This is a genomic window from Microbispora sp. NPDC004025 (genome assembly GCF_053604425.1).
Map to the genome: position 1 here is coordinate 230016 of NZ_JBSGHN010000009.1, position 54546 is coordinate 284561.

The 54546-nt window shown below is 73.2% G+C and carries 55 protein-coding genes and 2 pseudogenes (2 of these 57 running past the window's edge); 37 read left to right on the top strand and 20 right to left on the bottom strand.

Going from position 1 to position 54546, the window contains the following annotated elements:
• Together secD and ACWEQG_RS23185 are read right to left on the bottom strand one after the other, a co-directional pair.
• Nucleotides 1-1497, bottom strand: the 5' portion of a protein-coding gene (secD, locus tag ACWEQG_RS23180) for a protein translocase subunit SecD (protein ID WP_452287618.1). Its footprint begins 750 nt before the window's first position; 1497 of the gene's 2247 nt are visible here — the first part of the coding sequence; the start codon lies at nt 1495-1497; the stop codon falls past the left edge of the window.
• Between the two features lie 33 nt (nt 1498-1530).
• Nucleotides 1531-1989: a hypothetical protein gene (locus ACWEQG_RS23185; protein WP_452287620.1), complete on the bottom strand. Its 459-nt coding sequence runs from the start codon at nt 1987-1989 to the stop codon at nt 1531-1533.
• A gap of 235 nt (nt 1990-2224) precedes the next feature.
• On the opposite strand from ACWEQG_RS23185, the gene ACWEQG_RS23190 reads away from it, so the two are divergent.
• The 8 genes from ACWEQG_RS23190 to ACWEQG_RS23225 all read left to right on the top strand — a co-directional run bounded on the left by ACWEQG_RS23190 (nt 2225) and on the right by ACWEQG_RS23225 (nt 8855).
• Nucleotides 2225-2590, top strand: coding sequence for a hypothetical protein (locus ACWEQG_RS23190; RefSeq protein WP_363474098.1), 366 nt, complete (start codon nt 2225-2227; stop codon nt 2588-2590).
• Between the two features lie 305 nt (nt 2591-2895).
• A complete protein-coding gene (locus ACWEQG_RS23195) occupies nt 2896-3219 on the top strand; it encodes a TraR/DksA family transcriptional regulator (RefSeq protein WP_346227979.1) in 324 nt (107 codons plus the stop codon).
• Nucleotides 3216-4046, top strand: coding sequence for a rod shape-determining protein (locus ACWEQG_RS23200; RefSeq protein WP_452287621.1), 831 nt, complete (start codon nt 3216-3218; stop codon nt 4044-4046). The genes ACWEQG_RS23195 and ACWEQG_RS23200 overlap by 4 nt, the downstream gene beginning before the upstream one ends.
• Nucleotides 4033-4371, top strand: a complete 339-nt coding sequence (locus ACWEQG_RS23205; RefSeq protein WP_363474030.1) for a TraR/DksA family transcriptional regulator — start codon at nt 4033-4035, stop codon at nt 4369-4371. Before ACWEQG_RS23200 ends, ACWEQG_RS23205 begins: the two co-directional genes overlap by 14 nt.
• A gap of 156 nt (nt 4372-4527) precedes the next feature.
• Complete coding sequence (locus tag ACWEQG_RS23210) at nt 4528-5442, top strand: VOC family protein (protein WP_452287623.1); 915 nt, start codon at nt 4528-4530, stop codon at nt 5440-5442.
• 8 nt (nt 5443-5450) lie between these two features.
• Entirely contained in the window at nt 5451-6923 is a 1473-nt protein-coding gene (locus ACWEQG_RS23215) for an FAD-dependent oxidoreductase (protein WP_452287625.1), read from the top strand.
• Nucleotides 6923-7672, top strand: a complete 750-nt coding sequence (locus ACWEQG_RS23220) for an SDR family NAD(P)-dependent oxidoreductase (protein ID WP_452287627.1) — start codon at nt 6923-6925, stop codon at nt 7670-7672. Before ACWEQG_RS23215 ends, ACWEQG_RS23220 begins: the two co-directional genes overlap by 1 nt.
• Before the next feature lie 67 nt (nt 7673-7739).
• Complete coding sequence (locus tag ACWEQG_RS23225; protein ID WP_452287629.1) at nt 7740-8855, top strand: SUKH-4 family immunity protein; 1116 nt, start codon at nt 7740-7742, stop codon at nt 8853-8855.
• A gap of 13 nt (nt 8856-8868) precedes the next feature.
• On the opposite strand, the gene ACWEQG_RS23230 is transcribed toward ACWEQG_RS23225, so the two are convergent.
• Nucleotides 8869-9438 (bottom strand): dihydrofolate reductase family protein, encoded by a 570-nt coding sequence (locus tag ACWEQG_RS23230; protein ID WP_452287631.1) that lies wholly within the window; start codon nt 9436-9438, stop codon nt 8869-8871.
• Between the two features lie 74 nt (nt 9439-9512).
• Between ACWEQG_RS23230 and ACWEQG_RS23235 the strand changes: the two genes are divergently transcribed.
• A complete protein-coding gene (locus tag ACWEQG_RS23235; RefSeq protein WP_452287633.1) occupies nt 9513-10124 on the top strand; it encodes a TetR/AcrR family transcriptional regulator in 612 nt (203 codons plus the stop codon).
• On the opposite strand, the gene ACWEQG_RS23240 is transcribed toward ACWEQG_RS23235, so the two are convergent.
• The 3 genes from ACWEQG_RS23240 to ACWEQG_RS23250 are packed head-to-tail and all read right to left on the bottom strand — an operon-like array spanning nt 10097 to nt 14242.
• Nucleotides 10097-11923 (bottom strand): ABC transporter transmembrane domain-containing protein, encoded by a 1827-nt coding sequence (locus tag ACWEQG_RS23240; RefSeq protein WP_452287635.1) that lies wholly within the window; start codon nt 11921-11923, stop codon nt 10097-10099. The two genes, ACWEQG_RS23235 and ACWEQG_RS23240, sit on opposite strands and share 28 nt — an antisense overlap.
• On the bottom strand, nt 11920-13650 hold the full coding sequence (locus tag ACWEQG_RS23245; protein WP_452287637.1) for an ABC transporter ATP-binding protein: 1731 nt from the start codon (nt 13648-13650) through the stop codon (nt 11920-11922). The genes ACWEQG_RS23240 and ACWEQG_RS23245 overlap by 4 nt, the downstream gene beginning before the upstream one ends.
• Before the next feature lies 1 nt (nt 13651).
• The gene (locus ACWEQG_RS23250) at nt 13652-14242 is read right to left on the bottom strand and encodes an NADPH-dependent FMN reductase (protein ID WP_452287639.1); all 591 of its coding nucleotides are present in this window, start codon (nt 14240-14242) and stop codon (nt 13652-13654) included.
• A 114-nt stretch (nt 14243-14356) separates the two neighbouring features.
• Here ACWEQG_RS23250 and ACWEQG_RS23255 point away from each other — a divergent pair, with 114 nt between their 5' ends.
• Both ACWEQG_RS23255 and ACWEQG_RS23260 read left to right on the top strand, forming a co-directional pair.
• Nucleotides 14357-15112, top strand: coding sequence for a TetR/AcrR family transcriptional regulator (locus ACWEQG_RS23255; protein ID WP_452287641.1), 756 nt, complete (start codon nt 14357-14359; stop codon nt 15110-15112).
• Nucleotides 15113-15196: 84 nt separating this feature from the next.
• Nucleotides 15197-16144 (top strand): aldo/keto reductase, encoded by a 948-nt coding sequence (locus ACWEQG_RS23260; RefSeq protein ID WP_452287643.1) that lies wholly within the window; start codon nt 15197-15199, stop codon nt 16142-16144.
• Between the two features lie 84 nt (nt 16145-16228).
• On the opposite strand, the gene ACWEQG_RS23265 is transcribed toward ACWEQG_RS23260, so the two are convergent.
• Together ACWEQG_RS23265 and ACWEQG_RS23270 are read right to left on the bottom strand one after the other, a co-directional pair.
• Nucleotides 16229-16483: a ferredoxin gene (locus tag ACWEQG_RS23265; protein ID WP_452287645.1), complete on the bottom strand. Its 255-nt coding sequence runs from the start codon at nt 16481-16483 to the stop codon at nt 16229-16231.
• Nucleotides 16480-17649: a Rieske 2Fe-2S domain-containing protein gene (locus tag ACWEQG_RS23270; protein WP_452287647.1), complete on the bottom strand. Its 1170-nt coding sequence runs from the start codon at nt 17647-17649 to the stop codon at nt 16480-16482. Before ACWEQG_RS23270 ends, ACWEQG_RS23265 begins: the two co-directional genes overlap by 4 nt.
• A 174-nt stretch (nt 17650-17823) precedes the next feature.
• Between ACWEQG_RS23270 and hsaA the strand changes: the two genes are divergently transcribed.
• Entirely contained in the window at nt 17824-18990 is a 1167-nt protein-coding gene (hsaA, locus tag ACWEQG_RS23275; protein ID WP_452287649.1) for a 3-hydroxy-9,10-secoandrosta-1,3,5(10)-triene-9,17-dione monooxygenase oxygenase subunit, read from the top strand.
• Nucleotides 18991-19154: 164 nt separating this feature from the next.
• On the opposite strand, the pseudogene ACWEQG_RS23280 reads toward hsaA, so the two are convergent.
• Nucleotides 19155-19319 (bottom strand): annotated as a pseudogene (locus ACWEQG_RS23280) (hypothetical protein); the annotation flags it as partial.
• Between the two features lie 156 nt (nt 19320-19475).
• Between ACWEQG_RS23280 and ACWEQG_RS23285 the strand changes: the two are divergent.
• Together ACWEQG_RS23285 and ACWEQG_RS23290 are read left to right on the top strand one after the other, a co-directional pair.
• Nucleotides 19476-20105, top strand: coding sequence for a TetR family transcriptional regulator (locus ACWEQG_RS23285; RefSeq protein WP_452287651.1), 630 nt, complete (start codon nt 19476-19478; stop codon nt 20103-20105).
• 97 nt (nt 20106-20202) lie between these two features.
• The gene (locus ACWEQG_RS23290; RefSeq protein ID WP_452287653.1) at nt 20203-21726 is read left to right on the top strand and encodes a hypothetical protein; all 1524 of its coding nucleotides are present in this window, start codon (nt 20203-20205) and stop codon (nt 21724-21726) included.
• Here ACWEQG_RS23290 and ACWEQG_RS23295 read toward each other — a convergent pair.
• Entirely contained in the window at nt 21635-22567 is a 933-nt protein-coding gene (locus tag ACWEQG_RS23295; protein WP_452287655.1) for a 3-oxoacyl-ACP reductase, read from the bottom strand. The genes ACWEQG_RS23290 and ACWEQG_RS23295 overlap by 92 nt on opposite strands.
• A 252-nt stretch (nt 22568-22819) precedes the next feature.
• Between ACWEQG_RS23295 and ACWEQG_RS23300 the strand changes: the two genes are divergently transcribed.
• From ACWEQG_RS23300 to ACWEQG_RS23315, 4 genes are all read left to right on the top strand, one after another.
• Nucleotides 22820-24004: a steroid 3-ketoacyl-CoA thiolase gene (locus ACWEQG_RS23300; RefSeq protein WP_452287657.1), complete on the top strand. Its 1185-nt coding sequence runs from the start codon at nt 22820-22822 to the stop codon at nt 24002-24004.
• Nucleotides 24005-24118: 114 nt separating this feature from the next.
• Entirely contained in the window at nt 24119-24286 is a 168-nt protein-coding gene (locus ACWEQG_RS23305; RefSeq protein WP_452287659.1) for a hypothetical protein, read from the top strand.
• Nucleotides 24283-24912 carry a PaaI family thioesterase gene (locus ACWEQG_RS23310; protein WP_452287661.1) on the top strand — a complete coding sequence of 210 codons (630 nt, stop codon included), beginning with the start codon at nt 24283-24285 and terminating at the stop codon, nt 24910-24912. The genes ACWEQG_RS23305 and ACWEQG_RS23310 overlap by 4 nt, the downstream gene beginning before the upstream one ends.
• Before the next feature lie 164 nt (nt 24913-25076).
• Nucleotides 25077-26699 (top strand): beta-1,3-glucanase family protein, encoded by a 1623-nt coding sequence (locus tag ACWEQG_RS23315; protein WP_452287662.1) that lies wholly within the window; start codon nt 25077-25079, stop codon nt 26697-26699.
• 70 nt (nt 26700-26769) lie between these two features.
• Here ACWEQG_RS23315 and ACWEQG_RS23320 read toward each other — a convergent pair whose 3' ends face one another.
• On the bottom strand, nt 26770-28425 hold the full coding sequence (locus ACWEQG_RS23320) for a class I adenylate-forming enzyme family protein (RefSeq protein WP_452287664.1): 1656 nt from the start codon (nt 28423-28425) through the stop codon (nt 26770-26772).
• A 174-nt stretch (nt 28426-28599) separates the two neighbouring features.
• A complete protein-coding gene (locus ACWEQG_RS23325; RefSeq protein WP_452287666.1) occupies nt 28600-30009 on the bottom strand; it encodes an aminotransferase-like domain-containing protein in 1410 nt (469 codons plus the stop codon).
• A 117-nt stretch (nt 30010-30126) separates the two neighbouring features.
• Here ACWEQG_RS23325 and ACWEQG_RS23330 point away from each other — a divergent pair, with 117 nt between their 5' ends.
• The 8 genes from ACWEQG_RS23330 (at nt 30127) to ACWEQG_RS23365 (ending at nt 38589) form a co-directional block, all read left to right on the top strand.
• Nucleotides 30127-31386 carry a Tm-1-like ATP-binding domain-containing protein gene (locus ACWEQG_RS23330; protein ID WP_452287668.1) on the top strand — a complete coding sequence of 420 codons (1260 nt, stop codon included), beginning with the start codon at nt 30127-30129 and terminating at the stop codon, nt 31384-31386.
• A 1-nt stretch (nt 31387) separates the two neighbouring features.
• The gene (locus ACWEQG_RS23335) at nt 31388-32215 is read left to right on the top strand and encodes a phosphoenolpyruvate hydrolase family protein (protein WP_452287670.1); all 828 of its coding nucleotides are present in this window, start codon (nt 31388-31390) and stop codon (nt 32213-32215) included.
• Between the two features lie 162 nt (nt 32216-32377).
• Nucleotides 32378-33139 carry an SDR family NAD(P)-dependent oxidoreductase gene (locus ACWEQG_RS23340; RefSeq protein WP_452287672.1) on the top strand — a complete coding sequence of 254 codons (762 nt, stop codon included), beginning with the start codon at nt 32378-32380 and terminating at the stop codon, nt 33137-33139.
• 634 nt (nt 33140-33773) lie between these two features.
• The gene (locus ACWEQG_RS23345; protein ID WP_452287675.1) at nt 33774-34934 is read left to right on the top strand and encodes an acyl-CoA dehydrogenase family protein; all 1161 of its coding nucleotides are present in this window, start codon (nt 33774-33776) and stop codon (nt 34932-34934) included.
• A gap of 13 nt (nt 34935-34947) precedes the next feature.
• The gene (locus ACWEQG_RS23350; RefSeq protein WP_452287677.1) at nt 34948-35862 is read left to right on the top strand and encodes an FAS1-like dehydratase domain-containing protein; all 915 of its coding nucleotides are present in this window, start codon (nt 34948-34950) and stop codon (nt 35860-35862) included.
• Nucleotides 35862-36971: an acyl-CoA dehydrogenase family protein gene (locus tag ACWEQG_RS23355; RefSeq protein WP_452287679.1), complete on the top strand. Its 1110-nt coding sequence runs from the start codon at nt 35862-35864 to the stop codon at nt 36969-36971. Before ACWEQG_RS23350 ends, ACWEQG_RS23355 begins: the two co-directional genes overlap by 1 nt.
• Nucleotides 36968-37393 carry a MaoC family dehydratase gene (locus tag ACWEQG_RS23360; RefSeq protein WP_452287681.1) on the top strand — a complete coding sequence of 142 codons (426 nt, stop codon included), beginning with the start codon at nt 36968-36970 and terminating at the stop codon, nt 37391-37393. Before ACWEQG_RS23355 ends, ACWEQG_RS23360 begins: the two co-directional genes overlap by 4 nt.
• On the top strand, nt 37390-38589 hold the full coding sequence (locus ACWEQG_RS23365; protein ID WP_452287683.1) for a lipid-transfer protein: 1200 nt from the start codon (nt 37390-37392) through the stop codon (nt 38587-38589). Before ACWEQG_RS23360 ends, ACWEQG_RS23365 begins: the two co-directional genes overlap by 4 nt.
• A 92-nt stretch (nt 38590-38681) precedes the next feature.
• Here the strand turns inward: ACWEQG_RS23365 and ACWEQG_RS23370 are convergent, their stop codons facing one another.
• Nucleotides 38682-39464 (bottom strand): SDR family oxidoreductase, encoded by a 783-nt coding sequence (locus ACWEQG_RS23370; RefSeq protein ID WP_452287685.1) that lies wholly within the window; start codon nt 39462-39464, stop codon nt 38682-38684.
• A 124-nt stretch (nt 39465-39588) separates the two neighbouring features.
• On the opposite strand from ACWEQG_RS23370, the gene ACWEQG_RS23375 reads away from it, so the two are divergent.
• Nucleotides 39589-41160, top strand: a complete 1572-nt coding sequence (locus ACWEQG_RS23375; protein WP_452287687.1) for a FadD3 family acyl-CoA ligase — start codon at nt 39589-39591, stop codon at nt 41158-41160.
• A gap of 75 nt (nt 41161-41235) precedes the next feature.
• Nucleotides 41236-42537 carry a condensation domain-containing protein gene (locus ACWEQG_RS23380; RefSeq protein WP_452287689.1) on the top strand — a complete coding sequence of 434 codons (1302 nt, stop codon included), beginning with the start codon at nt 41236-41238 and terminating at the stop codon, nt 42535-42537.
• Here ACWEQG_RS23380 and ACWEQG_RS23385 read toward each other — a convergent pair.
• Nucleotides 42534-43652 carry a sensor histidine kinase gene (locus ACWEQG_RS23385; protein WP_452287691.1) on the bottom strand — a complete coding sequence of 373 codons (1119 nt, stop codon included), beginning with the start codon at nt 43650-43652 and terminating at the stop codon, nt 42534-42536. The genes ACWEQG_RS23380 and ACWEQG_RS23385 overlap by 4 nt on opposite strands.
• A 92-nt stretch (nt 43653-43744) precedes the next feature.
• Between ACWEQG_RS23385 and ACWEQG_RS23390 the strand changes: the two genes are divergently transcribed.
• Both ACWEQG_RS23390 and ACWEQG_RS23395 read left to right on the top strand, forming a co-directional pair.
• On the top strand, nt 43745-44209 hold the full coding sequence (locus ACWEQG_RS23390) for a hypothetical protein (protein WP_452287693.1): 465 nt from the start codon (nt 43745-43747) through the stop codon (nt 44207-44209).
• A 119-nt stretch (nt 44210-44328) separates the two neighbouring features.
• Complete coding sequence (locus ACWEQG_RS23395) at nt 44329-44592, top strand: hypothetical protein (RefSeq protein WP_452287695.1); 264 nt, start codon at nt 44329-44331, stop codon at nt 44590-44592.
• 43 nt (nt 44593-44635) lie between these two features.
• On the opposite strand, the gene ACWEQG_RS23400 is transcribed toward ACWEQG_RS23395, so the two are convergent.
• From ACWEQG_RS23400 to ACWEQG_RS23410, 3 genes and pseudogenes are all read right to left on the bottom strand, one after another.
• A complete protein-coding gene (locus ACWEQG_RS23400; protein WP_452287698.1) occupies nt 44636-45094 on the bottom strand; it encodes a hypothetical protein in 459 nt (152 codons plus the stop codon).
• A gap of 263 nt (nt 45095-45357) precedes the next feature.
• On the bottom strand, nt 45358-45483 hold the full coding sequence (locus ACWEQG_RS23405) for a hypothetical protein (RefSeq protein WP_452287781.1): 126 nt from the start codon (nt 45481-45483) through the stop codon (nt 45358-45360).
• Between the two features lie 100 nt (nt 45484-45583).
• A pseudogene (locus ACWEQG_RS23410) lies at nt 45584-45712 on the bottom strand (SDR family NAD(P)-dependent oxidoreductase); the annotation flags it as partial.
• A 252-nt stretch (nt 45713-45964) separates the two neighbouring features.
• Here ACWEQG_RS23410 and ACWEQG_RS23415 point away from each other — a divergent pair.
• The 6 genes from ACWEQG_RS23415 to ACWEQG_RS23440 are packed head-to-tail and all read left to right on the top strand — an operon-like array spanning nt 45965 to nt 50800.
• A complete protein-coding gene (locus ACWEQG_RS23415; protein ID WP_452287700.1) occupies nt 45965-46711 on the top strand; it encodes an enoyl-CoA hydratase family protein in 747 nt (248 codons plus the stop codon).
• A complete protein-coding gene (locus tag ACWEQG_RS23420; protein WP_452287702.1) occupies nt 46711-47574 on the top strand; it encodes a CoA transferase subunit A in 864 nt (287 codons plus the stop codon). The genes ACWEQG_RS23415 and ACWEQG_RS23420 overlap by 1 nt, the downstream gene beginning before the upstream one ends.
• The gene (locus tag ACWEQG_RS23425; protein WP_452287704.1) at nt 47571-48323 is read left to right on the top strand and encodes a CoA-transferase subunit beta; all 753 of its coding nucleotides are present in this window, start codon (nt 47571-47573) and stop codon (nt 48321-48323) included. The genes ACWEQG_RS23420 and ACWEQG_RS23425 overlap by 4 nt, the downstream gene beginning before the upstream one ends.
• The gene (locus tag ACWEQG_RS23430) at nt 48323-49390 is read left to right on the top strand and encodes an NAD(P)H-dependent flavin oxidoreductase (protein ID WP_452287777.1); all 1068 of its coding nucleotides are present in this window, start codon (nt 48323-48325) and stop codon (nt 49388-49390) included. The genes ACWEQG_RS23425 and ACWEQG_RS23430 overlap by 1 nt, the downstream gene beginning before the upstream one ends.
• A gap of 19 nt (nt 49391-49409) precedes the next feature.
• The gene (locus tag ACWEQG_RS23435) at nt 49410-49994 is read left to right on the top strand and encodes a TetR/AcrR family transcriptional regulator (RefSeq protein ID WP_452287706.1); all 585 of its coding nucleotides are present in this window, start codon (nt 49410-49412) and stop codon (nt 49992-49994) included.
• Entirely contained in the window at nt 49991-50800 is an 810-nt protein-coding gene (locus tag ACWEQG_RS23440; RefSeq protein ID WP_452287708.1) for an MBL fold metallo-hydrolase, read from the top strand. The genes ACWEQG_RS23435 and ACWEQG_RS23440 overlap by 4 nt, the downstream gene beginning before the upstream one ends.
• Nucleotides 50801-50840: 40 nt before the next feature.
• On the opposite strand, the gene ACWEQG_RS23445 is transcribed toward ACWEQG_RS23440, so the two are convergent.
• From ACWEQG_RS23445 to ACWEQG_RS23455, 3 genes are read right to left on the bottom strand one after another with little or no spacing between them, the layout of a single operon-like run.
• Nucleotides 50841-51854: an acyl-CoA dehydrogenase family protein gene (locus ACWEQG_RS23445; protein ID WP_452287710.1), complete on the bottom strand. Its 1014-nt coding sequence runs from the start codon at nt 51852-51854 to the stop codon at nt 50841-50843.
• Entirely contained in the window at nt 51851-52981 is a 1131-nt protein-coding gene (locus ACWEQG_RS23450) for an acyl-CoA dehydrogenase family protein (RefSeq protein WP_452287712.1), read from the bottom strand. Before ACWEQG_RS23450 ends, ACWEQG_RS23445 begins: the two co-directional genes overlap by 4 nt.
• Nucleotides 52971-53861 (bottom strand): enoyl-CoA hydratase, encoded by an 891-nt coding sequence (locus tag ACWEQG_RS23455; protein WP_452287714.1) that lies wholly within the window; start codon nt 53859-53861, stop codon nt 52971-52973. The genes ACWEQG_RS23450 and ACWEQG_RS23455 overlap by 11 nt, the downstream gene beginning before the upstream one ends.
• Before the next feature lie 114 nt (nt 53862-53975).
• Here ACWEQG_RS23455 and ACWEQG_RS23460 point away from each other — a divergent pair, with 114 nt between their 5' ends.
• On the top strand, nt 53976-54546 hold the 5' portion of the coding sequence (locus ACWEQG_RS23460; RefSeq protein ID WP_452287716.1) for an SDR family oxidoreductase. The gene runs 203 nt beyond the window's last position; the window shows 571 of its 774 coding nt (coding positions 1-571); the start codon lies at nt 53976-53978; its stop codon lies off the right edge, out of view.

Consider the following 54546-nt stretch of genomic DNA (forward strand, 5'->3'; position numbering starts at 1 on the left):
CGCCGTGACGTCGACCGGCCTGCTCGTGCCGAACTCCACGATCCGGCCGCCGGTGAACTCGACGCCGTAGTTCAGGCCGCGGGTGACCAGCCCCGCCCCGGCGAGCACGAGCAGCCCGGCCGCGACGGCGAGCCACAGCCGCCTGCCCCGCATCAGATCCGGGTCGCGCCGGGTCAGCCAGGTCCTGACCCGGCCGATCGAGCCGATGCCGGACGCCCGGGGGCCGATCCTGCCGATCAGGGCGGTGGCGAGCACCCGGGTGATCAGCATGGCCGAGACCAGCGAGGCCAGCACGCCGATGGCCAGGGTCACGCCGAAGCCCTTCACCGGGCCCGAGGCCAGCCAGAACAGCAACCCGGCGGCGAGCAGGGTGGTGATGTTGGAGTCGGCGATCGCGCTCCAGGCGTTCTTGAAGCCGCGTTCGAGGGCCGCCTTGAGGCCTCGGCGGGGCGCCTCGCCGTACTCCTCCCTGGCCCGTTCGAAGACCAGCACGTTGGCGTCCACCGCCATGCCGATCGCCAGGACGAACCCGGCCAGGCCGGGCAGTGTGAGCGTGGCCCCCATGGCCACGAGCCCGGCGTACGAGATCAGGCCGTAGCAGGCGAGCGCGACCGCGGCCAGCACGCCCACCAGGCGGTAGACGACGCCGATGAACAGCGCGGTCAGGATCACCCCGACGATGCCGGCCTTGGCGCTCGCCGCGATGGCGTCGGCGCCGAGGGTCGGGCCGACCGTGCGCTGCTCGACCAGTTCCAGCGGCACCGGGAGCGAACCGCCCTTGACCAGCACCGCGAGGTTCTGCGCCTCCTGGGCGGTGAAGGACCCGGTGATCTGCGTGGTGCCGCCGGGGATCCCCGCCTCGCAGGCGATCGACTCGTCCACCTGCGGCGAGGAGATGATCTCGTTGTCGAGGACGATGGCGACGCGGCGCTTGTGGTCGCCGGGAGGCGCGCAGGCCGCCGTCCCGGTCAGCTCCCGCCAGGGTCCGGGCTCCTTGAAGTCGATCGTGACGAACCAGCCGGGCCCCATCTGGGGGTCGGTGCGGGCGGCGGCGTCGGTGACGCCGGCCCCGCTGAGCGCGACCGGCCCGAGCTTCAGCTTCTGGCCGCTCTCGTCGGCGATCGCGTCCTTGTCACCGGCCTCCGCGGGGCCGAGCACCGAATGGAAGTTGAGCTGGGCGGTCTTGCCGATGACCGCGGCGGCCTCGCGCGGGTCGAGCACGCCGGGCAGTTCGACGATGATCCGCTTCTCGCCGGAGCGGACCAGGGTGGGATCGACGACTCCGAGGGCGTCCGCCCGGCGCCGGAGCACGTCGAGGGCACGGTCGGTGGCGTCGGCGTCCGCCTTGACCGTGGGAGAGTCCTTCGTCTCGAAGACGAGCTGGGTACCGCCGCGCAGGTCGAGGCCGAGGCGCGGGGCCATGGTGAGAGCGAGCAGCAGTGAGGTCGCGATGACGGCGAGCGCCGCCACCGCGCGCCACATGGGCGCACGGGACATGAAGCCTCCACAGGCGTACGAGTGGGAAAGGTCTCAGTACGCGGTGGAGGGAGGAGCGCGGGCCGTGGCGGCCCGGCGCGGGCACTGGGCGGGCGGGCCGTCCTGATGCGGCCCGGCCCGGGTGACCCGGGTGCCGCCGCGCGGCGCCGCGGGGTTGGGCAGCACGACCGGCCCGCCGGACACGCCGGGGCCGCCCGCGCCCGACTGGACGCGGGGCGGATCGCCCTGGGCCGGCCGCGTGGCGTGGGCCGGGGCGCAGATCCGCGCGTCGGTGAGCCGCGCGCCGTCACGCGCCGGGGCCTGGCGGAGGGCCCCCTGGCGCACGCCGCTCGCGGTGGCCGCCACACGACTCGTGATGTGGGGGCCCGCGGCGTGGAGACCGGCGGCGCGATGCGGTGTCTCCCACACGGACGCGGACGCGGGCACGCCGCCGGCGGTCAGGACGATCGCGTGCAGCAGGAGCAGCAGCGCGGCGGTCAGCCTGCGTCGCACGATCATCGCCTCCCTCCCGCTTCGCCCGGTCCTGCGGCCACCGTAGCGAGTTCCGCGCGAATGTGCCGAATGCCGTACCGGCGGGAAACGGGAAACGCACCCGCGCGGAGGGGACCGCCCGGTGAGGAACGGGTACGCAGAACGAATGGCGAGAACAGGGCAGGCGCCGAGCGGGAGAAACGGGCGACGGAAAACGCGGATGACCGTTTCGCGAAGGTGGGTTATGGTCGGTCTCATGGCGACCTCACGACGTGGCACGTGCGGGTCCACCGCCTTCACGTTGGTGGTGGGCCTGCTGATGCTCGCCCTCGCGCTGGTCGCCTCCACCCCCGCCTGGTACGGCGGGGATCCCGCTCAGCGCACGCCGCAGGCCGCCGCCGAGCTGTGGACACCGGGAGCGTGGACGCCGCAGTCGGCGACCCTGCCCGCGGGTCCCGCCGGTCCCGAGCACCTGCCGTTCCCGTTCCGGTCGCGCGTCGCCGTCGCCGCGGCTCCCGTCTCCGTACCGGTGCCCGCCCGGAGCCACGAGGACATCGTCCTCAGCCCGCAGCAGACCGGGCACCGAACCGCCGGCTCGCGCAGTCCACCACAGGCCGGGTGACACCAGCTCGCTCGGAGCGCGCCGGAACCGCGGCACCGTCCCGGTCCTCGTCGTCGCGCGCCTGACCCGTACCCGGCCGACCCGGCCCGGCAGGTCAGGCGACCGGCGACGCGACCGGTGACGCGTGCCGGCTTTCGCGCATCCGCACCCCCGTCGCGCCGCCATGGCGCGCCCTTCCGAGCGGAGCCTCCCGACCGCCGTCCCGCGGGTCCGCCCCGCGTACTCGTCTCGCGCACCGGCGACCGGTGCGCCGAAGGCGCGCGCTCGCGCGCCGACATCATCCTTCACCTGGAGTGATGCCGCTTATGGCAGAGATCAGGTCGCCGCGCCTCCTCTTCGAGGAATGCCGGCGGTACACCGCGCAGCTGTCCGAACTGCGCATGCTGCTCGAGGAGCGGCTCCACGCGGCCCGGGCCGAGCTGGCCCGGGTGCGCGACCCGTACGACACGCGCGTACGGCAGGCACGGCGCGACGTCGCCGCGATCGAGGCGGCGCTGGAGCGGATGGATCGGGGCCTTTATGGCACCTGCACCCGATGCGAGGCGTTCCTGCCGCTCGATCGGCTCCGGCTCGCGCCGCATGTGCAGCAGTGCGCGGCCTGCGCCGGCGAGGCCCGGATGTCGGCATGACGGTCATGACCGGCATGACCGGTGTCAACGGGAGGAGAGGCGGGGGAGCGGCCCTCGCCCTCGACCTCGGCACCGCGCGGACCCGGCTGCTGCTGTCAGGCAGCACGGCGATCAAGGAGCGGCCCTCGGCCTGCGGCGATCCGGGGGCGCGCCGGTGGCCGGTGCGGCACGGAATGGTCGCCGACATGCCCGCATGCGCGCGGCTGGTCCGCACGGCGCTGCGGGACGCCGTCACCGAGCGGCACCCGCCCCTCGAACGCGTCCTGCTCGGCGTGCCCGTCGCGGCTTCGCGGCTGGACCGGCGCGCCGCGTTCGCGGCGGTCAGCAGCGCCGCCGGCTGCCGGGTGACGATCGTCGAGGAGCCGCTGGCCGCGGCGGTCGGCTGCGGCGTGGACATCGCCGACCCGAGGCCCCGGCTCGTGCTCGACGCCGGGGCGGGGATCGCCGAGGCCGTCGTCATCCGGGCCGGCGAGATCGCCGACGCGGGTGCCGTACAGGTCGCCGTGGGCGGCCCGGCGGAGGGCGCCGGCTGCCCGCCGTACGCGCGGGAACGCGTCGTGGCGATGGTCGCCGACCTGATCGCGCGCGTTCCCGCCGCCCTGCGGGCCATCGTCAGGCAGCAGGGCCTGCTGATCACGGGCGGCGGCGCCCTCGACCCGGAGCTGGCCCGCAAGCTCTGCGCGGAGCTGCGGATCACCGTCAGCCCCGCGGCCGATCCCGCCAACGCGACCGTCAGAGGGCTGGCCTGCCTGCTGTCCACGGTCGAGCACCGCACTCCCGGCATGTCTGCCATCGGACGAGAGGACGTCGACGATGACCACCAGTGACGAGTTCACCGCCATCAGCAGGCCGCAGATGCAGGCCATGCGCGCGGACCTGGAGGAGCAGCTCCAGTGGCGTGAGGTGCAGCTGCGCGATCTGCGGGCCGCCGTCGACGGCGGCAACGACGGCGCGGCCAGGCTCGCCCTGCTCGCCGACGTCGCCGCCACCGAGCGGGCGGTCGCCGAGCTGCGCAAGGCGCTGGAGCGGATCGAGGAGGGCAGCTACGGCCAGTGCGCCGACTGCGCGGCGGCCATCCCGTTCGGCCGGCTGAAGATCCGGCCCATGGCCCGCTACTGCATCACCTGCCAGCGGCGCCACGAGGCCCGCTGACGCCGGCGCGCCCGCTCCGCCCCCGCATCACGCCGGGGGCGGAGCGGCCCGGGCCGCTCTCACTGAGCGGGAGGGCCGGGGCGGCCGGGCGCGGGGTCTGCCACGGTGGGGATCGGCGATCGGCTCCCCCCGACCGGCAGATTGGATTGAGCACAAGTGACGCAGATCCGAGGACTCGGCTACCTCAAGGTCCAGACGCGTGACATCGGGCGCTGGCGCGGCCTCCTCATCGACGGCCTCGGCTTCGCCGAGGGGTCCGGGCCGGACCCGGACGGGCTCTACCTGCGCATGGACGAGCGCCGCGCGCGGCTCGCCGTGCTGCCCGGCGACACCGACCGGGTGCTCGCGGTCGGCTGGGAGGTGCGCGACCAGTTCGCGCTCGCCGCCGTCGGCCGCGCCGTCGAGGCGTCCGGCACACCGGTCAAGGTGCTGTCGGAGGAGGAGTCCGCCGAGCGCGACGCCGAGGCGGTCATCGCCTTCACCGACCCCGCGGGCGTGCCCGTCGAGGTCTTCTTCGGGCCCGTGCTCGACCACAGCCCGGTCGTCACCGGCCTGGGCCAGAAGTTCGTGACCGGCGCGCAGGGGATGGGCCACGTCGTGGTGCCCACCACCGCGATGGACGAGACGGTCTCCTTCTACACCGAGGTGCTCGGTTTCCTGCCCCGGGGCGCCATCAAGATGGGCGGCGGGAAGCCGCCGTACCGCCGGGTGCGCTTCATGGGCGTCAACCAGCGCCACCACAGCCTCGCGATCTGCCCCGCCGGGTACGCCGGCGACCCCGGCCTGGTGCACCTGATGGTCGAGGTGGACAGCCTCGACGCGGTGGGCATGGCGCTCGACCGGGTGCGCAAGGCGGGCTTCTCGATCTCCTCCACCCTCGGCCGGCACACCAACGACAAGATGGTGTCCTTCTACGTCCGCGCCCCCGGAGGCTGGGACATCGAGTACGGCACCGAGGGCATGCGCGTCGACGAGACGTACTACACGGCCGAGGAGATCACGGCCGACAGCTACTGGGGCCACGACTGGTCCGGGTCCGAGCCGCCGGCCACCTTCGTTCCCAGGGAGTGAGCCGGCCGATGCGATCGGTGGAACCGGTGGCGGCCGGGTCCGTCGCGGCGTTCGACCACGAGTGCGACGTGGTCGTCGTCGGCTTCGGCTGCGCCGGGGCGGCCGCCGCGTACGAGGCCGCGACGGCGGGCGCGGACGTGCTCGTGCTGGAGCGGGCGGGCGGCCCCGGCGGCTCGTCCGCCATGTCCGGCGGCGAGCTGTACCTCGGCGGCGGCACGGCCGTCCAGCGGGCCTGCGGGTTCGAGGACGACCCGGACAACATGTTCGCCTACCTCGCGGCGGCGCTCGGCCCGCACCCCGACGCGGAGAAACTGCGGCTCTACTGCGACGGCAGCGTCGAGCACTTCGAGTGGTTCCGGGCCAGGGGCGTGCCGTTCAACGCGTCGTTCTACGACGCGCCGAGCTGGATGCCGCCGACGACCGACGGTCTCATGTGGCTGGGGGAGAACGCCTGGCCGTACGCCACCCTCGCGCGGCCGGTGCCGCGCGGCCACCGCCCGGCCGCCGAGAGCTGGGGCGGGCGGCTGCTCATGGACACGCTCGTCGAGGCGGCGCGGGCGGCCGGAGCCGCGTGTCACACCGACACCCGCGCCGGCAATCTCGTCCTCGGCGCCGACGGCCGGGTCACCGGGGTGGTGGCCCGCCGGTACGGCGAGCGGGTGACCTACCGCGCCCGTAGGGGAGTGGTGCTGACCACCGGCGGGTTCGTCGACAACGAGGAGATGCTGGCCGATCACGCCCCGGTGCTGATCGGGCACGGCAAGGTCAGCGACGGCCTGGACGACGGCGGTGGCATCCGGATGGCCACCGCGGTCGGCGCGGCCACCCGGCGCATGGGCGAGGTCGAGATCGCGATGACGGCGCTGCCCGCGATGCTGGTGCGCGGCATGCTCGTCAACGGGCTCGGCCGCCGCTTCATCAACGAGGACGTCTACCCCGGCCTGTTCAGCGTCGCCGCCGTCCGGCACCAGCCGGGGCCGTACTGGGCGATCATCGACGAGGAGGGCTACGAGGACATCCCGGCGCGGGACCTGTGGGGCGTGCGCCCGGTCTTCGTCGCCGAGACCCTCGCCGAGCTGGAGGAGTCGCTCGGCATGCCGCCCGGCGCGCTGGAGGACACCGTCGCGGTGTACAACCGGCACGCCGAGCGGGGCGAGGACCCCTACTTCCACAAGGACCCGAAGTGGCTGCGCCCGTTGAAGGGGCCGTTCGCCGCCGCCGATCCGCGCCTGGGGTTCGGCATGGGCGGCCGCGACAGCGCGGGCAAGGGGACCGGAGCCGCCGGCTTCACGCTCGGCGGCCTGCGCACGACCGTGGACGGCGAGGTGCTGAACCAGTCCGGACGGCCCATCCCGGGGCTGTACGCGGCGGGCCGCGCCTCCTCGGGCATGCACGGCGGGGGTTACATCAGCGGCACGTCACTCGGTGACGGCACCTTCTTCGGCCGCCGCGCCGGCCGCGCAGTCGCCAGGGAGGCGTGATGAAGCGGTTCGACGGTAAGAACGTGCTGCTCACCGGGGCGGCGTCGGGCATCGGCAGGGCGGCCGCCGTACGGCTGCTGGACGAGGGCGCCACGGTGTTCGCCGTGGACCGGGACGAGGACGGTCTCGCGGAGACCGGCAAGCTCGCGGGCGGGACCGATCGCTTCATCCCCTGGCGGGCGGACCTGGCGGACGAGCCGGCGGTGGAGTCGGCCGCGGCCGCGGCCGTCGCCCGCCTCGGCCGGGTGGACGTGCTGGCCAATGTGGCCGGCGTGCTGCGGGTGACCCCGATGGAGTCGCTGCGGCTCGACGACTACCGGCGGATCTTCGCGATCAACGTGTTCGCCCCGGTCGTGTTATGCCGGGAGGTGCTGCCGCACATCCCGGACCGCACCGGGGTCATCGTGAACGTCACCTCGACGGCGGCGACGAAGGCGCATCCCTGGATGACCGGCTACGCGGCGTCCAAGGGCGCGCTGCTGTCGTTCTCGATCAGCCTCGCCGCCGAGCTGGCGCCGCGCCGCATCCGCGTCGTCCCGATCTCGCCCGGCGGCGTCGCCACGCCGCTGACCGCCGACCGGGAGACCTTCGCCGGCATCGACACCTCCTGGTACGCGCGCACCTATCCCCTCTGGGGAAGGGCGGGCCGCCCGGAGGACATCGCCGGGACCATCGCGTACGCCGCCTCGGCGGACGGCGCCTACCTCAACGGGGTGGAGGTCCGCGTGGACGGCGGCTCGCACAGCTGACCGCTCCGCCCTCCTACGGTGTCTGTGATGAACTGTCGCGGTGATCGCGACGCGGGGGCAGAGGTTGATGACGTTCAGGGCCGCGGGGGCGCCCGTGCTCCGGGCGGCCGATCTGGTCGAAGCGGCCGGCCCGGGTGAATTCGACCCGTTCGTCGCGGGGTTGGAGATCGTAGGGCATCTGCTGTGCGAGGGGCAGGAGGCACAGGCGGTGGCCCGGGACCCCGATTCGGGCCGGGTCTTCGCGCTGGAGGTGTACCGGCCCGACCTGGTCGCCCTGGACGCGTTGGCGCCGTCGGTGGACGCGCTGCACCGGATGGTGGCGGCCGTGGCCGAGATCGAGGAGCTTCGTGGGCGGTTCGCCGATCTTGCGGGGCACACGGGCATCGAGCCGGTGAAGGAAGCGCTCAGGCGGCTGGTGGCCGTCTTCCGCGCGGAGGAGTGGGGGCCGGACGGCTGGGGTCCGGCGGGCGGGCCCGGGCAGTGGCCGTACGAGCTGCCGGCCATGTGGCGCATCCTGGCCGTCATCAAGCCGCTTGCGCTGATCGCGTCCCCCGGGCGGGGGCTGCGGCTCGATCTGCCCGCGCGGGTGCTGGAGAACGTCTTCCGCGGGCAGGGCCTTGTCCGTGCCGCGCCCGAGAACCTGCCGGCCGCGCTGACGCACGAGCCGACCCGGCGCTTCCTGAGCGAGGTCGGGCTGCCCGCGGACGCCCGGCTGTTCTCCGCCGACGGCGCCGGAGAACCCCTGCGGACGGTCATCGAGCACCGCGAGGAGTTCCTGCGGGACCCCGGGCTCGCGCACCTGCACGATGACATCAGGCGCACCCCGCCCCCGCCCGGCGCCGATCACCTGTTCGTGATCGGCGGGATGGGCGGCTACGACCTCGAGGCGCTGCTCGACGGGCGCACGGGCGAGGTCTACCACGCCCCCTACACGTGCGAGGAGCTGACGCCGCTCAACGCCGACGTCTCCACTCTGGCGTTCACGCTGTGGATGTACGCCATGGAGCAGGGGCTCAGACATCCCTACGACCTCACGGGCGGCAACTTCTACCACCAGCTCGCCGACACCATGGTCGCGACGCTCGCCGCCGTCGACCCGGTGGCCTGCCTGCCGTCGGCGGGCGCGGACGACTTCCGCTTCTGGCCGGAGGTCTTCCACGACGCGGCGGGCGGAGTGCTGTAGCGGGACCGCCCGCTCACGCCCGGTCGTACCAGGTGACGGTGGCCCCGTTGCCGAAGGAGCGGCTGCGGACCGGGGTGAACAGCGTGGGGCGGAAGGCCCCGGTGAACGCGGAGATCCCGGCGCCGGCCACGACCGGGTAGCTCTTGACGATCAGCTCGTCGATCTCCGGGAGCAGCGAGCCCGCGAGCGCGCCGCCCCCGCACAGCCAGATGTCACCGCCCTCCTCCTTCTTCAGCCGCCGCACGAGGCCGATCGGGTCGCCGGGCACCAGCTCCACCTGCGGGTCGGCGATCTCGGGGGTCGAGGCCGACACCACGTACTGCCTCAGGTGGGCGTACGGGCTGGTGACGCCGATGTCCAGGGCCGGCTGGTAGGTGCCGCGGCCCATCACCACCGTGTCGAAGCGCTTGTTCGGCGCGTCCAGGCCGAAGTGCGCGCGGACGTGGGTGGGGACGGTCTCCGGATACTCCTCGTTGATGTAGTCCATGAGGTCGTCGCCCAGAGGGTAGAAGTCGAACTCCCCGCCGGGGCCGGCGATGTAGCCGTCGATGCTGACGCCGATGTAGTAAACGAGCTTTCGCATACTGTTTTCACTCCGGTTGAAGTACTCTGCCCGTAGTGGTTAGAACCGTAGTACTACAAGTGGAGTGGTGTCAATTGCGACAGAACCAGGCCCGGCGGGCCGCGCTGCTCGACGCGGCCATCGAGGTCCTGGCCCGGGAGGGAGCCCGGGGACTGACCTTCCGGGCGGTGGACGCGCAGGCGGGGGTGCCGGGCGGCACGGCTTCCAATTACTTCGCCAACCGGGACGAGATGCTCACCCAGGCCGGTGCCCGCGTGTACGAACGCCTGGAGCCGGACGCCGAGACCGTGGCGAGGAGCCTGGAAGGGCCGCGGGACCGGGCCAGGGTCGCCGCGCTGATGCACGAGCTGGTCGGCCGGATCAGCACTTACCGCACGGGCTACCTCGCCCTGCTGGAGCTGCGCCTGGAGGCGACCCGCAGGCCGGGCCTGCGGGCCGTGCTCACCGAGCGGATCAGGGAGGACGTCGCCGCCAACGTCCGCTATCACCTCACCTCCGGCCTGCCCGGGGACGCCACGGCCGTGGAACTGCTCTACCTGGCCATGAACTGGCTCATCGTGGAACGGCTCACGTTGCCCGACGTGTTCACCGAGGCGCGGCTGCACGACCTCGTCGAGCACGCGGTGGAGCGCCTGATCCCCCAGGAGGGCCGGGACGGTCAGGAGGGGACCACCGAACCGGCCTGAGCCCCGGAGAGTTGAGCCCCGGAGAGTTGAGCCCCGGAGAGTTGAGCCCCGGAAAGTTGAGCACGGTACAGCCGGGCGTAGGCGCCGCCCGCCGCCAGCAGCTCGTCGTGCGTGCCCTGCTCCACGATCCGCCCCTCGTCCAGTACGAGGATCAGGTCGGCGTTCCTGATGGTCGACAGCCGGTGGGCGATGACGAATCCCGTGCGCCCGGCCCGCAGTGAGGTCATGGCCCGCTGCACCAGCATCTCGGTGCGGGTGTCGAGCGCGCTGGTGGCCTCGTCGAGCACCAGGATCGGGGGACCGGCCAGGAAGGCGCGGGCGATGGTGACGAGCTGCCGCTCGCCCGCGCTGAGCCCTTCGCCGTCGTCGTCGACCACCGTGTCGTACCCGTCGGGCAGCGTGCGCACGAGGTGGTCGACGCCGGTGGCCCTGGCCACCTCGACGATCCGCTCGCGCGGCACGTCGCCGGCGCCGTACGCGATGTTGTCGGCGATCGTGCCGTGCCGCAGCCAGGTGTCCTGCAGCACCATGCCGATCCTGGCGCGCAGCTGCTGCCGGGGCACCCGCGCGATGTCCACCCCGTCCACCGTGATCCGCCCGCCCGTGACGTCGTAGAAGCGCATGAGCAGGTTGATCAGCGTGGTCTTGCCTGCGCCGGTCGGGCCGACGATCGCGACGGTCTGCCCCGGCTCCGCGACCAGGGACAGGTCTTCGATGAGGGGACGGTCGGGCGCGTACCGGAACGAGACGTTCTCGAAGACCACCCGGCCGGTGGTCGCGGCCGGCAGGCGGACGGGGTCGCGCACCGGTTCCTCCTCGTCCTCGTCGAGCAGTTCGAAGATCCGCCCGGCCGAGGCGAGCACCGACTGCAGGAGCGTGGACATCGACGTGACCTGGTTGATCGGCTGCCCGAACTGCAGGCAGTACTGGATGAACGCCTGCACGTCGCCGACCGACAGCGCGCCGGCCGCCACCCGCAGGCCGCCGATCACCGCGACGAGCACGTAGTTGAGGTTCATGACGAGCGACATCGACGGGCCGATCAGGCTGGACAGCAGCTGCGCGCGGAACCCCGCGCGGAACACCGCGTCGTTGCGCTCGCCGAACTCGCCTGCGGCCTGGCGCCGCCGGCCGAAGACCCTGACCAGGGCGTGCCCGGTGTAGGTCTCCTCGACGTGGGCGTTCAGCCGGCCCGTGGCCGCGAACTGCTCGGCGAACCTCGGCTGCGCCCGCCTGCCGACCACCCTGGCGGCCACGACGGAGAGCGGCACCATGACGACCGAGACCAGGGCGAGCAGTGGCGAGGTCCACACCATCATCGCGAGCACGCCGACGAGCGTGAGCAGCGCGGTGACCGCCACGCCGAGCACCTGCTGCAGCGTCTGGCCGACGTTGTCGACGTCGTTGCCGGCGCGCGAGAGCACCTCGCCCCGCTGCCGCCCGTCGAAGTAGGCCAGCGGCAGCCGTGCGAGCTTGGCCTGGGTCCGCTCCCGCAGCCGGAAGACCAGCCGCTGCACGACGGTCGCGGTCGCCCGCTGCTGGACGAAGGAGAGGCCGAACGCCGCCAGGTAGCAGGCGAGGGCGGCCAGCAGGATCCGGCCGGTCGCGGCGAAGTCCACCCCGTGGCGCCCGGTCGCGGTGGACAGCACCACGTCGGTGGCCGCGCCGAGCAGCCGGGGGACCGTCACGGTCAGGGCCACGGCCCCGGCCGCGCAGACCAGGGCGGCCACGGCGAGCGGGAGTTCCGGGCGGGCGTCTTCCAGCAGGCGCCGGACGACGCCTCGTTTCCGGGCTGTCATGCGGCCACCTCCAGGCCTGTCTGGGAGGACACGATGTCGCGGTAGGCGGGGCAGGAGACCAGCAACTCCTCGTGGGTGCCGGCCCCGGCGACCCGGCCCTCGTCGAGCACCACCACCCGGTCGGCGTGCCGGGCCGAGGAGATCCGCTGGGCGACCAGGAGGACGGCGACGTCGCGGGTCTCCCGCGCCAGCGCGCCGGTGAGCGCCCGCTCGGTGACCGGGTCGAGCGCCGAGAACGGGTCGTCGAGCAGCAGGACCCGGGGCCGGGCGGCCAGGGCCCGCGCCACCGTCAGACGCTGGCGCTGGCCGCCGGACAACGACGTTCCCCCCTGCCCGAGCGGCGTCTCCAGACCCTCCGGCAGCGCCTCGACGAAGTCACGCGCCTGCGCGACCTCCAGCGCGTGCCACAGCTCCGCGTCCGTCGCCTCGGGCCTGCCGTACCTGAGATTGGCGGCGATGGTCCCGGAGAACAGGTACGGCCGCTGCGGCACCAGGCCGACGACGCCGGCCGGTTCCTCCGGTGGCAGCGACGCGAGGTCCGTCCCGTCCAGGAGCACCTGCCCGCCGGTCGGGCCGAGCAGCCGGGCGACGAGGTTCAGCAGGGTCGTCTTGCCCGAGCCGGTGGAGCCGACGATCGCGACGGTCTCGCCGGGCCGGACGACGAGGTTCACACCGCGCAGCACCGGCTCCTCGGCGCCCGGATAGCGCACGTGCGCGTCGCGGATCTCCACCTCGCCCTGCCAGGACCGGCCTCGCCGGGTCGGATCGTCGCCGAGCGGTTCCGTCCCGGTTTCCAGCACCTCGCGCACCCGGAGGGCGGAGACCCGGGCCCGCGGCGCGGCCAGGACGGTGAAGGTCGCGAGCAGGGCGGAGCCCAGGATCACGGCCAGGTAGTTGAGGAACGCGACCAGCGAGCCCACCTGGGTGATCCCGTCGTCGACGAGGTGCCCGCCGTACCAGACGACCGCCACGCCGCAGAGGTTGGCGATCAGCATTCCGGCGGGGTACATCACGGCCGCCAGGCGCGCCGCGCGTACGGACGCGTCCAGCAGCGCGTCGTTGGCCTCGGCGAACCTGGCGCGTTCGCGCTCCTCGGCGGCGAACGCCCGGACGACCCGGACGCCGGCGATCTGCTCGCGGACGAGCCGGTTGACCTGGTCGACGCCGCGCTGCGTCGCCTGTGCCGGCGGGGTGAGCCGGCGCAGGATCGCCCACAGGACGACCGACAGCGCGGGCAGCGCGACCAGCAGCAGCGTGGACAGGCGCAGGTCCTGCCGCAGCGCCATGACCACCCCGCCGAGGAAGATCATCGGCGTCGCGGCCAGCCCGGTCAGTGCCATGAAGACCAGCGTCTGCACCTGCTGCACGTCGCCGACGGTGCGGGTGATCAGGGACGGGACGCCGAAGCGGGCCACCTCCCGGGAGGAGAACGACTGGACCTTCGCGTAGACGGCCGTGCGGAGGTCCTGGCCGACGGCGGCGGCGGTCCTGGCGGCGAGGACTCCCACCACGGCCGAGCACAGGACCTGTGCCAGCGTCCCGGCCGCCATGAGGCCGCCCAGACGCACGATCAGCCCGGTGTCGCCGCGCAGCACGCCGTCGTCGATGAGCGTGGCGTTGATCGTGGGCAGCAGGAGGGCGGCGAGCGCCTGCGCGATCTGGAGCACGCCGATCAGTGCGACCGCGCCTCGGCGGGGCCGCAGGGCGGAGCGGAGCAGGGAGCCCATCTCAGCCCCCGTACGGCCGGGCCGCCCGCGCCTCGCGCAGGGCCCGGCCGAACCAGACGAGCTCGTCGAGCATGACCTTGGCGGCGCCTTCGGGGCCCGCGGGGTCCTTCGGCCAGTTCCCCTCCGAATCGAACAGCGTCCAGGGGCTCTGGAAGGCGACGGAGTCGCGGATCGTCACCGCGTGCAGCTCGGCGAAGACGAGCCTGAGCTGCTCGACGGCCCGCAGGCCGCTGGACATGCCGCCGTAGCAGACGAACCCGACGGGCTTGGCCGCCCACTCCCGGTGGTAGCTGTCGATCATCAGCTTGAGCGCCGCGGGGAAGCTGCGGTTGTACTCCGGGGTCACGACGACGAAGGCGTCCGCGGCCTCCACCCGGGGCTGGAGCCCCGTGACCTCCTCCGGCTTCTCGCCGCCGAAGTGCCCGCGCAGCCCGTCCGGGAGCCGGGTCTCGGCCAGGTCGATCACGTCGAGCGCGACGTCGCCGCGCCGCTCCGCCTGAGCGGCTGACCAGTTGGCGACGAGGGGCGCCACCCTCCCGTCCCGGACGCTCCCGATGATCATGGCCACGTTGAGCCGGTCGTCTTCGGACATGGTTTTCCTCCATGAGGTGTGTACGTCGTACGCAACGAGTACACCGTACGCGCTGCTGCGTACGGTGTACAAGTCCGAGTACGATGTACACACCGAACCGGGAGGAGCACGACGATGGCCGGGAAGAGAGCGGACGACGACACGGGGCCCGACACTGGACACGGCGTCCACGAGTCCATCTGGCAGCGGATGGAGCGCCCCGCCCGGCCGCCCCGCGCGGCGCTGACCCACGCGCAGATCGCCGCGGCGGCCGTGGAGATCGCGGACGCGGAGGGGCTCGACGCGGTCTCGATGCGCCGGCTGGCCGAGCGGCTCGGTGTCGCCACGATGGGCCTCTACCGATACGTGCGCGGCAAGGACGACGTGATCGAGCTGATGGTGGACGCGGTCTACGCCGAGGAGGCGCGGGCCGCGGAGGGCCGCGACTGGCGGGAGGTCCTGCGGGTGTCCGCCCTGCGGCTGCGCGCCCTCATGCTGCGTCACCCCTGGCTGGTGGAGACCACGGCCCAGGCCGGGCCGCTGACGCCCAGCTTCGTCGCGCGGACCGACCGGCTGCTCGCGTCGCTCGACGGCCTCGGCCTCGACGCCGACACGGCGATGACCGTCGTCGGCACGGTCACGGCGTTCGTCGCCGGGGCGACCACCGCCCGGATCAGGATGGCCCGGCTGATGCGCAAGGAGGGCGCGGAGAAGATGGACGACCTGCGCACCCTCTACTCGTCCCGGATGAAGTGGCTGCTGGAGTCGGGCCGCTATCCCGCGTTCGAGCGCTACATCCGCGAGGGGGTCAGGAAGGACGACGACGACTGGCAGTTCGAGCTGGGCCTGGAGTCCGTGCTCGACGGCGTCGCCGCCCGGCTGGGAATCTGACGATCCGCACGGGTTGACCTTGAGTCCGCTCCAGGTACCACACTCGGGAGCCGTTCCCCGAACACATCTGCGATGGAGGACGGCATGACACAGGTGCGTCTCGCGCTGGGCACCATGCACTTCGGGACCCGCGTCGACGAGCGGGCCTCGTTCGATCTGCTGGACCGGTTCGTGGCGGCGGGCGGCACGGTGATCGACACCGCCAACTGCTACGCGTTCTGGGCCGATCCAAGCGGCCACGGCGGGCACAGCGAGCGGGTCGTCGGCGAGTGGCTGGCACGGCGGCCCGGAATGCGCGACCGGGTTCTCCTCAGCACCAAGGTGGGGGCGGAGCCGGCCGGCGACGGCGAATGGCCGGCCAACCGGGAGGGCCTGTCGGCGGCCGCGACCAAGGCGGCGGCCGAGGGCAGCCTGCGCCGGCTGGGCACCGACCGCCTCGACCTCTACTGGCTGCACATGGAGGACAGGTCGGTGCCGCTGGAGGAGACGGCCCAGGCGCTTTCCCTGCTGGTCGAAACGGGTAAGGTCACCCGCCTCGGGGCCTCCAACCACGCCCTGTGGCGCGTGGAGCGCGCCCGGCGGATCGCCGAGGCGAACGGATGGGCCGACTGGACGGCGCTCCAGCTGCGCCACTCGTACGTCAAGCCGCGGCCGGACGCGCGGGTGGCCGACCAGGGTCACCGCTTCGGCTGGGTGACCGACGAGGTGCTCGACTACGTGGCGTCCGATCCCACGGTGGACCTGTGGGCCTACACGGCGCTGCTGAACGGCGGATACGTGCGGAAGGACCGGCCGCTGCCGGAGCCCTACGACCACCCGGGCACGGCGCGGCGGCTGGCCGTCCTCGACGAGGTGGCGACGGAGCTGGGCGTCGGCCGCAACCAGGTGGTGCTGGCGTGGCTGACCGGGGGCGTCCCGCGCGTCACGCCGATCGTGGGCGTCAGCACGGCCGGGCAGCTGGAGGAGGCGCTGGCCGGGGTGGCACTGGACCTGCCCGGTGAGCTGCGCCGCCGCCTCGACGAGGCGGCCTGACCCCCGCGTGGACGGTCCTCGGCCACCCGGGGACCGTGCGCCCCGCCCGCGACGACGGCCCAGGGTCGTAGACGTCCCTGTCGATCACGATTCCTCCGGTACGGCGATCTCGCCGTTGAGCGCGGCCTGGACGATGGAGTCCCGCAGCGCCGCGCAGCCGGGGAAGACTCCCGCGCCGGCGGTGCGGCGCTCCTGGCAGGTCCCGGCCGCGCCCGCGTTCCACTGGACGCTGGTCTGGTGCCAGCTCGCCTTGCGCACCTCGACCCCGGCGCCGCACCGGCGGCAGGTCAGCGGCTGCATGGGCGCGTCGAGCAGCCGGTCGTCCGGGCGGAACGTCATGCGGGCCGGCCCGTGCTCGCCGAGAGCTCCGCGGCCTTGCGGGCGAGGTTCTCCTCGACCTCCTTCTTCCACGCCGCGACCGGGCGGGCGGTGTCGAGCTCGAACTCGAAGCGCTCCACCATCTCCGGCCTGACGTCGGCGACGTCCACGTAGAACTGCTCGTACCAGCGGCGCAGCTGGTAGACCGGCCCGTCCTCCTCGCACAGCAGCGGGTTGTCGATGCGGGCCTTGTTCTTCCAGATCCGCACGTCCTGGTCGAAGCCCTTGAGGATGAAGGAGCTCATCTTCCTGGCCATCTCGTCGGCCGCGGGACCGGAGAGCTTGTCGGTGCGCTGCACGATGATCCCCGAGTGCAGCACGAACGAGTGCGCGTCGATCGGGTAGTGCGCGTTGATCAGGACCGAGTCGATGTCCATGGTGTCGTAGTGGTACGTCAGATCGTCGATCATGAACGACGGCCCGTGATACGACGCCACCGAGTCGTTGCCGAGCAGCCTCGGCTCGCCGTCCTTCGCGGGCGGGCGGGTGTCCTGGCGGCCGGTGCCCTTCATGATCTGCGTGGCGACGTGGCCCTCGAAGATGTTCTTGAAGTACGTCGGGAACGAGTAGTGGACGTAGAAGAAGTGCGCCATGTCGACGACGTTGTCCACGACCTCGCGGCAGTTGGTGTTCACGACGGTCTCGGTCCAGACCCAGTCGGTCCAGTCGTCCCGCGTCGCGCCCTCGATCCGGGGGATCGTGACCTCCGGCGGCGGCGGGTTGCTTTCCGGGTCGTTCCACACGAACAGCAGGCCGTCCTGGTCCATGGTGGTCCAGGCGGCGGTGCGCGCGCGCAGCGGGACGCGGCGCGCGTAGGGGATCTTCTTGCAGCGGCCGTCGCCGCCCCAGCGCCAGTCGTGGAAGGGGCAGGCGATCTCGTCCCCCTTGATCTCGCCCTGCGACAGGTCCCCGCCCATGTGCCGGCAGTAGGCGTCGAGCACGTTGAGTCCGCCGTCGCCGCTCCCGAAGACCACGAGCTTCTGGCCGAAGGCCTTGACCGTGTGCGGCTTGCCGTCCTTGAACTTCTCCGACAGGCCCAGGCAGTGCCAGCCCCGGGCGAACCGGGCGGGCACCGCCTCCGCCTCGATCCTGCGGATGTCGTCGTTCCCGGCTTCTACTGCAGTCACCTTGATCCGACCCCCTTCAGGACGCACGGCCTCTCAGTCCGCCAAGGTAGGAGGTGCGTGGGTCGGCCGAGGGGTGAGTCCCATTGGCCGGGATGGCCCTGACATGCGTTCATCGGCGCCGCGCACCATCATGGACGGCATCTGACCGACGAGCGCGACACGGAGAACTCCCCCATGAGCAACGAGGTCCTGGACGCGGTGCGCACGCTGCTGCCGAAGATCGCCGAACGGGCCCGGTCCACCGACGAGGACCGCCGGGTCCCCGCCGAGTCGATCAGGGAGCTCGTCCAGGCCGGGGTCTTCCGCATGCTGCAGCCCAAGAGGTACGGCGGCGCGGAGGGCGACCCGGTGAGCTTCTACGAGGTGGTCAGGGAGATCTCGGCGGTGTGCGGGTCCACCGGCTGGACCGTCTCCGTCCTCGGCGTGCACCCCTGGCAGCTGGCCCTGTTCGACGAGGCCGCCCAGGACGAGGTGTGGGGGAGCGACCAGGACGCGCTGATCTCCTCGTCGTACGCGCCGGTCGGGCGGCTCGTCCCCGTCGAGGGCGGCTACCGGCTGTCCGGCCGGTGGCGGTTCTCCTCCGGCTGCGAGCACGCGTCATGGGCGATGGTGGGCGGCCTGGTCCTCGGCGACCAGGGCAGGCCGGTGGACTTCATGACCGTGCTGGTGCCCCGCTCCGACTACCTGATCGCGGACGTGTGGGACGTCATCGGGCTGCGCGGCACGGGCAGCAACGACATCCTCGTCGAGGACGCCTTCGTGCCCGCGCACCGCGTGATGCGCAACTACGAGATGGCGCAGCTGCGCGGCCCCGGCCAGAAGGTGAACCCCGGCCCGCTCTACCGCATCCCGTTCGGCACCGTGTTCACCACCACGATCACCGCCCCGGTCATCGGGATGGCGGCCGGCTGCTACCGGTCGTACGTGACCGCCATGCGCGACCGCGTACGGCTCAGCCTGGGCGGCGGCCGGTTCGCCGAGGACCAGTTCGCGCAGGTGGCGGTCGCCCGGGCGGCGTCGGAGATCGACGCGGCGATCCTGCAGACCGACCGCAACGTGCGGGAGGTGTACGAGCACGCGGTGCGGGGCGAGACGATCCCGGCCGAGCTGCGGCTGCGGGTGCGGCGGGACCAGGTGCGCGCCACCGAACGGGCGCTGGAGGCGATCGACATCCTGTTCAAGACCGCCGGGGGCAACTCCCTCAGCCGGGGCAACCCGATCGAGCGGGCCTGGCGCGACGCCCACGCGGGCAGCGTCCACGTGGCCAACGACGTAGAGCGGGCCCTCGCGATGTACGGCAAGGGCGAGTTCGGCCTGGCCGTCGAGGACAACCTGATCTGACGGCGGGGGAAGGGCCCGGACGCGCGTGCCATGTCACCGTGCCATGTCACCGTGCCATGTCCCTGGCGGCCCGGTAGGGCGAAGACCATGGCCGAACCGATCGGGACACCGGGGCCGGGGTAGCGGCGCCCGGAGAACGAGGCGCTGGTGTTGCCCGCGGCGTACAGGCCGGGGATCGGCCGTCCGTCCCCCCGGAGCACCCGTCCGTCGGGATCGGTGCGCAGCCCGCCCGCCGCCGCCGTCAGCGCGCCGGTCATGGCGCCCGCGCCGGACCCGGCCACCACCACGTCGTACTCGTCGTCCCAGGCCCGTGTGGGCGCGCCCGCCATGCCGCTCCTCCTGTCGTCGCCGATGGTGGTGGGTACGGGCAAGCGCAGCGGACACGTGAGCGGCCCGTTCGTCCCACTGAGCGGTATGGACCAGTGGCGGGCGGGCGAGCTCCGCTGTGTATCGTCGTTGCGACACACGAACGACCAGGGGGAGACGTGCCGAGGATCGCCGAGGTCAGGGCGCCGGCCGAGCCGAGCTCACCCGAGCAGCGCGCCCGTCATCTGCGCATCCTGCGCGCCGCCGCCCGGATGGGCGCCGAGAAGGGACTCGAGCGGGTCCAGATGCACGAGGTGGCCAAGGAGGCCGGGGTGGCGATCGCCACGCTGTACCGGTACTTCCCCTCGAAGACCCATCTGTTCACCGCGGTGATGGCCGAGCAGGTCGACAGGTTCAGCGAGAGCGTCCAGCGGCCCAAGCCCGGGATGACGCCGGAGGACGCCGTCGGCGAGGTGCTCGTGCTCGCCAGCAGGCAACTGCTGCGCCGCCCCGCGCTCGCCACCGCGATGCTGCAGTCGTCGATCTCCGCCAACGCCGCCGCGGTGGCCGACGCGGGCCGGATCGACCTGACGTTCCGGCAGATCGTCCTGCGGACGCTCGGCATCGCCGAGCCCACCGTCATGGACGTCACGCTTATCCGGCTGCTGATGCAGTGCTGGTACGGCGTGCTCCAGTCGAGCCTGAACGGCCGGGCCTCGGTCCCCGACACAGAAAGCGACATCCGGATCGCCTGCCGGCTGCTGCTGGCGCCACGCTCGAACGCGTCCTCGGGTCCCGTCCCCCGCTGACCGGGACGCGCCCCTTCGACATGCTGGAGGGCCCGACGCGTACCGACGGCCGCACGCGCGGCTCCCGGTCGTCGCCTTCGCCCCATACCCTGCAGGCGTGGCGTTGGAGATCCTCACGTTCCTTTTCGCGGGATTCGGGCTCGGCTCGGCGGTGCTCGCGGCGCGCTCGGTCCCGTCCGTCCCCGGTGCGCTCGTACGACGGCGTCCCCTGATCTGGGGATCGGCGCTCCTCGTGAGCGGCTTCGCGATCATGGCCCTCGCCGCCTGGTCCACTCACGAAGACGTGCACTACGACGACTTCGGGTCGGCCATGACCCTGCTGGCGGCCATCACGGGCGGCGCCCTGCTCCTCCTCGGCCTGGGGCCCTTCCTGACGGTGCTGCTGGGGGTCGCCGGGCGATGGCCCATCCGGCCGCTGCCGATTCGCCACGCGGTCCGCGATCTCGCGCGTGACCGTGCCCGGACCGCTCCCGCGATCGTGACGACGACGGTCGCCACGGCCCTCGCGGTCACGGTGATCATCGTGGCCGCCGCCCATGCGGAGCACCGCAGGGCCGACTACGAACCCCAGGCGCGGCCCGGCGCACTCCTCGTGCGGTATTTCTCCGCGGCGGACGCGCCGGCCGTGCTCGCGGCCGTCCGGCGCGAGCTGCCGGGCGTTCCCGTCGTCCAGAGCTACCGCCAGCGGGAGATCCGGCCCTACCACCTGCACGCCGGCAGCGTGGATCTGCCGGAGCGGCACGGCGTCTTCACGTCGGGCGTCATCGGCGACCCCGCGCTGCTCCGCTACCTCACGGGAGACCCGTCGACGCCCTACGAGGAGAACACGGCCGTGGTGGTCACGGCCGACGACGTCGAGGTCGGCTCCGTGACGATCGAGTACGACCCCATCGGCCAGGGCGCCACGGCACCGGTGGTCAAGCAGATCCCCGCGATCGTCGCCAGGCCCGCCGGTCCTGCCGTGGAGGAGGTCTTCCTTCCGGCGCGGGTCTTCCGGGAACTCGGCCGGGACCTCGAGCCCGACGAACTGATCGTCGACCCCTCCGTCCACGGCACCTCGGAGATGGAGCGGCAGCGGCTGGACCGGCGGCTCGGCGACGTGGCGCAGACATACGTCGAACGGGGTACCAGCCTCCGTCCGACTGGTGGATCACCGTCGTGGTGGCGCTCGTCGTCGCGCTCGCTGGCGCGCTGGTCGCGGCCGGCCGGGGCGGCGGCTCGGCCGCGCGGCCGCGGTGGTCCGCTGCATGCCGTGCGGGACCGGCCGCCGCCATCGGCGCGGCGGTGGGTGCGGCCGCCGGATGCCTCATCGGCCTGCTCCTGGCGTGGCCGGTCACGACCTCGTCCGCGTGGGACCCGGCGCCCCGGGTGGGCTTCGCGACGCCGTGGCCGTCGATCGCCGCCCTGGTCGCGGGCCTGCCCGTTCTCGCCGCGGTCGTGGCCGCTTCAGCGCGTACGGTCGTACGGCCGGTTCGGCCCCGCACGCCGGCTCCCGTCTGAGCGGGCGGCATCGCGCGGTCCCGCGTTCCTCACGTCGCGCGCGCGACGTTCCGCACGCCGGTGGTGTCGAGCCGCGCGACAGAGTAGGCCGCGTAGGTCCGGTACGGGTCGCGCCCGCTGAAGTGCGGGGTGACCTGCGCGTCCAGCTCCTCGACGGAGAACACGCCGTCGCCGGCGGTGAACTTGCGCTCCACGGCCGGGGCCGCCATGAGCGCCACCATGTCGCCGTACACCACGAACACCTGGCCGTTGATCTCCTCGGAGGCGGGGGAGGCGAGGTAGCTGACGAACGTGGCCACCCGCTCGGGAGCGAGGACGTCCAGCCCGCCGACCTCGCCGCCGTCGCCGAACACGCCGGCCGTCATGCCCGTACGCGCCCGGGGGCAGATGACGTTGGCCCGCACGCCGTACCGGGACAGGCCCTGGGCGGTCGCGAGCGTCAGCGCGACGATGCCGGCCTTGGCGGCGGCGTAGTTCGGCTGGCCGGCCGGCCCGAACAGGAACGCCTCGGAGGAGGTGTTGACCACGCGGCCGTAGACCGGGCCGCCCGCGGCCTTGCTCGCGGCCCGCCAGTGGACGGCCGCGGCTCGCGACAACCCGGCGTGTCCCTTGAGGTGGACGCGGATGACCTCGTCCCAATCGGACTCGGTCAGGTTGAACAGCATCTTGTCGCGCAGCACGCCGGCGTTGTTCACCACGACGTCGAGGCCGCCGAAGGACTCCACAGCGGTCCGGACGAGGCGGTCGCCCATGGACCAGTCGCCGATGTCGCCGGTCACCGCGACGGCCTCGCGGCCGAGCGCCCTGATCTCCGCGGCGACGTCCTCGGCCGCCGGGCCGACGTCGTTGACGACGACGTTCGCACCGCGTCCGGCGAGGGCGAGGGCCTCGCTGCGGCCCAGGCCCGCCCCCGCGCCGGTGACGACGGCGGTCTTGTCTTCCAGGCTCGTGTTCGAGCTCATCCGCGCACTCCTGCCCGTTCGGTGATCACGGCCAAGGCTGGTACGTATTCCAGTTTTCGCACGATGGGCGGACTCTCTGCCGCGGGTGTCCACTCGGTGCCACAAGGATGGCTCCACGCAGCGCGGCGAGTGATCGGCGGCACCACTGAGCGGGACTGGGCCGTTGCCCCGAACGGAAATGATTTCTAGCCTCTCCCCATGACGCTGAACGTGGCATCGCCGTTCGAGCGTTCATCCACACGAGGAGGAACGATGGCTGAGGCCGTCACCGGGGCCGTCAACGGGGCTGTCATCGTCGACGCGGTGCGCACCCCGGTGGGCAAGCGCTACGGCGCCCTGTCCGGGCTGCATCCGGCCGAGCTGCTCGGCGCGGTCCACCGGGCTCTGATCGAGCGCAACGGCCTCGCCCCCGGCGCGGTCGACCAGGTCGTCGGCGGCTGCGTCACCCAGGCCGGGGAGCAGGCCAACAACGTCACCCGCCAGGCCTGGCTGCACGCGGGCCTGCCGTACACCACGGCCTGCACGTCGATCGACTGCGCCTGCGGCTCCGGCCAGCAGGCCGTGCACCTGGTCGCCGGGCTGATCGCGGCCGGTGCGATCGACATCGGCATCGGCTGCGGGGTCGAGTCGATGAGCCGGGTCTTCCTCGGCGCCGCGGTCACCCCGGACGCAGGCAGCCCGTTCCCGGCGTCCTGGGCGCTCGACATGCCCGACCAGTTCACCGCGGCCGAGCGGATCGCGCAGCGGCGCGGCATCACCCGCGAGGACGCCGACGTGCTCGGCCTGCGCTCCCAGCGGCGCGCCGCGCAGGCGTGGGCGGAGGGCAGGTTCGACGGCCAGGTCATCGCGGTCGAGGCGCCGGTGATGGGACCCGAGGGCCCGACGGGGGAGACCACCGTCGTCACCAGGGATCAGGGGCTGCGCGACACCAGCATGGAGGCGCTGGAGAGGTTGCGGCCGGTGATGCCGGGCGGCATCCACACCGCGGGCAACTCCTCGCAGATCAGCGATGGCGCGGCCGGCGTGCTGCTGATGAGCGCGGACCGGGCGCGCGCGCTCGGGCTGCGCCCGCGGGCGCGCATCGTCGCCTCCGGCATGGTCGGCTCCGACCCCTACTACCACCTCGACGGGCCGATCGACGCGACCCGGCATGTGCTGGACAAGGCGGGCATGAAGCTGTCCGACGTCGACCTCGTCGAGATCAACGAGGCGTTCGCCTCGGTCGTGCTCTCCTGGGCGCGGGTGCTCGACGCCGACATGGACAAGGTCAACGTGAACGGCGGCGCGATCGCGCTCGGGCACGCGGTCGGCTCGACCGGCTCCCGCCTGATCACCCAGGCGCTGTGCGAACTGGAGCGCACCGGAGGCTCGACGGCCCTCGTGACCATGTGCGCCGGCGGCGCGCACGCCACGGCCACCGTCATCGAACGGATCTGAACCACGTGTCGATCGGACTGACCGACGAGCAGGGGGCGACCTGCGCGACGCCGTACGCGCCTTCGCCACGCGGCACGTCACGTCCGCCGTGGTGCGGCGTCCTCCGGGGGCGAGGTGACCGGGCTGACCGGGCTGTCGGTACGCTTCGCCGGGGTGCTGTTCCCCGGTGAGACGATCCGGACCAGCGTGTGGCGTGAGGACGACCGGCTGGTGTTCCGGTCCACCTGCCCGGAGCGCGGCGACGCCGCCGTGCTCACCCACGCGACAGCGGAGATTTCATGACGGAGACGCGGATCGACCGCACCGAGCTGACGGCGACCCCGAACAACGAGGGAGTGGACGCGGCGGTCGCCGCGGCCCGCCGCGTGATCGACGCGCTGCTGCACTCCGGCGACTTGTCGGCGGTCGAGATGACCCAGGTCGCCGAGCAGCTGAACGCCGTGGCCGACCACCTGCAGGCGCACGCCCCCACGGTGAGCGAGCGCATGGTCGACATGTGGCGGGGGGAGGGTGTGACCCGGCACGACCCGGTGACGGGGCCGGAGAACGCGATCGCCCCGCCGCTGCGCCTGTATGGCAAGGAGGACGGCTCGATCGAGGGCACGGTCGTGCTGGGCATGCCGTACCAGGGACCTCCCGGCTGCGTGCACGGCGGTGTGTCGGCGCTGCTGCTCGACCACACGCTGGGAGTCGCGAACGCCTGGGCGGGGACCTCGGGGATGACGGGCACGCTGACGCTGCGCTACCACCGGGTCACCCCGCTGTTCGAGCCGCTGACCGTGACCGGGCGGCAGACCTCGGTGGACGGGCGCAAGATCCACGCCACGGGGTCGATCAGCGCGGGCGGGCGGTTGTGCGTCAGCGCCGAGGGCCTGTTCATCGACAAGCAGCTCGACCGGCCCCGCTGACCGCGTCGCGCGAGGAAACGCTCTCTCGCGCGACTTCGGCTCCTCGCCGCGGTGGATGAGGTGTCAGCAGGTATTGACGAGCGGTCAGTTAACAGTAAAGTTACTTTCCTGAGAGCGCTCTCATGGCTTGTCTTCGCACCCCCCAGAGGAGCCGGGAGATGCACATGTCGTTGCGGAGATGGCGGCGAGCTCTGCTCGCCGTCGTCCTGCTGACCCAGGCGGTGGTCCTCGCCGCCGGGCAGCGGGCGGCGGACGCCGCCGTCACGCGGTTGCCATTCACGATCACCAACAACTCCGGCCGGGGCGACGCGACGTACGTCTACGTCGTCGCCCGCAACTCGGTCACCGGCCAGCAGGGATACGTGGACGCCTCGGGAACGTGGCGCGCGTACTCCTTCCCGTCGTCGATTCCCAACGGTCCCGTCCCCGCGCCGGACATCTCGATCCCCGGGCCGGGCGACGGCGCCAGCACGACCATCACACTGCCGCCGAACCTGTCCGGCGGCCGCGTCTACCTGTCCATGGGCGCGAAGCTGCGGTTCTTCCTGACCACGAACGGACTGGTCGAGCCCGCGCCCTGGGTCGACAGCGACCCGAACGCCGGCATCCTCTACGACTGGACGGAGTTCGCCCGGACGAGCAACGGCGGCACGGGCATCTTCATCAACTCGACCACGGTCGACATGTTCAGCATCCCGGTGACGGTCAGCGTCACCGGCGCCTCGGGCGGCACCCAGACGCAGGGCATCGCCGGCAACCGCGCCGGCATACTCGGCGCGTTCGCCGGCCTGGGGTCGCCGTGGTCGGCCCTGACGACGACGAGGGCCTCCGACGGCCTCCCGCTGCGCGTGCTCGCGCCCGTGCACGCCATCGCCAAGGGCCTGTTCCCCTCGACGTACCTCGACTCCTACGTGAACGGGGTCTGGTCCTACTACGCGACGCGTCCGCTGACCGTGCAGACGTCGCTGGGCACCTTCACCGGCACCACCAGCGGCACGAACTGGACGTTCAGGAACGCGTCCGGCGCTGTCATCGGCACGCTCACCAGACCGGCCACGAGTGACGTCTTCGCGTGCTCCGGCGGCATGCAACCGCCGAACCAGCCCGACCAGGCGGCCATCCTCGCGGTCGGCGCGCGGGTGTGCGCGGCGCTCAACCGCGCGACGCTCTCGACGGCCGGCCGGGTCATGTACGACACCCAGCCGACGACGGACGCGACGAGGTTCTACGGGCAGTCCGCGTCGAACCTGTTCAGCAAGACGATCCACGACAACTCGCTGAACGGCCTGGCCTACGGCTTCTCCTACGACGACGTCGGCGGGTTCGCCCCGACGATCGACCAGCCCAACCCGTCGTCGGCCGGGATGACGATCGGGAGCTTCGGCGGGGGTACGGGCGGCCCGGGCGGCGCGAACATCATCGGCCCCGGCGGCAAGTGCGTCGACGTGGCGGGCGACGACACGGGCGGCAACGGCACGGCGGTCCAGTTGTGGGACTGCCAGTCCTATGCGAAGGACCAGTTCTGGACCTGGAGCGGGCAGACGCTGCGCACCCTCGGCCGCTGCCTCGACGTGCAGTCCGGCGGCACCGCCAACGGCACCCCGCTGCAGCTTTACGACTGCAACAACACCGGCGCGCAGAACTGGGTGCGGCTGTCCGACGGGTCGATCCGGAACCCCCAGTCGGGCCGGTGCGTCGACTCGCCCGGCGGCGCGACCGGCAACGGCACCCGCCTGCAGATCTACGACTGCAACGGCACCGCGGCACAGCGCTTCGTCATGCGGTGAGACACCAGAGGTGACAGACCGGCCCGGCGGCGCGCCCTCGCACCGCCGGGCCGGTCGTCCGCCTCGCGGCTCAGGAGCCGGGGATGCCGAGCTCGCGCCCGACCTCCTGGCGGAGCACCTTGCCGGTGGCGTTGCGGGGCAGCGCCTCGGTCGTGATCCGCCACCGCGACGGCACCTTGAAGTAGGCGAGCCGGTCCCGCACATGCGCCCGCAGGTCGTCCTCGCCCACGTCCTGCCCGGCCGTCGTGACGACCACGGCCACGACCTCCTGGCCGAGGTCGGAGTGCGGGGCGCCGAGCACGACGCACTCCACCACCGCCGGGTGCTCGGCCAGCGCGTTCTCGATCTCGGCGGGGTAGACGTTCTCCCCGCCCCGGATGATCAGGTCGGAGCGGCGGGTGCTCAGGCGCAGCCGCCCGTCCTCGATCACCCCGAGGTCGCCGGTGTGCAGCCAGCGGTCCTCCCGGATGGCCTGCGCGGTCGCCTCCGGATCACGCCAGTAGCCGAGCATGTTGAACGGGCTGCGGGCGCAGACCTCGCCCTCCTCGCCCTCCGGCAGCGCCTTGCCCTCGGGGTCGCGGATCTCCAGCCGCACGGTCGCGATCGGACGGCCCAGCGTGCCGGGCGCCTCCCGCAGGTCCGCCGGGGTGGCGACGGTGATCGCGGTGGACGACTCGGTCAGGCCGTAGCTGTCCACCAGGGACCGCCGGGCGACCGGCAACGCCCGGCGCAGCCGCTCCTGGAACGCGGGGGACGACGGCGCCGAGGCCAGCGCGAAGGCGGTCAGCGACGACAGGTCGTAGCCCGACAGGTCGCCGTGCTCGATCAGCCGGTTGGCCATCGTCGGCACCGCGCCCCAGTTGGTGACCCGCTCCCGCTCGATGAGCCGCAGCACCCGGTCGACGTCGAACGAACCCAGGTGCATCACGACGGCGCTGCCGGTCGCGAGGCGGGGCACCGCGAGGTTGTGCAGGCTCGCGATGTGGAACAACGGCAGCACCAGCAGGTAGCGCCGGTCCGCCGGATCCGTGGGGTCGCCGAACGCCCGGCCGAGCGCGTCGTTCATCCGGTGGTACTCCACGACCGACGTGAGGTTGCGGTGCGTGTGGACCGCGCCCTTGGGACGGCCCGAGGTGCCGCTCGTGTAGATGATGACCGCCGGGTCGTCCTCGGCGGCGGCGTGCGGGGACAGCGGAGCGCCCGCGTACCGCTCGGCCAGCCGGGGGAGGTCCTCCTCCAGGGTCAGGACCGTCGTCCCCGCCGGGGCGAGCGCGGCCCGCCTGGCATCGGCGATCAGCACCTTCGGCCCGGTGTGGCCGAGGGCGTACTCGACCTCCCCGCGTGACCACCACGCGTTGTACGCGACCGCGATGGCCCCGGCGGCCACGGCCGCCCAGAACGCGACGATCCAGCCCGGGCAGTTGGCCGCGTTGATCGCGATCCGGTCGCCGGGGCGCACGCCGTGCTCCTCGCGCAGCGCGGCGGCGAGCGCGGCCGCCCGGCGCGCGTGCTCGGCGAAGCTCAGCCGCTCGTCCGCCGTCACGATGTAGTCGCGGTCGCCGTACGCCGCCGAGGCGGCGAGCACCTCGCCGAGGTCGCGGTGCCGGTTCTTGAAGACCGTCATGCGCGTGCCGAGGACCTCCTCCTCGGCGAGCTCGAACGCCCCGCCGGGGCCGGTCAGCCCGGCCGGAACCGCCGCCGCCGCGAGCCTCGGATCTGTCGACATGCCCATCAGCTCCCCTTCACAGGCCGGGATGCACCGCGAGCCGGAGTCAGTCCGTGGCGGAAATTCTGGGTAAAGGCCGGGCGCGGCACGCCGGGACTCCCGGTCACCGGGACGGGCGAGCGTCGTCCCGCGGCGCGTGGAGAACCTCCGCCGGCATCGACCCGGCGGCAGCCGTCATCGGAGGAGTTCGACCGCCTGCGCGAACTGGTCCACGGGCCGCCAGAACGGCAGCCGGAGCCGGGAACGCTGCGCGTTCGCGGGGGAGAAGGCCGGGCCGGCGGTGACCAGCACGCCCTTCTCGCGGGCGCGTCCCGCCAGGGCGACGGCGTCGGTTCCGGTGTCGACCCACAGCGCCGTTCCGCCGTGCGGCGGCGTCCACCGCCACGCCGGGCGGAGTTCGGCCAGGACCGCCGCCGCGTCGGCGAGATGGGCCCGCAGCCGTCGCGTACGCTCCCGCCTGGCCCGGTCCGCCTGCCCCAGGAGTTCGGCGGTCACCATCTGGTCGATCACCGGAGCGGCCAGGTCCAGCGCCGCCTTGGCCTGCGTCAACCGCGTGATCAGCGGACGTTCCGCACGTATCCACCCGACCCGCAACCCGCCCCAGAGCAGCTTGGACGCCGTGCCGATCCGGATCACCAGGCCGGGGTTCGCGGGGCCGGGCAGCGGTGGCCGCACCCCGCGGTCGTCGAGCACGAGGTCGGCGCAGGACCGGTCCTCGATCGTCAGCACGCCGTGCCTGCCGACGATCTCGCTGAGCCGTTCCCTCCCGGCCGCCGGCAGGCTGATCCCCGTGGGGTTGTGCGCCGCGGGCTGGCAGTAGAGCAGGGCGGCCCGATGGGCGACCCGGTCGAGATGGTCGAGGTCGAGGCCGTCCTCCCGTACGGGCACCCCCGTCAGCCGCGCCCCGGCCGTACGGAACGCCTCGATCGCACCGCGGTAGCCCGGCTCCTCGACCAGGACCTCGTCTCCCGGCGCGACCAGGGACGACGCGCACAACCAGACGGCCTGCTGGGAGCCGGACGTGACGAGGATCTGATCCGGGTCCGTCGGCAGTCCCCGCGCGCCGTACTGCTCGGCCACGACCGCGCGGAGACGGGGCAGCCCCGCCGCGTAGTAGCCGTCGTCGGCGAGGTAGACGTCGAGCTCGCGCAGGTCGACCGCGGACACGGCGTCCCGCACCAGCGACAGGGCGGGCAGGGCGCCGCTGGACAGGTCCAGCTCGACGAGCCGGCGGGCGCGGCCGAAGGACGCCAGCCGTCCCTCGACGACATGATCGGCTCCCGCGCTCGCACTCGCACTCGCGCCCCGGGCGCGCCGCACGCGCGACCCGGACCCCTGCCGGGACGTCAGCCGCCCCCGCGCGGCCAGCTCCGCGTACGCCTCGGCGACGGTCGCGCGGGACACCCCGAGCGCGGCGGCCAGCGCGCGCTGCGGCGGCAGCGCGGCCCCCTCGACCAGCACGTTCCCGGCGATCAGCTCGTCGAGCGCGCCGGCGAGCGCGTGCGGCAGCGGCACGTCCTCCGCCCGCCACCCGCCGATCAGGCGGGCCAGCGCGGCGCTGTCCACGGGTTCCGCGCGTGCCATCCCACCAGCTCCCGACTGCGTACGAGTAGACCAATTCTGCGTGATTGGCCTGGCCGATTCGGCCACGGCCGGACATCGTCGACCGTACGCGCAGGTCGATGACGACAGGAGGTCGCGGTGGCGACGGTAGTGCTGCTGGGAACACTGGACACCAAGGCCGAGGAGTACCGCTGGGTCCGCGACGAGCTGCGCGAGGCGGGCTGCGAGGTGCTCCTGGTCGACGTCGGCACCTTCGCCCACGGGGCGGACCTCGCCGGCATCGGCGCGGACGAGGTGGCCCGGGCGGCGGGCGTCGAGCTCGACCGGCTCCGCGCCGCCCGCGACCGCGGCGCCGCGATGGACGCGATGGCGACCGGCGCCGCCGTGATCGTCCGGCGGCTGTTCGAGGAGGGCCGCCTCGACGGGCTGCTCGCGATCGGCGGCTCCGGCGGCTCGTCGGTCGCCGCCCGGGCGCTCCAGGCGCTGCCCGTCGGAGTGCCCAAGCTGCTGGTCTCGACCATGGCCTCGGGCGACGTCCGCCCCTACGTCGGGGACGCCGACGTCACCCTCATGTACTCCGTCGTGGACATCTCCGGCATCAACCGGCTCTCGCGGGCGGTTCTGGGCAACGCCGCGGCCGCCGTGGCCGGCATGGCCCAGCGGTACGCGCGGGTCCGCGGCGAGACCGGCACGAAGAGCGGCACCGACAGCGGTGACGAGCGGAAGCTGATCGGGGCCACGATGTTCGGGCTCACCACGCCCGCCGTCGACGAGGCCCGCGACCATCTGACCGGCCTCGGCTACGAGGTGCTGGTCTTCCACGCCACGGGGTCCGGCGGGCGGGCCATGGAGGCCCTCGCCGCGTCCGGCATGCTCGACGGCGTCCTCGACCTGACCACCACCGAGCTGGCGGACGACCTGGTCGGCGGCGTCCTCACCGCCGGCCCCGAACGGCTGGAGGCGGCCGGGCGGGCCGGCATCCCGCAGGTGGTCAGCGTCGGCGCGCTCGACATGGTGAACTTCGGGCCCCGGGACACGGTCCCGGACAGGTTCGCGGACCGGAGGTTCCTGGTGCACAACCCCACGGTCACCCTCATGCGGACGACCCGCGAGGAGATGGCGGCGCTGGGGGCCAGGATCGGCGACAAGCTCAGCCGCGCCACCGGGCCCGTGGAGGTCTACCTGCCGACGAAGGGCGTCTCCGGGATCGACGTCGAAGGCGGCCCCTTCGCCGACCCCGACGCCGACGCCGCCTGCTTCACCGCGTTGCGGGACGCCCTGAAGGACACCGGCGTCCCCGTCCACGACGTGGACGCCGCCATCAACGATCCGGGCTTCGGCCGTGCCGCGGCCGAAGCCCTGCACCGCCTCATCAGCGCACGCCGGACTGGAGATTGACATGAACCGCGAGACAGCTCTCGAACGCCTGCGCGCCGCCGCCGAGGCCGGCCGGCCCATCATCGGAGCGGGCGCCGGCACCGGCCTGTCGGCGAAGGCCGCCGAGGCCGGCGGCGTCGACCTGCTGATCATCTACAACTCGGGCCGCTACCGCATGGCCGGCCGGGGATCGCTCGCCGGGCTGCTCCCGTACGGCGACGCCAACGCGATCGTCGTCGACATGGCCAGGGAAGTCCTCCCGGTCGTGCGCGACACCCCCGTGCTGGCCGGGGTCTGCGGCACCGACCCCTTCCGCCTCATGGGTCCCTTCCTCGACGAGCTGAAGGCGATGGGCTTCGCCGGCGTGCAGAACTTCCCCACGGTGGGCCTGTACGACGGCAAGTTCCGGCAGAACCTCGAGGAGACCGGGATGGGATACCGGCTCGAGGTGGACATGATCCGCGAAGCGCGCCGGCGCGATCTGCTCACCGCCCCGTACGTCTTCGACGCCGAGCAGGCGGCGGCGATGGCCGAAGCCGGAGCCGACGTGCTCGTGCCCCACGTCGGGCTGACCACGAGCGGCAGCATCGGCGCGGAGACCGCCCTCACGCTCGAAGAGGCCGCCGCCGCGGTGCAGGAGATGCGCGACGCCGCCGTCGCGGTGAACCCGGGCGTCATCGTCCTGTGCCACGGCGGCCCCATCGCCGAACCGGACGACGCGCAGTTCGTCCTCGACCACACGGACGGGATCGCCGGCTTCTTCGGGGCCTCGTCCATGGAACGCCTCCCCACGGAGAAGGCGATCGCCGCCCAGGCGACCCGTTTCAAGAGCCTCCGCCTCGGGGGGTGAGACCGCCGCCGGCCTGCGCGGCGGCGCACTTCCCGGTGACCGGGACCGGTGCACGCCGCAGCCGCGCGGCGGTGAAGGCTGGTTCCCGGTGAGCGGGACCGCCCACTTCCGTGCCGCGTCCCAGCACCATTTCGGTCCAACACACGGCGGAACGGAAGACGCATGGGAAGCCTGGACGGAAAAGTCGCGATCGTCACGGGAGCCGGTCAAGGCGTCGGCCAGGGCATCGCGCTGGCCCTCGCCGCGGAAGGCGCGTCCGTGGCGGTGCTCGGCCGCACGGTGGCGAAGCTGGAGGCGACCTGCGGGCTGATCCGAGAGCGCGGCGGGACGGCGGAGCCGTTCGCGTGCGACGTGACCGAGACCGAGACGATCCCCGCGGTGGTCGAGGCCGTCGTGACCCGGTTCGGCGGCGTGGACATCCTCGTCAACAACGCCTACACGGGCGCGTACGGCACGCTGCTGTCGATGAGCGACGCGGCCTTCCAGACGGGCTTCCGCAGCGGCCCGTTCGCCGCCTTCGCGTTCATGAAGGCCTGTCATCCCCACATGAAGGCGCGTGGGGGCGGCAGCATCGTCAACCTCGTCACCTCGGCCATGGTCCGCTGGGACCCCTCCACGTACGGCGCGTACGCGGCGGCCAAGCAGGCGCTGCGCTCGCTGACCCGCACGGCGGCGGCCGAGTGGGGACCCGACGGCATCCGCGCCAACAACATCGCCCCGCACGCCCTGTCCCCGGGCCTGAAGCGGTGGACGGAGGCCTTTCCCGAGGAGGCGGAGGAGTTCCGCAAGACCATCCCCCTCGGCTACATCGGCGGCTGCGAGCAGGACATCGGCCGCGCCGTGGTCGCACTCGTGGGCCCGGACATGCGCTACCTGACCGGCGCGACGGTGCCCCTCGACGGCGGGCAGGCCTACTTCGGCTGAGCCGCCGCACCTCCCGCAGGGGGCAGGCCGCGTGAGCACGGACGCGTCGTCGCATCCGGCCGCCCCGGCGCGCGCGGCATGGTGCGCGTCATCGGCGCGCGGCGCCTGACCATCGCGTTCTTCCCGGTCAGCGGGATTCGCCGGATCGCCGGCGCGTCCCGCTGACTAACGTCTGGACAGCTCGAAGACCGGAGTGGAGGATCCCCGATGACTCAGGAAGCGCCCCGGACAGCGCCCCCGCCCCCGGAGGCCGGGCAGAACGCTCCGGACGTGCTCGCCCCGGCGAAGCTCGGGCCCGTGACCCCGCGCGACCGCGTCATCAAGGCGGCCACCTACGAGGGGCTGAGCCGCATGAGCCTGGTCACCGACGAGCTGATCGGGTTCCACGTACGGCACGCCCAGGGCGGCGTCGGCATGACCACCGCGGCCTACTGCGCGGTCGCACCGGAGGGCGTAAGGACCGGCGTCAGATCCAGTGGATCTCCGAGGCGCTGCCGGCCCAGCGGAAGGGCTAGCGGTGCGCCGGGAGACGATCGCCGATCGCAAGAAGGAGATGCGGATGAACGGCTGGCGGACTGGGGACCGGGTCTACCGCTGGACCGGCCGGGGCGGCCACGCGTGAAGGAGAGCGGACATGGACCTGCGTGAGAGTCCCGAGCAGCGCGAGCTGCGCCGGGAGCTGCGGGAGTATTTCGCGGGTCTGCTGCCCGAGGACGAGCGGCGCCGCGTCGGCGAGGAGGGCGTCGGCGGCGCCCGGTTCCGCGAGATCGTCAAGCGCCTTGGCGCCGACGGCCGGCTCGGCATCGGCTGGCCGGTCGAGTACGGCGGGCAGGGCCGCTCGATCGAGGACCAGTACGTGTTCTTCGACGAGGTCCAGAGGGCCGGGCTGCCGTTCCCGTTCGTCACCGTCAACACGGTCGGCCCCACGCTGATGAGCCACGGGTCGCCGGAGCAGAAGCGGCGCTACCTGCCCGGCATCCTGTCCGGCGACGTCGTCTTCGCGATCGGCTACACCGAGCCCGGCGCGGGCACCGACCTCGCCTCCCTCACGACCCGGGCGGTCCGGGACGGCGGCGAATGGGTGATCGACGGCAGCAAGATCTTCACCAGCGGCGCCAACACGGCCGACTACGTGTGGCTGGCCTGCCGTACGGACCCGGACGCGCCCAAGCACAAGGGCATCTCGATCCTTATCGTGCCGACGGACGCGCCCGGCTTCTCCTGGAGCCCGATCCAGGCGGTGGGCGGAATGGTCGTGACGGCCACCTACTACAGCGGCGTGCGGGTGCCGGCCGACGCGGTCGTCGGCGAGGTGAACGGCGGCTGGCGGCTCATCACCCACCAGCTCAACCACGAGCGGATCGGCCTGGCCGCGCTCGGCGGCCGGATGATCCAGCTCTGGGAGCAGGTCGCCGGCTGGGCGCGGGACAACGGCGCCATCGAGCTGCCGTGGGTCCAGCGGGACCTCGCCCGCACGTACGCGCGACTGGAGGCGATGCGGCTGATGAACTGGAAGATGACCGACGCGGTCGCGCGTGACGCGCTGTCGGGCGCGGACGCCGGGGCGGCCAAGGTCTACGGCACCGAGACCCACATCGACGTGCAGCGCACGCTGTCGGGCATCATCGGCGCGGGCGGCCGGATCCGCCCCGAGTCGCCGGGCGCCGTGCTCGCCGGGCAGATCGAGCAGCTCTCGCGGCAGGGCATCGTCAACACCTTCGGCGGCGGCGTGAACGAGGTCCTGCGGGACATGGTCGCCACCCAGGGCCTCGGCCTCCCTAGGGCTACTCGATGACCGGGGCGAGCCGATGACGGGCGAATACGAGGACTTCGCCGGACGGGAGATCGTCCCGCTGCGGGAGGGGCCCGACCCGGTGAACGTGCCCATGATCCGGCACTGGGCCGAGGCGATGGGCGACCGCAACCCGGTCCACCTCGACGACGCCGCCGCCCGCGCGACCGGCCGTCCCGGGATCGTCGCGCCCGCGTCGATGACGCAGGCGTGGACGATGCGGGGCTACGCCCCGGCTCCCGCTGCGGGCGGCACCGGAGCCGAGGAGCTGAACGCGCTGCTGGACAAGGACGGCTACACCTCGGTGGTGGCGACCGACTCGGAGTTCGAGTTCCACCGCGAGCTCGTGGCCGGCGACCGGGTGAGCGTCCGCGAGGTCGTGGAGTCGATCTCACCGGAGAAGAGCACGGCGCTGGGCGCCGGCCGGTTCGTGACCACGGTCCGCACCTACGTCGACCAGGACGGCGAGGTCGTCGCCGTGCAGCGCTGGCGCCTGCTCCGGTTCCGGCCGAAGAACCAGGCCCCGAAGGCGCTGCGGCCGCGGCCCGCGATCAACCGGGACAACGCGTTCTGGTTCGAGGCGGCGCGCGAGCACCGGCTGGTGATCCAGCGGTGCGGCGGCTGCGGCACCCTGCGTCACCCGCCCGGCCCGTGCTGTCCCCACTGCGGCTCGTTCGAGTGGGACGCCGCCGAGGCGTCCGGCCGAGGGCAGGTCTACAGCTTCGTGGTCAACCACCACCCCCGCCACCCGGCGTTCGAGTATCCGCTGATCGTCGCGGTCGTGGAGCTCGACGAGGGCACGCGGCTCGTCACCAACCTGGCCGGCGTCGCACCGGAGGAGGTCGAGATCGGCATGCCCGTCGTCCTCGGCTGGCTGGATGCCGATCCCGGCCTGTCACTTCCGGTGTTCCGCCCGCAGGAGAACGACTGATGGACTTCACACTGGACGAAGAGCTCGAAGCGGTCCGCGTCCTGGCGAACGAGATCTTCGCCGACCGCGCCACGACCGAGCGCGTACGCGCGGTGGAGGGCTCCCCGGCCCGCCTGGACGAGGAGCTGTGGGCGGAGCTGGGCAAGGCCGGCCTGCTCGGCATCGCGCTGCCGGAGGAGGCGGGCGGCGCCGGGCTCGGCCTGGGCGCGTTGTGCGTGCTGCTGGAGGAGCAGGGCCGTCACGTCGCCCCGGTGCCGCTCTGGCCGGCGGCCGTCGGCGCGCTCGCGGTCGCCGCGCACGGCACCCCCGGGCAGCGCGAAAGCCTCCTGCCCGGGGCGGCGGACGGCTCGTCCCGGCTCACCGTGGCACTGGAGGAGTTCGGCCCGGGCGACCCCGCCGAGCCGCGCTGCGCCGCCCGCCCGGATGGGGACCTCTGGCGGCTGAGCGGCGTCAAGGCGGTGGTCCCCTCGCCGTCCGGCGCGGGCCACGTGCTGGTCTCGGCGGCGGCCGAGGCGGGGCCGGGCCTGTTCCTGATGGCCGCGGACGCCGACGGCGTCTCCTGGGAGGCCGCCGAGACCACGACCCACGACCTCGCCGCCACGCTCACCCTGGACGGCGCGCCGGCGCAGGCGGCCGGCACGCCGGGCGACGGCGCCGTCGCGCGGACGATCGAGCGCGCGGCGGTCGCGCTGGCGGCCGTGCAACTCGGCGTCGCGCAGGGCGCGCTGCGGCACGCCGTGACCTATCTGTCCGAGCGCACGCAGTTCGGCCGTCCGCTCGGCACCTTCCAGGCGGTGCAGCACCAGCTCGCCGACTGCTACATCGACGTCGAGGCGATGCGCGTGTGCCTGTGGCAGGCCGTCACCCGCCTAGAAGAGGGCGGGGACGCCGCGGCGGCCGTGCTGGTCGCCAAGTGGTGGGCGGGGGACGCCGGGCTGACCGTGGCGCACCGGGTGCAGCACGTTCACGGCGGCATCGGGGTCGACGTCGACTATCCCGTGCACCGCCACTTCCTGTGGGCCAGGCAGATCTCCGGCACGCTGGGCGGGCCGAGCGCCGACCTCGCCAAGCTCGGCGCGGTCGTCGCCGCCGGAAGGACCGCCTCATGAACGGGCGGACGTACGACGAGGTGAGCGTGGGGGAGGAGCTGCCCGCGCTGCCGATCCCGCTGACCCGCACGCTCATCGTGGCGACCGCGATCGCGAGCCGCGACTACCAGGACGTCCACCACGACCCCGGCCTCGCGGTCGAGCGCGGGTCGAAGGACGTCTTCATGAACATCCTCACCACCAACGGCCTGGTGGACCGGTACGTGACCGAATGGGCGGGTCCGGCCGCCGTCGTCACGGCGATCAGGATCAGGCTCGGGGTGCCCAACTACCCCGGCGACACGATGACGCTGACCGGCACGGTGACCGCCAAGCACGACGAGGACCGCCGGGTCGAGATCGCCGTACGCGGCGAGAACGGCCTGGGCGCCCACGTCACCGGCACCGCCGTCGTACGGCTCCCGGCGAAGGGCGCGACATGACGGGGCTTTCCGGCGCCGCCGCGATCGCCGGCATCGGCGCCACCGAGTTCTCCAAGGACTCCGGCCGCAGCGAGCTGCGGCTCGCCTGCGAGGCGGTGCTCGCGGCCGTCGCCGACGCGGGGCTGAAGCCGTCCGACGTGGACGGGATGGTGACGTTCACCGCCGACACCAGCGCCGAGATCCACGTCGCCCGCAACACCGGCATGGGCGAGCTGACGTTCTTCTCCCGCGTCCCGCACGGCGGCGGCGCGGCCTGCGGCACCGTCCAGCAGGCCGCGATGGCCGTCGCGGCCGGCGTCGCCGAGGTGGTCGTCTGCTACCGGGCCTTCAACGAGCGGTCCGGTGTCCGCTACGGCCTCGGCCAGGCGGACCGCCCGATCGGGACCGCGCCTGACATCGGGGCCGACATCGGCGCCGACAGCGCCGCGTACGCCTGGCTGAACCCGTTCGGCCTGTCGACGCCCGCGCAGTGGGTGGCCATGTTCGCCCGCCGCTACATGCACGAGTACGGCGCGACCAGCGAGGACTTCGGCCGGGTGGCCGTGGTGGACAGGAAGCACGCCGCGACCAACCCGGCGGCCTGGTTCCATCAGCGGCCCATCACCCTGGAGGACCACCAGGCGTCGCGCTGGATCGCCGAGCCGCTGCGCCTGCTGGACTGCTGCCAGGAGACCGACGGCGGCCAGGCGCTGGTCGTGGTCTCGGCCGAGCGGGCGCGCGACCTGCCGCACCCGCCCGCCGTCGTCCTCGGCGCGGCCCAGGGATCCGGCGACGACCAGCACATGATGACCAGTTACTACCGTCCCCGCGTCACCGGCATCCCCGAGATGGGACTGGTCGGGCGGCAGCTGTACGCGCAGAGCGGCCTCGGCCCCGCCGACGTGGACGCGGCGATCCTGTACGACCACTTCACCCCGCTGGTGCTGCCGCAGCTGGAGGAGCTGGGCTTCTGCGCCCCCGGCGAAGCCAAGGACTTCGTCGCCGAGGGCAACCTGGAGCTCGGCGGGCGGCTGCCGTGCAACACCCACGGCGGCCAGCTCGGCGAGGCGTACCTGCACGGCATGAACGGCGTCGCCGAGGCCGTGCGGCTGGTGCGCGGCACCAGCGTCAACCAGCCGGAAGGAGTGCGCACCGTGATCGTGACGGCGGGCACCGGGGTGCCCACCAGCGGCCTCGTCCTCGGGGCGGACCGGTGAACGCGGGCCAGACGAACGCCGCCTGGTGAGCCGGCCGTGAGCCCGGAGGCGGCGAAGGCGGCCGGGACCGGGCGTGCCGTCTTCCGCGCCGCTCAGCCGCGCGTCACTCCGGTCCCGGTCACGAGGTAACGGGCCGGCACCTCGCCTCCGCCGTGCACCGGGACGTCCGCCCCGGTCAGGTAGGAGGCGAGGTCGCTGGCGAGGAAGAGGCAGGCGTTCGCCACGTCCCGCGGCACCGCCATCCGGCGCATCGGGATCACCTCGGACAGCGCCGCTCCGCCGTCCTCGCCGTACACGGAGGCGGCGGCCTCGGTCCTGATGAGGCCGGTGGTGATGTGGTTGACCCGCACCTTGGGCGACCATTCCAGCGCCAGCGCCCTGGTGAGCACGAGCAGCCCGGCCTTGGCCGCAGAGTACGCCGCGGTGCCGGGCTGCGGGTCGGCGCCGGACACGCTGCCGATGTTGATGATCGAGCCGCCGGTCTCCTGCTCGCGCATGACGAGGTTGGCCGGCTGGGCCACGTAGAACGGCGCGAGCAGGTTGAGGTCCACGATCCGCTCGACGAACCGCGGCGAGACCGTCGCCGCGTCGGAGTTCGGCGAGCCCCCGGCGTTGTTCACCAGCACGTCCAGACGGCCCAGGTGATCCACGGCCCGCTCCACCAGCCGCGCCGCCTCCCCGGAGTCCCGGATGTCGGCGGCGGCGAAGCGCGCCGTCCTGCCGTCCGCGGCGGGCAGCGTGTCCGGCTCGTTCCGCCCGCACACCACGACCTCGGCGCCCGCGGCGAGGAACGCCTCGGCGATGACGAAGCCGATGCCCTTGGTGCCCCCGGTCACCAGCACCGCCCGGCCGCCGAAATCCATCGTCACGTTCACCGTGTCCTCCCGCCTCTCGATACGCCCCAGGGAGGGTACGGCCGCCCGCCCGCGGATGGGGGAGAGGTACCGGCCAGCGGGACCACGGCTGACGGGCCGGGCCGGGACGGCCACCATGACGGACATGACCGACAACGTGGCGCTGACGATCCCGGATGTGCTGGAGCGGGCGGCGCGGGAGTTCCCGGGCGCGGAGGCCGTGGTGGACGGCGCGTCCCGCCTGACCTACGCGGAGCTGCACGCCCGGGTGCGGGAGGCGGCCCGCGGCTTCCTCGCGCTCGGTGTGGAGCCGGGGGAGCGGGTCGCGATCTGGGCGCCCAACAGCACGCGGTGGATCGTCACCGCTCTCGGCGCGCTCCGCGCCGGGGCCGTGGTGGTGCCGATCAACACCAGGTACAAGGGCGAGGAGGCCCGCCGGCTCCTGGCCCGCGGCCGCGCCCGGGTCCTGTTCACCGAGGACGGCTTCCTCGGCAACGGCTACCTCGCCATGCTCGGTGTCGACGCCGCCGGCACGCCGGACCTGCCCGGCCTGACCACGGTGGTGGCGTACGACGGCCCGCGGCCGGGCGCGACGAGCTGGGACGATTTCCTCGCGGCGGGCGTGCGCGTGCCGGAGGAGGAGGCCCGGGGCCGCGCGGCGGCGGTGCGCCCCGACGACGTGGCCGACATCCTGTTCACCTCCGGCACCACCGGCAGGTCCAAGGGCGCGATGTGCACCCACCGCCAGAACGTCCGCACCTACCTGGCCTGGAGCGCGCGGACCGGTCTGCGCCACGGCGACCGCTATCTGATCGTGAACCCGATGTTCCACACCTTCGGCTACAAGGCCGGGGTGTTCGCCTGTCTGCTGAAGGCGGCCACGATGGTGCTCCAGCCGGTGTTCGAGCCGGAGGAGACGATGCGGCTGATCGAGGCCGAGAAGATCACCGTGCTGCCCGGGCCGCCGACCGTCTACGTCTCCATGCTCGACGCCCCCGGCCGCTGCCGTCACGACCTGTCGTCGCTGCGGCTCGCGGTGACCGGCGCCTCGGTCGTCCCGGTGGCGCTCGTACGCCGCCTGCGGGCCGAGCTGTTCCCCCAGGTCGTCACCGCGTACGGGCTGACCGAGTCGTGCGGCACGGTCACCGCCTGCTCGGTGGAGGACGACGACGTGACCGTGGCCACCACCTCCGGCCGGCCGATCGAGGGCGTGGAGGTGCAGGTGACCGGCCGGGACGGCGCCCCGGTGCCCGTGGGGGAGGACGGCGAGATCCTGGTGCGCGGGCACAACGTCATGCTCGGCTACCTGGACGACGACGAGGCGACCGCGGCGGCGGTCGTGGACGGCTGGCTGGTCACCGGCGACCGCGGCCACCTCGACGAGCGGGGCTACCTCGCCATCACCGGCCGCTCCAAGGACATGTTCGTGGCCGGCGGCTTCAACGTGTACCCGGCGGAGATCGAGCAGGTGCTCGCCGCCCACGAGGACGTCGCCGAGGCCGTGGTGATCGGCGTGCCGGACGCCCGCATGGGCGAGGTCGGGCGCGCCTACGTCGTGCCCCGCCCCGGCACGGTGGTCAGCCCCGAGACGCTGACGGCCTACTGCCGGGAACGGCTGGCCAACTTCAAGGTCCCGCGCGAGGTCGTCCTCGTGGACGGCCTGCCGCGCAACGCCACCGGAAAGATCGACAAGGCCGCGCTCGCCACGGGATCTTGACCCGCGCGGAGGCGGTCCCTAGCCTTCGTGGGAGCGTTCCCACATCCCCCGCGACATGTTCCGCGAAGGAGAGTCATGCGGCTTTCGGTGGACTTCGCCTCCGACCGTTCCGGAACAGCGGAGCTCGCGTGGGGACAGCGGGACATCTGGGGCGCCATCCAGGAGGTGGGGCCGGACAGCGCGCACTACTTCAACGTGCCCCGGCTGCTCGCCATGCCACGCACGGGCGGCCCGCGCCGTCCCCAGGCCGTGGGAGCCGCCCTTGCTGCGGTGATCGGCCGCCACGACGCGCTGCGATCCCTCGTACGGCTCGGCGCCGACGGGCCGTACCAGGAGGTGGCGGCGGCCGGGACCCTGCAGGTCGAGCTGGTCGAGGCGGCGCCCGGCGACGCCGACGGCGCCGCGGCGGACCTCGTCGCCCGTCTGGCCGCACGGCCCTTCGGCGACGACGAGCAGCCGGTGCGCGCCGGGTTCGTGGTCCGAGACGGCCTCGTCAGCCACGTGGCGCTCGTGCTCGACCACGTCGTCGCGGACTGGCGGGCGGCCGACGTCGTGGTGCGCGACCTGCGGATGCTGCTGCTCCGCGGAGCGATCGCGGGACCGGCGCCGTCGCAGGTGCTCGACCTGGTGCGGGAGGAGCAGGCGGCGTCGGCCCGCTCGGACCGGTCGATCGCCCAGTGGGAGGCGCTACTGCGCACCGTGCCGTCCGCCATGTTCCCGAAAGTGGCCGGAACGGGCTCGACGCCGAGGTACGCGCGCGCCGTGCTGTCGTCGCCCCGGCTCAACCACGCCGTACAGGTGCTCGCCCGCCATGCCGGCGTCAGCACCGCGACGGTCATGATGGTGGCGGTCGCCATGCAGCTGCGCGAGCTGACCGGGCACGAGGTGTGCGCGATCACCCCGATCGTGCACAACCGGTTCGACGACCGGGCCCGGAACCTGGTCACGAGCCTGAACCAGCTGGGACTGTTCACCCTGGGACCGTGCGGAAGCCTTCCCGAGACTCTCGTGAGCTCCTATCCGGCGGTGCTCGCGTCCTACCGGCGTGCCCGCTTCGACAAGCCGGCCCTGGACGCGATGGTCGACCGGATGAGCGCCGACCGGGGCGTCCCCATGTTCCCGTCGTGCTGCTTCAACGACCTGCGCCCCGGCGAGGACCCGGTCGGCGCCGGCAGCGGTGCCGGGGAGTCCGAGCTGGAGTGGCTCCCCGGCACGGACAAGCGCAGCTGCGACTTCTGCGTGGCCCTGATGCGCTGGAAGGGCACCCTCGGCGTGGAGCTGAGCGCCGACACCACGCGCCTGCCCCAGGGGGAGATGGCCGCCCTGCTGCACCGGCTGGAGGCCTTCGTGGCCGGCGCGGCTCAGCCGCTCTCCTAGCCTGATTCGACTAGTTTGATTCGACAAGTTTGATTCGACAAGTTTGATTCGACACAGGGCAGCTCGACGGCGAGCGTCAGGCCGCCCTCCTCGCGGGGAGTGGCGGTGACCACGCCGTCGTGGGCGTCGGCGATCACGCGCACGATCGACAGCCCGAGTCCGCTGCCGCGTTCGGAACGCAACCGGTCGCCGTGCAGCCGCCGGAACGGCTCGAAGATCGTCTCGATCTCGTACGGCGGCACGGGCAGGCCGGTGTTGGCGACGACGAGCTCCACCCGGTCGGCCCGGCGCCGGGTGGACACCCACACCTCTCCATCGGGGTGGTTGTGCCGGATCGCGTTCTCCACGAGGTTCTGCACCAGCCGCTCGACCAGCACCGGCTCGCCCGCCGTCGGCGCGGGGTCGAGCAGCCGGTGCACGGTCACCTGGGCCGCCTCCGCCTCCCCGGCCGCGCCGTCGAGCACGTGCTCGGCCACGTCGGTCAGGTCGAAGGGCCGCCGGTCGAGCACCTTCTGCTCGCCCTCGGCCAGGGCGAGCAGACCGTCGATGAGCCGTTCGTGCCGGGTGTTGACCAGCAGCAGCGACTCGCCCAGCCGTTTGACGTCCTCGCTCGCGTCGGCGCGGCGGACCGCGACGTCCACGAGCGTGCGGTTGATGGTCAGCGGCGTGCGCAGCTCGTGCGAGGCGTTGGCGACGAAGCGCCGCTGGCCGTCGAAGGAGCGGGCGAGGCGGCCGAGCACGGTGTCCACGATGTCGGCGAGTTCCTTGAGCTCGTCGTCCGGGCCGTCGTGCGCGATGCGCTCGGTGAGATCGTGGCTCTGGGCGATCCGCCGCGCGCTCGCCGTCACCGACCGCACCGGCCGCAGCGTCCACCCGGCCGCGCGCCAGCCGAGCAGCGCCGCGAGCCCGCCCCCGGGCACGAGGGCGAGACCGCCCACGACGAGCACGTTCTTGATTCTCAGCGGCTCCGACGGGGTGGCGTTGTGGGCGCGGACGATGACGTTCGCCGACTGCGCGGTCATCGGGCCGCCCGCCGACGAGGCGAAGCTGTGCCCGAACGGCACCGTCGTGGACGCCGCGTCCGAGTACGTGTGGGCGCCGGGAGCCTCGCTCAACCTGCTGCCCGGCGACCGCTTCTCCCACAACGACCTGGCCCGCCGGTTCGCGCTGCGCCATCGCGGCGCAGCCGCTCGACTACCTGCGCGAGGTGGCGCACGACGCCTCGCTCGCCTTCGCGCCCACCCCCGTACGGCACCCGGCGCGCGTGTCCCCGGCGCTGTCGTTCCCGGTCGGGTCCTGGCCGCTGCCGTCCTTCCCGCTCATCGAGACGGTACGCGGCGAGTACGACCCCGCCGTCCGCGGCATGTCGTCGGTCGAGCCGTACGCGTCGTTCCTCGGCGCGTACCGCTTCCCGGGCCCGCTGCACGGGCCGCTGTTCGGCGCGGCCCTGCTGCTCGGCGGGATCGGCGCGGCCGGCCGGCATCGGGCGGCGCTGCTGCCGTGGGCGGCGGCCGTCTACCTGTTCCTCGGCCCGATCGCCGCGCTCGACTTCGACCACCGCTACATGCTGCCCGCCGTCCCGGTGGCCTGCGCCGCGGCGGCCCTGGGGCTCCGGGATCTGCGCTCCCCGGATCTGCGCCGGCCGGGGCGTCTCCACCGCCCGAGCCGCTGACGGCCCGCCCCCAGCCGGGCCCGGTCGACGGTCGTCCGGCCGCCGCCCTCGCGTGCGCGATCGGACAGGACTCACGGGGGCGCGACCACCAGGCCCAGGCCTCCGGGGCGGGACCGCCCTTGCCGACCGGAGGGAACAGCTCGTCCAGCCGGGACAGGATCTCGGCGGACAGCCCGGTGCGCAGCGCGGTCAGCGGCAGGTCGAGCTGCCCGGGGGAGCGCGGCCCGATGACCGGGGCGGTCACCCCGGGACGCGACAGCAGCCAGGCGCGCCGGGCGGTCACGGCCGGCTGTGGGACCGGCCCATGCCGGCCGAGCCGCCGCCTGCGCTACCGCCGCACCGGCCTCGGCGAACAGCTCGCCGGGGAGAGCCCGGCCCCATGAACGCCTGCTGCTCCTCCCCCTTGATCTACACCGTCAGGCCGGATCAGCAGTAGTCGAAGTAGACCTGCTTGACGATGCTCTCGCGGACGCTGTTGCGGGCGGTCTCGGCGAGGCTGGAGGTGTTGGAGATCGCGGTCACGGTGAAGTTGACCTTGGAGAAGGTGTTGGGGTTGTAGCTGGTCTGGGCCGGGGCGAAGGAGACCTCGACGGCGGTGGTGCCGTTGGTGCCGAGAACGGCGTTGACCGGGTTGTAGACGACGGTGTACCCGCGGCCCCGCAGCGCGCTCTGGGCGAACGAGCGGGCGTCCTTGTAACACATACTCTTGGTGAAGTAGCCCGAGTGCCAGGCCAGCGAGGCGGTGGACGTCGTGGCGGTGGCGGTGGCGGTCGTGGCGGTGGCGGTGCTCGCCGTCGCGGCGGAGGCCGGAATAATGGCCGAGGAGGCCACGGCGATCGCGGCGAAGCTCAGGCTCAGCCGGGTCTTGCGCGTAATGTTCGTCATTTTCCGGTCCCTTCCGGTGAATGGTCCGCCGCCGCGAGCCGCGGCGGCATTTCTCGCTTTGCGGCCATTCCGGCCACCGTGAGATCACAGGGTGTCCGGGCGACGACCTCCGCACGTCCGCTTTGCTTCGGGGAGTTCCCGAGCTCCGTTTCAACCGGCCTTCGCAGGACCAGTTGTAGGCCCGGCTCCTTGCGAAGGGCTTTCACCCGGCTTACGACCTGCCGTACGGCGAGCAGGCGCGGTGCGGGGCCCGCGCAGGAGGGTCAGGCGCCGTAGACGGGCTCCGGCGCGGCGGCCCGGCCGAGCAGCTTCGCCAGCTCCGGTCCGATCTCCGCGGGGTCCCCGCGGGCGCCCCTGCCGGCGGCCGGGCCGTGCCGGAAGCCCTCCACGACGCAGATCCGGCCGCCCTCGACCTCGAAGATCCGGCCGCCCGGCCTTCGACTCGGCCCGCCAGTGCGGCCCGGCGTGCTTGAGCGGCAGGAAGTGGCCCTTCAGGTGCACGCGGATCACCGCGTCCCACTCCTGTTCCGACAGGTTGACCAGCATGCGGTCGCGCAGGAACCCGGCGTTGTTGACCAGCACGTCGAGGCGGCCGAAGCGTTCGACCGCGGTCGCCACCAGCCGCCGCGCGCCTCGTAGGTGGCGACGTCGGACCGCTCGGCCACCGCCTCGTCGCCCAGCGCGCGGATCTCCTCGATGACCTCCTGGGCGGGGCCTCTTGATCCCGTCTCCGGGCCGCCCTCGCCGCTCACGATGACGACTCGGTCCCTGCAGATCGTCTCGGTCTCTCCGACCCGGCAAGGGGCATCGCCTGCGGCGATCCGCTCTGCTAGCGTATTTTCTAACAAATGTTTGATGGAAAGGTGCCGCATGGGAATCTCGACCAGCCGTGACGGCGAGGGCGTCGCCGAGGTCGTGGTGGACGCCCCGCCGGTCAACGCGCTGACCGTGCGCGGGTGGTTCGACCTGGCCGACGCCGTACGGGAGGCCGGGCGCGACCCGGAGACCCGCGTCGTGGTGCTGCGGGCCGAGGGCCGCGGGTTCAACGCCGGCGTGGACCTCAAGGAGATGCAGGCGACCCCCGGGTTCGACGCGCTGGTGGGGGCCAACCGCGGCTGCTACGCGGCGTTCGAGGCGGTCTACGAGTGCGAGGTGCCCGTGATCGCCGCGGTGCACGGCTTCTGCCTGGGCGGCGGGGTCGGCCTGGCCGGCAACGCCGACGTCGTGGTCGCCTCCGACGACGCCTATTTCGGCCTGCCGGAGGTGGAGCGGGGCGCGCTCGGCGCGGCCACCCACCTCGCCCGGCTGGTGCCCCAGCACCTGATGCGCGCGATGGTCTACACATGCCGCAACGTCACCGCCGCCGAACTGCACGCGTTCGGCTCGGTGCTGGAGGTCGTGCCGCGCGAGCGTCTGCGCGACGCGGCGCTGGAGGTGGCGGCGCGGATCGCGGCCAAGGACCCGTACGTCATCCGGCGGGCCAAGGAGTCCCTCAACGGCATCGACCCGGTCGACGTCAAGCGCAGCTACCGGTTCGAGCAGGGCTTCACCTTCGAACTCAACCTGATGGGCGCCGGCGACCGGCACCGGGACGCCTTCGTCGCGGGAGGCCGGTGATGGGCACGCGGATGACGATCGAGGAGATCGTCGGCTCGCTGGAGAGCGGCATGACGATCGGCATCGGCGGCTGGGGCTCCCGGCGCAAGCCGATGGCGCTGGTCCGGGCCGTCTACCGGTCCGCGCTGACGGACCTGACGATCGTGTCGTACGGCGGGCCTGACGTGGGCCTGCTCTGCGCGGCGGGCAAGGTGCGCAAGGTCGTCGCCCCGTTCGTGACGCTCGACTCGATCGCCCTCGAACCCCACTTCCGGGCCGCCCGGCAGCGCGGGACCGTCGAGTTCATCGAGTACGACGAGGGCATGTTCATGTTCGGCCTGCTCGCGGCGGCACACCGGCTGCCGTTCCTGCCGACGCGGGCCGGGCTCGGCTCGGACGTCATGCGGGTCAATCCCGGACTGCGCACGGTCCGCTCGCCGTACGACGACGGGGAGGAACTGATCGCGGTGCCGGCGCTCACGATGGACGTGGCGCTGGTGCACGTGGACGTGGCCGACACCCGGGGCAACGGGCGCTACCTCGGCCCCGATCCGTACCTGGACGACCTGTTCGCGAAGGCGGCCGGGCGGTGCTTCGTGTCCTGCGAGCGGATGGTCGAGCCGGGCGAGCTGGGCGGACCGCCGCAGACGCTGCTGGTCAGCCGCATGCACGTGACCGGCGTGGCCGAGACCCCCGGCGGCGGCCACTTCACGGACTGTCATTCCACCCACGGGGGGCAGGGCCGGGACGAGATGTTCCAGCTGCACTACGCCGCCTCGGCGGCCGACCCGCAGGCGTGGGCGGCGTTCGCGGACCGGTTCCTGTCCGGCGACGAGGCGGCCTACCGGGAGACCGTGCAGCAGTGGCGTGAGGAGGGACGATGAGCGCGACCCGGGCGGAGATCTGCGTCGTGGCCTGCGCGGAGGCGTGGCGCGGCGACGGCGAGATCCTGGCGGCGGCGATGGGCACCTGCTCGATCCTGGGCGCCCGGCTGGCCCGGCTCACGTTCGAGCCCGGCCTGCTGACCACGGACGGCGGGGCGCTGCTGACCGCCGAGGCGGTGCCGTTCGGCGCGCCCGCGGGGGCCGTGGAGGGCTGGCTGCCGTTCCGTGAGCACCTCTGGCTGGTGCAGAACGGGCGCAGGCACGTGATGATGGGCGCCTCCCAGATCGACAGGTACGGCAACACGAACATCTCGGCCATCGGCGACTGGGCGCGGCCGAAGTCGCAGCTGCTCGGCGTGCGCGGGGCCCCCGGCAACACGATCTGCAACCCGACCAGCTACTGGATCCCCAAGCAGTCCCCCCGGGTCTTCGTGCCGCAGGTGGACGTGGTCAGCGGCGTCGGCCACGACCGCGCGGCCGGGCTGGGCGCGCGGGCCGCCCGTTTCCACGACCTGCGCCGGGTGGTGACGGACCTCGCGGTGTTCGACTTCGGCACCTCCGACGGCTCGATGCGGCTGGTCTCGGCGCATCCCGGCGTCGAGGTCGAACAGGTGAAGGCGGCCACCGGCTTCGACCTGGTCGTCGAGGGCGACGTGCCGCGGACGCGGCAGCCCACCGACGAGGAGCTGCGGCTCATCCGCGAGGTGCTGGACCCGAAGTTTCTGCGTGACCTGGAGGTGCGGGTGTGATCGGGCCGATGCTGGACACCCCGCTCACGCGGCTGACCGGCGTGCGGCACCCGGTCGTGCAGACCGGCATGGGCTGGGTGGCCGGACCCCGGCTGGTGTCGGCGGTGGCGAACGCGGGCGGCCTCGGCATCCTCGCCTCGGCCACGATGACCGTGGCCCAGCTCGCGGCCGCCGTCGAGGAGGTCCGCTCGCGCACCGACGCGCCGTTCGGGGTGAACCTGCGGGCCGACGCGGGCGACGCGGGCGAGCGGGTCGACCTCCTCATCAGGAACCGGGTGAAGGTGGCCTCGTTCGCCCTCGCCCCGCGGCAGGAGCTGATCGCCAGACTCAAGGACGCCGGGATCGTGGTCATCCCGTCCGTCGGCGCCCGGCGGCACGCGGAGAAGGTCGCCGCCTGGGGCGCCGACGCCGTTCTCGTGCAGGGCGGCGAGGGCGGCGGCCACACCGGGGCGGTCGCCACGACGCTGCTGCTGCCGCAGGTCGTGGACGCCGTCGACATCCCGGTGATCGCCGCCGGCGGCTTCTTCGACGGGCGCGGCCTCGCCGCCGCCCTCGCGTACGGCGCGGCGGGCGTGGCGATGGGCACGCGGTTCCTGCTGACGGCCGACAGCTCCGTCCCGGAGGCGGTGAAGCGGACCTACCTCGGCATGTCCGAGACCGTGGTCACCCGGCAGGTGGACGGCATGCCGCACCGCGTGCTGCGCACCGACCTGGTGGACGGCCTGGAGCGGTCGGGGAAGGTGTCCGGACTGGTGCGCGCGGTGCGCAACGCGGCGCGCTTCCGGAAGATCTCCGGCATGTCGTGGCCGGGCATGATCCGCGACGGCCTGGCCATGAAACACGGCAGGGAGCTGAGCTGGTCGCAGGTACTGATGGCGGCCAACACCCCGATGCTGCTGAAGGCGGCCATGGTGGACGGCCGCCCGGACCTCGGCGTGATGGCGTCCGGGCAGGTCGTCGCGCTCATCGACGACCTGCCCACGTGTGAGCAGCTGATCGACTCCGTCGTCACCCAGGCCGCCCAGGTCATCCGCGGTCTCGGCGGGAATCTTGCCGAAACTATGTAGACCGGTCTAGTCTGACGGTATGACGCGAAGGAACGACACGCGCGAGCGCGTCCTGCGCACCGCCGCCGGGCTCTTCCAGCGGCAGGGCTACAACGCCACCGGCCTCAACCAGGTGCTGGCGGAGAGCCGGGCGCCCAAGGGCTCGCTCTACTTCCACTTCCCCGAGGGCAAGGAGCAGCTGGCCGCCGAGGCGGTGGCGGTGGCGGGCGGTGAGCTCGGCGAGCGGATCGCCGCCGCCGTGGCCGCCGCCCCCGGCCCCGCCGAGGCCGTCGCCAGGATCGGCGACCTGCTCGCTCGCGCCCTGGAGGAGTCGGGGTTCGAGGAGGGCTGCCCGGTGGCCACGGTCGCCCTGGAGGCCGCCGGCAGCGAACCCATCCGATCGGCCTGCGACGCGGCGTACGCCTCCTGGCTGCGCGGCCTGGCCGACTACCTGCGGGGGCACGGTGTGGACGAGGCCGAGGCGCTCGCCGACCTGGTCCTGTCCTCGCTGCAGGGGGCGCTCCTGCTCGCCCGCGTGCGTCGCGACACCGGCGTCATCCACACGGTCACGCGACGGATCGGCGGACTGGTCGCCGACGCCGCCGGACGGAAGGGTTCCGAGTGAAGGTCCACCACCTCAACTGCGGCTCGATGCGGAAGATCGAGCCCATCGACGACGGCCGGGCTTCCGCACACGCGGTCAGCCACTGCCTGCTCGTCGAGACCGCCCGCGACGGCCTGGTGCTCGTGGAGACGGGGCTCGGGCTCGGCGACGTACGCGACCCGGCGGGCTCGCTCGCCGCGGACTGGACGGAGATGGTCGAGCCGGTGCTCGACCCGGCCGAGACAGCCGTGCACCAGGTCGAGCGGCTCGGTCACGCGCCCGCCGACGTGCGGCACATCCTGCTGACCCACCTCGACGTCGACCACTCCGGCGGGCTGCCGGACTTCCCGGACGCCCGGGTGCACGTCCTGGAGGAGGAACTGGCCGCCGCCCTGGCCGAGGCCCCCAGCAGGCGCTACCGCCCGGCGCACTGGGCCCACCGGCCCCGCTGGACGACGTACGAGTCCGGTGCGGGCGAGGAGTGGTTCGGCTTCGGCGGGGTGCGGCAGCCGGACGGGCTGCCGCCGGAGTTCCTGCTGGTGCCGCTCGGCGGCCACACCGCCGGGCACGCGGCGGTGGCGGTCCGTGACGGCGGACGCTGGCTGCTGCACGCGGGCGACGCGTACTTCTACCACGGCGAGCTGCGGGCGGGGGAGCCGGAACCGCACCCGATGCTCGACATCGTGCAGACCGGCTCCCAGGTCGACGCGGAGCTGCGGCTGCGCAACCGCGACCGGCTGCGCGCGCTCGTCCGCGACCACGCGGGCGAGGTCGAGGTCTTCTCCGCCCACGACCCCTGGGAGTTCGAGCGGTACGGCCCCGCGTAGGCGTACCTGTCCACGGCGGGACCACCGGGGCGCGGGAACGTCACCCGCGCGTCAGCGCCGCCATGACGCGGGCCCGGTGGTCCGACGGCGAGCCCCACGCCGTGTGCAGGGCGCGGGCCCTGCGGATCAGCAGGCTGGGGTCGTACTCATCCGTGTAGCCGATCGCGCCGTGCACCTGCAGGGCGATCTTCGCCGCCGCGTACGCCGCCTCGGACGCCGCGGCCTTGGCCGCCGACACGTCCCGGGCGAAGTCCGGCGTCCCGTACGCCAGGGCGGCGCCGTGCACCAGCGGCCGGGCGTACTCCAGCCCGACCAGGGCGTCGGCCAGGTGGTGCTTGACCGCCTGGAACTCGCCGATCGGCCGGCCGAACTGCCGCCGGGCCTTCGCGTGGTCCACCGACACCTCCAGCAGGCGGCGTCCCGTGCCGACCAGCTGCGCGGCGCACACCAGCACGCCCATGTCGTACGCCTCGGCCGCGGCGGCCGCGACGCGCGGTCCCTCGGCGAGCACCTCGCCCGGTGCGACGGGGAACAGCCGGCGGGCGGGGTCGAGGGACGCGCGCATCTCACCGGGAACGGCGGCGCACAGCCGCCCGCCGTCCGCCAGCAGCGCCAGGTCGGCGGCGTCGGCGTCCGGCGCGTACGGCGCCGCCGGGGGCAGCGCGAGCGTGACGAGGGCCGTGCCCTCGGCGATCGCGGGCAGCCAGCGGCCCGCGAGCGCCTCGTCGCCCAGCCGGCCGGGCAGCCGGTCGGGCAGCCGGTCGAGCAGCACGGCGGCGGCCACGGTCTCGGCGTACGGCCCGGGCACGCCGTGCCTGCCGAGCTCGTGGAACGCGGTCACCAGCTCGACCGGCAGCGGCCCGGCTCCTCCCGCATACCGGGGCACGGCGACCGCGAACACACCGGCCTCGGCCAGCGAGCGCCACAGCGCCAGGCCGCGCTCGCGCCGTCCGGCCGCCCAGTCGCGCACCACGCCCGGCACGGCCGCCTCGGCGAGCAGCTTGCCGAGGGTCTCGCCGAACAGCCGCTGCTCGGCGTCGAGGACGAATCTCATCGGCTTCCCGCCTTCGGCAGGCCGAGCACGCGCTCGGCGATCACGTTGCGCTGGATCTCGTTGGTCCCGGCGTAGATCGGGCCGGCCAGGGAGAAGACGTAGCCCTCCAGCCACTCGCCCGCCAGCTCGCCGTCCGGGCCGAGCAGGTCGAGGGCCGTCTCGTGCAGCGCCACGTCCAGCTCCGACCAGAAGATCTTGTTGACGCTCGACTCCGCGCCCACGTCCTCGGTTCGGGAGATCGTCTCGAAGCCCTTGAGCCGGTAGGCGCGTGCCCTGATCCACGCGTCAGCCACCCGGTCGCGTGTCGCGGTGTCGGCGGGGTCGCCGCGCTCGCGCCACAGCTCCAGGAGGCGGTCGGCGGCGGCCAGGAACCGGCCGGGGCTGCGCAGCGTGAGCCCGCGCTCGTTGCCGGTGGTGCTCATCGCGACCGTCCACCCCGAGCCCGGCTCGCCGATCACGTCGCGGTCGGGGACGAACACGTCGTCGAAGAACAGCTCGGCGAAGGCAGGCTTGCCGTCGATGCGGCCGATCGGCCTGCGGGTGATCCCCTCGGCGTCGAGCGGGAACATGAGGTAGGTCAGCCCCCGGTGCCGCTCGGCCCCGGGGTCGGAGCGGAACGGCCCGAAGCCCCAGTCGGCGAAGGCGGCCCGCGAGCTCCACGTCTTCTGGCCGTTGAGCAGCCAGCCGCCGCCGGTCCGGGTCGCGGTCGCGCGCAGGGACGCCAGGTCGCTGCCCGCCCCCGGCTCCGACCACGCCTGCGCCCAGATCACCTCGCCGGAGGCCATCGACGGCAGGACGCGGGCGAGCTGCTCGGGCGTGCCGTGCCGGAACAGCGTGGGCGCGAGCAGGTTGATGCCGTTCTGGTTGACCCGTCCCGGCGCGCCCGCCGCGTAGTACTCCTCCTCGAAGACGAGCCACTCCAGCGGCGTGGCGTTCCGGCCGCCGTAGTCCTCGGGCCACGACACCACCGACAGGCGGGCCTCGTGCAGCTCGCGCTCCCAGGCGCGGTGGGCGGCGAAGCCCTCCTCGATCTCCAGGGACGGCAGGGGAGCGGCGGGCACGTGCTCGCGAAGCCAGGCCCGCACCTCCGCGCGGAACGGCTCCACGGACGACAGGTCAAGATCCATCGGCGGCCGCCTTCATGCTCTTGGGGTCCATCCCCGCCAGGGAGTCGGCCGAGGTCTCGGCGTTGTGGGCGTGGGCGAGGTGGTGCAGGCCGAAGACCGAGTCCATCCCGGCGTGCATGCCCTGCAGGTCCTCGGCCTGGTTGACCGCCCTCTTGGTCAGCGCCAGGCCCATCCGCGGCATCGCCGCGATCCTCCCGGCCAGCGCGAGGGTCTCGGTCTCCAGGTCCTCGCGCGGCACGACCCGGTTGACCATGCCCACCTCGTACGCCCGCCGGGCGGGCATCCGGTCGCCGGTGAACAGGAATTCCTTGGCGATCCTGGGCGGCATCGCCCAGGGGTGGGCGAAGTACTCCACACCCGGGATGCCCATCCGTACGACGGGGTCGGCGAAGAACGCGTCGTCGGAGGCGACGATCAGGTCGCAGACCCAGGCGAGCATGAGCCCGCCCGCGATGCACGCGCCCTGGACCATGGCGATCGTCGGCTTGGGGATCTCCCGCCACCGCCGGCACATGCCCAGGTAGACCTCCGACTCCCGCGCGAAGCGGCTTTCGGCGCCCTCTTTGCCGACGTGGTCCCACCACAGGCTCGCCCTGCGCTCGAACGACACGTGGGCGTCCCTGCCGGGTGTGCCGATGTCGTGTCCGGCCGAGAAGTGCCCGCCCTCCCCGGCCAGGACGATCACCTTGACCTCGTCGTCGGCCACGGCCCGGTAGAAGGCCTCGTCCAGCGCGTACGTCATCGCCGAGTTCTGCGCGTTGCGGTACTGCGGGCGGTTCATCGTGACCACCGCCACCGGGCCGCGCCGCTCGTAGCGGACGACCTCGGCGGGGCCCTTCTCGGGACCCTTCTCGGGACCCTTTTCGGAACGCTCAGTCATGAGCACCTCCACGTCATGGGACGCTCGCTTCTTTCTAACAACTATTTGGTAGAGTAATCCATGAGACGTACGGCGAGGAGAGGGCCTTCCCGGGTCCGTGAAGGGGTGGAGGGCATGCCGACCTACGTCACCGGTCACGGTCTGCTGCGTGATCGGGTGGCCGTGGTGACCGCCGCGGCCGGCACCGGCATCGGGGGCGCCTGCGCCCGGCGCATGCTGGAGGAGGGCGCCCGGGTGGTCCTCAGCGACGCCCACGAGCGCAGGCTCGGCGAGAGCCTGGCCGCGCTGCGGGAGGAGTTCGGCGCGGACGCGGTGACCGCCGTGCCCTGCGACGTCACCTCGGAGGAGCAGGTCCAGCGCCTGTTCACCGAGGCGGAGGAGCGCTTCGGCCCGGTCGGCGTCGTCGTCAACAACGCCGGGCTCGGCGGCACGGCGAGACTCGTCGAGATGACCGACGAGCAGTGGGGCCGGGTGCTCGACGTAACGTTGACCGGCACCATGCGCTGCACCCGCGCCGCGCTGAGGCGCATGCAGCCGAGGGGCCGCGGCGTCGTCGTCAACAACGCCTCCGTGATCGGCTGGCGGGCGCAGGAGGGCCAGGCGCACTACGCGGCGGCCAAGGCCGGCGTCATGGCGCTGACCAGGTGCGCGGCGATCGAGGCCGCGCCGTACGGCGTGCGGGTCA

Bases quoted from the DNA above. Each gene is read 5' to 3' on its own strand.
- ACWEQG_RS23260 (WP_452287643.1), top strand. From the start codon at position 15,197: ATGACACAGGTGCGTCTCGCGCTGGGCACCATGCACTTCGGGACCCGC.
- ACWEQG_RS23250 (WP_452287639.1), bottom strand. From the start codon at position 14,242: ATGTCCGAAGACGACCGGCTCAACGTGGCCATGATCATCGGGAGCGTC.
- ACWEQG_RS23320 (WP_452287664.1), bottom strand. From the start codon at position 28,425: ATGTCGACAGATCCGAGGCTCGCGGCGGCGGCGGTTCCGGCCGGGCTG.
- ACWEQG_RS23325 (WP_452287666.1), bottom strand. From the start codon at position 30,009: ATGGCACGCGCGGAACCCGTGGACAGCGCCGCGCTGGCCCGCCTGATC.
- ACWEQG_RS23255 (WP_452287641.1), top strand. From the start codon at position 14,357: ATGGCCGGGAAGAGAGCGGACGACGACACGGGGCCCGACACTGGACAC.
- ACWEQG_RS23200 (WP_452287621.1), top strand. From the start codon at position 3,216: ATGACGGTCATGACCGGCATGACCGGTGTCAACGGGAGGAGAGGCGGG.
- ACWEQG_RS23230 (WP_452287631.1), bottom strand. From the start codon at position 9,438: ATGCGAAAGCTCGTTTACTACATCGGCGTCAGCATCGACGGCTACATC.
- ACWEQG_RS23315 (WP_452287662.1), top strand. From the start codon at position 25,077: ATGTCGTTGCGGAGATGGCGGCGAGCTCTGCTCGCCGTCGTCCTGCTG.
- ACWEQG_RS23420 (WP_452287702.1), top strand. From the start codon at position 46,711: ATGGGCACGCGGATGACGATCGAGGAGATCGTCGGCTCGCTGGAGAGC.
- ACWEQG_RS23215 (WP_452287625.1), top strand. From the start codon at position 5,451: ATGCGATCGGTGGAACCGGTGGCGGCCGGGTCCGTCGCGGCGTTCGAC.
- ACWEQG_RS23245 (WP_452287637.1), bottom strand. From the start codon at position 13,650: ATGGGCTCCCTGCTCCGCTCCGCCCTGCGGCCCCGCCGAGGCGCGGTC.
- ACWEQG_RS23360 (WP_452287681.1), top strand. From the start codon at position 36,968: ATGAACGGGCGGACGTACGACGAGGTGAGCGTGGGGGAGGAGCTGCCC.
- ACWEQG_RS23265 (WP_452287645.1), bottom strand. From the start codon at position 16,483: ATGACGTTCCGCCCGGACGACCGGCTGCTCGACGCGCCCATGCAGCCG.
- ACWEQG_RS23190 (WP_363474098.1), top strand. From the start codon at position 2,225: ATGGCGACCTCACGACGTGGCACGTGCGGGTCCACCGCCTTCACGTTG.
- ACWEQG_RS23225 (WP_452287629.1), top strand. From the start codon at position 7,740: ATGACGTTCAGGGCCGCGGGGGCGCCCGTGCTCCGGGCGGCCGATCTG.
- ACWEQG_RS23435 (WP_452287706.1), top strand. From the start codon at position 49,410: ATGACGCGAAGGAACGACACGCGCGAGCGCGTCCTGCGCACCGCCGCC.
- ACWEQG_RS23345 (WP_452287675.1), top strand. From the start codon at position 33,774: ATGGACCTGCGTGAGAGTCCCGAGCAGCGCGAGCTGCGCCGGGAGCTG.
- ACWEQG_RS23365 (WP_452287683.1), top strand. From the start codon at position 37,390: ATGACGGGGCTTTCCGGCGCCGCCGCGATCGCCGGCATCGGCGCCACC.
- ACWEQG_RS23455 (WP_452287714.1), bottom strand. From the start codon at position 53,861: ATGACTGAGCGTTCCGAAAAGGGTCCCGAGAAGGGTCCCGAGAAGGGC.
- hsaA (WP_452287649.1), top strand. From the start codon at position 17,824: ATGAGCAACGAGGTCCTGGACGCGGTGCGCACGCTGCTGCCGAAGATC.
- ACWEQG_RS23220 (WP_452287627.1), top strand. From the start codon at position 6,923: ATGAAGCGGTTCGACGGTAAGAACGTGCTGCTCACCGGGGCGGCGTCG.
- ACWEQG_RS23340 (WP_452287672.1), top strand. From the start codon at position 32,378: ATGGGAAGCCTGGACGGAAAAGTCGCGATCGTCACGGGAGCCGGTCAA.
- ACWEQG_RS23400 (WP_452287698.1), bottom strand. From the start codon at position 45,094: ATGACGAACATTACGCGCAAGACCCGGCTGAGCCTGAGCTTCGCCGCG.
- ACWEQG_RS23240 (WP_452287635.1), bottom strand. From the start codon at position 11,923: ATGACAGCCCGGAAACGAGGCGTCGTCCGGCGCCTGCTGGAAGACGCC.
- ACWEQG_RS23300 (WP_452287657.1), top strand. From the start codon at position 22,820: ATGGCTGAGGCCGTCACCGGGGCCGTCAACGGGGCTGTCATCGTCGAC.
- ACWEQG_RS23295 (WP_452287655.1), bottom strand. From the start codon at position 22,567: ATGAGCTCGAACACGAGCCTGGAAGACAAGACCGCCGTCGTCACCGGC.
- ACWEQG_RS23335 (WP_452287670.1), top strand. From the start codon at position 31,388: ATGAACCGCGAGACAGCTCTCGAACGCCTGCGCGCCGCCGCCGAGGCC.
- ACWEQG_RS23355 (WP_452287679.1), top strand. From the start codon at position 35,862: ATGGACTTCACACTGGACGAAGAGCTCGAAGCGGTCCGCGTCCTGGCG.
- ACWEQG_RS23450 (WP_452287712.1), bottom strand. From the start codon at position 52,981: ATGGATCTTGACCTGTCGTCCGTGGAGCCGTTCCGCGCGGAGGTGCGG.
- ACWEQG_RS23445 (WP_452287710.1), bottom strand. From the start codon at position 51,854: ATGAGATTCGTCCTCGACGCCGAGCAGCGGCTGTTCGGCGAGACCCTC.
- ACWEQG_RS23380 (WP_452287689.1), top strand. From the start codon at position 41,236: ATGCGGCTTTCGGTGGACTTCGCCTCCGACCGTTCCGGAACAGCGGAG.
- ACWEQG_RS23425 (WP_452287704.1), top strand. From the start codon at position 47,571: ATGAGCGCGACCCGGGCGGAGATCTGCGTCGTGGCCTGCGCGGAGGCG.
- ACWEQG_RS23195 (WP_346227979.1), top strand. From the start codon at position 2,896: ATGGCAGAGATCAGGTCGCCGCGCCTCCTCTTCGAGGAATGCCGGCGG.
- ACWEQG_RS23350 (WP_452287677.1), top strand. From the start codon at position 34,948: ATGACGGGCGAATACGAGGACTTCGCCGGACGGGAGATCGTCCCGCTG.
- ACWEQG_RS23310 (WP_452287661.1), top strand. From the start codon at position 24,283: ATGACGGAGACGCGGATCGACCGCACCGAGCTGACGGCGACCCCGAAC.
- ACWEQG_RS23375 (WP_452287687.1), top strand. From the start codon at position 39,589: ATGACCGACAACGTGGCGCTGACGATCCCGGATGTGCTGGAGCGGGCG.
- ACWEQG_RS23205 (WP_363474030.1), top strand. From the start codon at position 4,033: ATGACCACCAGTGACGAGTTCACCGCCATCAGCAGGCCGCAGATGCAG.
- ACWEQG_RS23415 (WP_452287700.1), top strand. From the start codon at position 45,965: ATGGGAATCTCGACCAGCCGTGACGGCGAGGGCGTCGCCGAGGTCGTG.